At 70.0% G+C, this 57,671-nt stretch carries 45 protein-coding genes (1 of these 45 cut by a window edge); 28 read left to right on the top strand and 17 right to left on the bottom strand.

The genetic code is table 11. The features are described 5' to 3' along the window. Positions 1 to 605, bottom strand: partial view of a GPP34 family phosphoprotein gene (locus ACH4TV_RS28415; RefSeq protein WP_398402914.1) — the 5' portion only. 154 nt of this gene lie to the left of the window's left edge; 605 of the gene's 759 nt are visible here — the first part of the coding sequence; its start codon is at positions 603 to 605; the stop codon falls past the left edge of the window. A 221-nt stretch (positions 606 to 826) separates the two neighbouring features. On the opposite strand from ACH4TV_RS28415, the gene ACH4TV_RS28410 reads away from it, so the two are divergent. After that, positions 827 to 3,688 (top strand): D-alanyl-D-alanine carboxypeptidase, encoded by a 2,862-nt coding sequence (locus ACH4TV_RS28410; RefSeq protein ID WP_398402913.1) that lies wholly within the window; start codon positions 827 to 829, stop codon positions 3,686 to 3,688. A gap of 94 nt (positions 3,689 to 3,782) precedes the next feature. Here ACH4TV_RS28410 and ACH4TV_RS28405 read toward each other — a convergent pair whose 3' ends face one another. From ACH4TV_RS28405 to ACH4TV_RS28390, 4 genes are all read right to left on the bottom strand, one after another. After that, the gene (locus tag ACH4TV_RS28405) at positions 3,783 to 5,555 is read right to left on the bottom strand and encodes a hypothetical protein (protein ID WP_398402911.1); all 1,773 of its coding nucleotides are present in this window, start codon (positions 5,553 to 5,555) and stop codon (positions 3,783 to 3,785) included. Positions 5,556 to 5,850: 295 nt separating this feature from the next. Next, positions 5,851 to 6,750: a MerR family transcriptional regulator gene (locus ACH4TV_RS28400; RefSeq protein WP_398402910.1), complete on the bottom strand. Its 900-nt coding sequence runs from the start codon at positions 6,748 to 6,750 to the stop codon at positions 5,851 to 5,853. 139 nt (positions 6,751 to 6,889) lie between these two features. Then, a complete protein-coding gene (locus ACH4TV_RS28395) occupies positions 6,890 to 7,405 on the bottom strand; it encodes a glutathione peroxidase (protein WP_398402909.1) in 516 nt (171 codons plus the stop codon). A gap of 9 nt (positions 7,406 to 7,414) precedes the next feature. Then, entirely contained in the window at positions 7,415 to 8,413 is a 999-nt protein-coding gene (locus ACH4TV_RS28390; protein WP_398402908.1) for a DUF5937 family protein, read from the bottom strand. Positions 8,414 to 8,496: 83 nt separating this feature from the next. On the opposite strand from ACH4TV_RS28390, the gene ACH4TV_RS28385 reads away from it, so the two are divergent. The 3 genes from ACH4TV_RS28385 to ACH4TV_RS28375 all read left to right on the top strand — a co-directional run bounded on the left by ACH4TV_RS28385 (position 8,497) and on the right by ACH4TV_RS28375 (position 13,502). Further along, positions 8,497 to 9,720 (top strand): MFS transporter, encoded by a 1,224-nt coding sequence (locus ACH4TV_RS28385; protein WP_398402906.1) that lies wholly within the window; start codon positions 8,497 to 8,499, stop codon positions 9,718 to 9,720. Between the two features lie 255 nt (positions 9,721 to 9,975). After that, complete coding sequence (locus tag ACH4TV_RS28380) at positions 9,976 to 11,835, top strand: ABC transporter ATP-binding protein (protein WP_398403022.1); 1,860 nt, start codon at positions 9,976 to 9,978, stop codon at positions 11,833 to 11,835. A 173-nt stretch (positions 11,836 to 12,008) separates the two neighbouring features. Next, positions 12,009 to 13,502: a hypothetical protein gene (locus ACH4TV_RS28375; protein ID WP_398402904.1), complete on the top strand. Its 1,494-nt coding sequence runs from the start codon at positions 12,009 to 12,011 to the stop codon at positions 13,500 to 13,502. Between the two features lie 73 nt (positions 13,503 to 13,575). Here the strand turns inward: ACH4TV_RS28375 and ACH4TV_RS28370 are convergent, their stop codons facing one another. Then, the gene (locus tag ACH4TV_RS28370; protein WP_398402902.1) at positions 13,576 to 17,154 is read right to left on the bottom strand and encodes an FG-GAP-like repeat-containing protein; all 3,579 of its coding nucleotides are present in this window, start codon (positions 17,152 to 17,154) and stop codon (positions 13,576 to 13,578) included. 499 nt (positions 17,155 to 17,653) lie between these two features. Here ACH4TV_RS28370 and ACH4TV_RS28365 point away from each other — a divergent pair, with 499 nt between their 5' ends. Both ACH4TV_RS28365 and ACH4TV_RS28360 read left to right on the top strand, forming a co-directional pair. Then, complete coding sequence (locus tag ACH4TV_RS28365) at positions 17,654 to 25,846, top strand: ricin-type beta-trefoil lectin domain protein (RefSeq protein ID WP_398402900.1); 8,193 nt, start codon at positions 17,654 to 17,656, stop codon at positions 25,844 to 25,846. Between the two features lies 1 nt (position 25,847). Further along, positions 25,848 to 26,390, top strand: a complete 543-nt coding sequence (locus ACH4TV_RS28360) for an SUKH-4 family immunity protein (RefSeq protein WP_398403020.1) — start codon at positions 25,848 to 25,850, stop codon at positions 26,388 to 26,390. A gap of 114 nt (positions 26,391 to 26,504) precedes the next feature. Here the strand turns inward: ACH4TV_RS28360 and ACH4TV_RS28355 are convergent, their stop codons facing one another. Both ACH4TV_RS28355 and ACH4TV_RS28350 read right to left on the bottom strand, forming a co-directional pair. Further along, a complete protein-coding gene (locus ACH4TV_RS28355; protein WP_398402898.1) occupies positions 26,505 to 27,086 on the bottom strand; it encodes an HD family hydrolase in 582 nt (193 codons plus the stop codon). Between the two features lie 13 nt (positions 27,087 to 27,099). Continuing rightward, positions 27,100 to 28,194, bottom strand: a complete 1,095-nt coding sequence (locus ACH4TV_RS28350) for a helix-turn-helix domain-containing protein (RefSeq protein WP_398403018.1) — start codon at positions 28,192 to 28,194, stop codon at positions 27,100 to 27,102. Between the two features lie 217 nt (positions 28,195 to 28,411). Here ACH4TV_RS28350 and ACH4TV_RS28345 point away from each other — a divergent pair, with 217 nt between their 5' ends. From ACH4TV_RS28345 to ACH4TV_RS28330, 4 genes are all read left to right on the top strand, one after another. Then, entirely contained in the window at positions 28,412 to 28,825 is a 414-nt protein-coding gene (locus ACH4TV_RS28345) for an ATP-binding protein (protein WP_398402897.1), read from the top strand. Between the two features lie 162 nt (positions 28,826 to 28,987). After that, positions 28,988 to 29,215 carry a putative ATP-grasp-modified RiPP gene (gene tgmA / locus ACH4TV_RS28340; protein ID WP_398402895.1) on the top strand — a complete coding sequence of 76 codons (228 nt, stop codon included), beginning with the start codon at positions 28,988 to 28,990 and terminating at the stop codon, positions 29,213 to 29,215. After that, positions 29,212 to 30,189 (top strand): ATP-grasp ribosomal peptide maturase, encoded by a 978-nt coding sequence (gene tgmB, locus ACH4TV_RS28335; RefSeq protein ID WP_398402893.1) that lies wholly within the window; start codon positions 29,212 to 29,214, stop codon positions 30,187 to 30,189. The genes tgmA and tgmB overlap by 4 nt, the downstream gene beginning before the upstream one ends. Next, positions 30,186 to 31,292 (top strand): methyltransferase domain-containing protein, encoded by a 1,107-nt coding sequence (locus ACH4TV_RS28330; RefSeq protein WP_398402891.1) that lies wholly within the window; start codon positions 30,186 to 30,188, stop codon positions 31,290 to 31,292. Before tgmB ends, ACH4TV_RS28330 begins: the two co-directional genes overlap by 4 nt. A gap of 273 nt (positions 31,293 to 31,565) precedes the next feature. On the opposite strand, the gene ACH4TV_RS28325 is transcribed toward ACH4TV_RS28330, so the two are convergent. Next, on the bottom strand, positions 31,566 to 31,841 hold the full coding sequence (locus ACH4TV_RS28325; RefSeq protein ID WP_398402889.1) for a hypothetical protein: 276 nt from the start codon (positions 31,839 to 31,841) through the stop codon (positions 31,566 to 31,568). Positions 31,842 to 31,982: 141 nt separating this feature from the next. On the opposite strand from ACH4TV_RS28325, the gene ACH4TV_RS28320 reads away from it, so the two are divergent. Beyond that, the gene (locus ACH4TV_RS28320) at positions 31,983 to 32,186 is read left to right on the top strand and encodes a hypothetical protein (protein ID WP_398402887.1); all 204 of its coding nucleotides are present in this window, start codon (positions 31,983 to 31,985) and stop codon (positions 32,184 to 32,186) included. A 118-nt stretch (positions 32,187 to 32,304) separates the two neighbouring features. On the opposite strand, the gene ACH4TV_RS28315 is transcribed toward ACH4TV_RS28320, so the two are convergent. Beyond that, complete coding sequence (locus ACH4TV_RS28315) at positions 32,305 to 32,745, bottom strand: MarR family winged helix-turn-helix transcriptional regulator (protein ID WP_398402885.1); 441 nt, start codon at positions 32,743 to 32,745, stop codon at positions 32,305 to 32,307. 68 nt (positions 32,746 to 32,813) lie between these two features. On the opposite strand from ACH4TV_RS28315, the gene ACH4TV_RS28310 reads away from it, so the two are divergent. Together ACH4TV_RS28310 and ACH4TV_RS28305 are read left to right on the top strand one after the other, a co-directional pair. Then, positions 32,814 to 33,188 carry a cupin domain-containing protein gene (locus tag ACH4TV_RS28310; RefSeq protein ID WP_398402883.1) on the top strand — a complete coding sequence of 125 codons (375 nt, stop codon included), beginning with the start codon at positions 32,814 to 32,816 and terminating at the stop codon, positions 33,186 to 33,188. A gap of 101 nt (positions 33,189 to 33,289) precedes the next feature. Continuing rightward, positions 33,290 to 34,711 (top strand): ATP-binding protein, encoded by a 1,422-nt coding sequence (locus ACH4TV_RS28305; protein ID WP_398402881.1) that lies wholly within the window; start codon positions 33,290 to 33,292, stop codon positions 34,709 to 34,711. 17 nt (positions 34,712 to 34,728) lie between these two features. Here the strand turns inward: ACH4TV_RS28305 and ACH4TV_RS28300 are convergent, their stop codons facing one another. Then, positions 34,729 to 35,769: a saccharopine dehydrogenase NADP-binding domain-containing protein gene (locus tag ACH4TV_RS28300; RefSeq protein WP_398402879.1), complete on the bottom strand. Its 1,041-nt coding sequence runs from the start codon at positions 35,767 to 35,769 to the stop codon at positions 34,729 to 34,731. Between the two features lie 101 nt (positions 35,770 to 35,870). Between ACH4TV_RS28300 and ACH4TV_RS28295 the strand changes: the two genes are divergently transcribed. Both ACH4TV_RS28295 and ACH4TV_RS28290 read left to right on the top strand, forming a co-directional pair. Next, the gene (locus ACH4TV_RS28295) at positions 35,871 to 36,857 is read left to right on the top strand and encodes a helix-turn-helix domain-containing protein (RefSeq protein WP_398402878.1); all 987 of its coding nucleotides are present in this window, start codon (positions 35,871 to 35,873) and stop codon (positions 36,855 to 36,857) included. Between the two features lie 123 nt (positions 36,858 to 36,980). Next, positions 36,981 to 38,633, top strand: coding sequence for a cellulase family glycosylhydrolase (locus tag ACH4TV_RS28290; protein WP_398402876.1), 1,653 nt, complete (start codon positions 36,981 to 36,983; stop codon positions 38,631 to 38,633). A gap of 41 nt (positions 38,634 to 38,674) precedes the next feature. Here the strand turns inward: ACH4TV_RS28290 and ACH4TV_RS28285 are convergent, their stop codons facing one another. Continuing rightward, positions 38,675 to 41,521 (bottom strand): BTAD domain-containing putative transcriptional regulator, encoded by a 2,847-nt coding sequence (locus ACH4TV_RS28285; RefSeq protein WP_398402874.1) that lies wholly within the window; start codon positions 41,519 to 41,521, stop codon positions 38,675 to 38,677. 212 nt (positions 41,522 to 41,733) lie between these two features. Here ACH4TV_RS28285 and ACH4TV_RS28280 point away from each other — a divergent pair, with 212 nt between their 5' ends. The 5 genes from ACH4TV_RS28280 to ACH4TV_RS28260 all read left to right on the top strand — a co-directional run bounded on the left by ACH4TV_RS28280 (position 41,734) and on the right by ACH4TV_RS28260 (position 46,843). Then, positions 41,734 to 42,087 (top strand): hypothetical protein, encoded by a 354-nt coding sequence (locus ACH4TV_RS28280; protein WP_398402872.1) that lies wholly within the window; start codon positions 41,734 to 41,736, stop codon positions 42,085 to 42,087. Between the two features lie 252 nt (positions 42,088 to 42,339). Further along, positions 42,340 to 42,888, top strand: a complete 549-nt coding sequence (locus ACH4TV_RS28275; protein WP_398402870.1) for an ArsR family transcriptional regulator — start codon at positions 42,340 to 42,342, stop codon at positions 42,886 to 42,888. Then, on the top strand, positions 42,885 to 43,352 hold the full coding sequence (locus ACH4TV_RS28270) for a hypothetical protein (protein WP_398402869.1): 468 nt from the start codon (positions 42,885 to 42,887) through the stop codon (positions 43,350 to 43,352). Before ACH4TV_RS28275 ends, ACH4TV_RS28270 begins: the two co-directional genes overlap by 4 nt. 724 nt (positions 43,353 to 44,076) lie before the next feature. After that, positions 44,077 to 45,675 carry a TIGR03086 family metal-binding protein gene (locus ACH4TV_RS28265; RefSeq protein WP_398402867.1) on the top strand — a complete coding sequence of 533 codons (1,599 nt, stop codon included), beginning with the start codon at positions 44,077 to 44,079 and terminating at the stop codon, positions 45,673 to 45,675. A 289-nt stretch (positions 45,676 to 45,964) separates the two neighbouring features. Beyond that, a complete protein-coding gene (locus tag ACH4TV_RS28260; protein ID WP_398402865.1) occupies positions 45,965 to 46,843 on the top strand; it encodes a hypothetical protein in 879 nt (292 codons plus the stop codon). Here the strand turns inward: ACH4TV_RS28260 and ACH4TV_RS28255 are convergent. Next, positions 46,747 to 47,106, bottom strand: a complete 360-nt coding sequence (locus ACH4TV_RS28255; protein WP_398402863.1) for an HAD family hydrolase — start codon at positions 47,104 to 47,106, stop codon at positions 46,747 to 46,749. The genes ACH4TV_RS28260 and ACH4TV_RS28255 overlap by 97 nt on opposite strands. Positions 47,107 to 47,773: 667 nt before the next feature. Between ACH4TV_RS28255 and ACH4TV_RS28250 the strand changes: the two genes are divergently transcribed. After that, positions 47,774 to 49,801 (top strand): nitrate- and nitrite sensing domain-containing protein, encoded by a 2,028-nt coding sequence (locus tag ACH4TV_RS28250; protein WP_398402861.1) that lies wholly within the window; start codon positions 47,774 to 47,776, stop codon positions 49,799 to 49,801. After that, the gene (locus tag ACH4TV_RS28245; RefSeq protein WP_398402859.1) at positions 49,798 to 50,217 is read left to right on the top strand and encodes a roadblock/LC7 domain-containing protein; all 420 of its coding nucleotides are present in this window, start codon (positions 49,798 to 49,800) and stop codon (positions 50,215 to 50,217) included. Before ACH4TV_RS28250 ends, ACH4TV_RS28245 begins: the two co-directional genes overlap by 4 nt. On the opposite strand, the gene ACH4TV_RS28240 is transcribed toward ACH4TV_RS28245, so the two are convergent. Further along, positions 50,214 to 51,161: an endonuclease/exonuclease/phosphatase family protein gene (locus tag ACH4TV_RS28240; RefSeq protein ID WP_398402857.1), complete on the bottom strand. Its 948-nt coding sequence runs from the start codon at positions 51,159 to 51,161 to the stop codon at positions 50,214 to 50,216. The genes ACH4TV_RS28245 and ACH4TV_RS28240 overlap by 4 nt on opposite strands. A gap of 83 nt (positions 51,162 to 51,244) precedes the next feature. Here ACH4TV_RS28240 and ACH4TV_RS28235 point away from each other — a divergent pair, with 83 nt between their 5' ends. Continuing rightward, positions 51,245 to 52,168 carry a phosphorothioated DNA-binding restriction endonuclease gene (locus tag ACH4TV_RS28235; protein ID WP_398402855.1) on the top strand — a complete coding sequence of 308 codons (924 nt, stop codon included), beginning with the start codon at positions 51,245 to 51,247 and terminating at the stop codon, positions 52,166 to 52,168. Positions 52,169 to 52,312: 144 nt separating this feature from the next. Here the strand turns inward: ACH4TV_RS28235 and ACH4TV_RS28230 are convergent, their stop codons facing one another. Continuing rightward, positions 52,313 to 52,861, bottom strand: coding sequence for a flavoprotein (locus tag ACH4TV_RS28230; RefSeq protein WP_398402853.1), 549 nt, complete (start codon positions 52,859 to 52,861; stop codon positions 52,313 to 52,315). Positions 52,862 to 53,109: 248 nt separating this feature from the next. After that, positions 53,110 to 53,778, bottom strand: a complete 669-nt coding sequence (locus ACH4TV_RS28225; protein ID WP_398402849.1) for an HAD family hydrolase — start codon at positions 53,776 to 53,778, stop codon at positions 53,110 to 53,112. Between the two features lie 83 nt (positions 53,779 to 53,861). Between ACH4TV_RS28225 and ACH4TV_RS28220 the strand changes: the two genes are divergently transcribed. The 4 genes from ACH4TV_RS28220 to ACH4TV_RS28205 all read left to right on the top strand — a co-directional run bounded on the left by ACH4TV_RS28220 (position 53,862) and on the right by ACH4TV_RS28205 (position 56,621). Further along, the gene (locus ACH4TV_RS28220) at positions 53,862 to 55,061 is read left to right on the top strand and encodes a helix-turn-helix domain-containing protein (RefSeq protein ID WP_398402847.1); all 1,200 of its coding nucleotides are present in this window, start codon (positions 53,862 to 53,864) and stop codon (positions 55,059 to 55,061) included. Between the two features lie 230 nt (positions 55,062 to 55,291). Then, on the top strand, positions 55,292 to 55,753 hold the full coding sequence (locus tag ACH4TV_RS28215; RefSeq protein ID WP_398402845.1) for a hypothetical protein: 462 nt from the start codon (positions 55,292 to 55,294) through the stop codon (positions 55,751 to 55,753). After that, positions 55,750 to 56,220: a hypothetical protein gene (locus ACH4TV_RS28210; RefSeq protein WP_398402844.1), complete on the top strand. Its 471-nt coding sequence runs from the start codon at positions 55,750 to 55,752 to the stop codon at positions 56,218 to 56,220. The genes ACH4TV_RS28215 and ACH4TV_RS28210 overlap by 4 nt, the downstream gene beginning before the upstream one ends. Beyond that, entirely contained in the window at positions 56,217 to 56,621 is a 405-nt protein-coding gene (locus ACH4TV_RS28205) for a hypothetical protein (RefSeq protein ID WP_398402842.1), read from the top strand. The genes ACH4TV_RS28210 and ACH4TV_RS28205 overlap by 4 nt, the downstream gene beginning before the upstream one ends. Before the next feature lie 105 nt (positions 56,622 to 56,726). Here the strand turns inward: ACH4TV_RS28205 and ACH4TV_RS28200 are convergent, their stop codons facing one another. After that, positions 56,727 to 56,885 (bottom strand): helix-turn-helix transcriptional regulator, encoded by a 159-nt coding sequence (locus tag ACH4TV_RS28200; RefSeq protein WP_398403016.1) that lies wholly within the window; start codon positions 56,883 to 56,885, stop codon positions 56,727 to 56,729. Between the two features lie 131 nt (positions 56,886 to 57,016). Here ACH4TV_RS28200 and ACH4TV_RS28195 point away from each other — a divergent pair, with 131 nt between their 5' ends. Further along, positions 57,017 to 57,664 (top strand): class I SAM-dependent DNA methyltransferase, encoded by a 648-nt coding sequence (locus ACH4TV_RS28195; protein WP_398402840.1) that lies wholly within the window; start codon positions 57,017 to 57,019, stop codon positions 57,662 to 57,664. Positions 57,665 to 57,671: the final 7 nt, after the last annotated feature.

The following is a 57,671-nucleotide window of genomic DNA, read 5'->3' as shown; positions in this document are numbered from 1 at the left end:
TCCATGACGGCGTGAGCCACCAGACCGCCCATGGGGTCGTGCCGGATCAGGTCCCGCAGCCGGGAGCGGGACGAACGTCCCTCGTTACCCGGATACAGGTGCTTGCCGAGACCGACCGCATGGGCCAGCGCGGCGAGCGCCGCCGTCCGCGGGTCCGGCGGGACGCCGGTGCGGATGGCAGTGTCCAGCCGGGCCCTGATCTCCCGGCTGATCTCCGTGTCCGTCGCCTGATAGCGAGTCGTCGGAAGCACCCCGCACATCTGACCGGCCACGGCATGAACCATGCCGCACCTTTCCAGATGCGAAAGGTAGGTCTGGCGAAGTCCCAGTCGGGGCCCGCCAATCCAGTTCACTGCGCGTACGGGTGCTCCGCGTCGGCGGAGCAGTTCCAGCGCACAGTCCAGCGTTGGATCTCCAGTCGGCCGTGGTACGACCACGGCGATACGATCCCCGTCCGGGGCTATCCGTCCGGCCATCGCCAGCTCCACTAGCTGTGCTCCGGCCAGACCGAGGTCGAGCGACTGCGGCTGTGCGGTGGTACCCGTGGCCGGGTCCAACGCCAGCAGAAGAAGCTCTTCCGGAATTGATCTGCGGCTCCTGCCCATCCATGCCTCCCCGCGTGGATGAATGACAGGGTGACCCCTCTCACATTGGTCTGTCGAGAGGGCGTGACCGCTTCGTAGTGGAACCAGTAGGTATGTCGTTCTCGTCTACCGCAGGAGTGAAGGCTGCGCACAGGACACTGGTAGACGGTTCGGACAGTGTCGTTCGGGCGGCTTTTTGCACGGTTCACGGTTCGGTACGCGCACGGAACGCCGTGCGGCGCATGGAGGAGGCATCGGTGGCGGGCGAGTCCCCCGACAGGTCGAAGCAGCGCGAGTCGTCGGAAGAACCGACGTCGGGGAGCGCGGGTCCGGTTCCGGAGGCCAGGAGTGAATCCGGCTCCGGGGTACGTGACCCACGGCTCGCGGTGGCCCGGGAACGGGAGTCCACGGCTCGCGGTGGCGTGGACATGGCGACCCGGGTGTTCTCGCGCCCGGTGATTCCGGCGGAGGCGGATGCGGATCCCGCGGAAGCGGACGCCGACGGGAGTACGCCGGACACGGCCGCGGAGGCGGAGGCGCCGGCGGAGGGCGAGCCCCAGGGCGCCGCCGAGGCCGCCGACGGCACCGACGGATCGGGCAGCACCCGGTTGCGTGCGGCCGTCGCCGCGTGGGTCGCCGGCGGCGACGAGAACGAGGCTCAGTCCGAGGCCGAGGGTCGGGAAAAGGGCGAGGGGGAGTCCGAAGGCGTCGAGGGTGCCGCCGAGGAGGACGACTCCGACGCGGAACCGGACGCGGACACGGAACCGGACGCGGAAGCGCCGGCGGACGTCGACACCGAGGCGGATGCCTCAGGCGACGGCGACGAGCCGGAAGCTGAGCCGGAGGCCGAGGGTGCCCCTGAGGCCGACGCGGAGCCCACGGCGGGCGATCCTGGGCCCGGCGACCCCTCCGAGGCCGCTGACGAGGCCCCTGAGGCCTCCGGCGAGGCATCTGGCGGCTCCGAGGAGGACTCCTCCGAGTCGGAGAGCGCACAGAAGAGCGCCCCGGAGCCCGATACGGAGCCCGAGCCGGACGCGGAGGCCACGACCGACCCTGAGTCCGAAGCCGAAGCCGAAGCCGAAGCCGAAGCCGAAGCCGAAGCCGAAGCCGAAGCCGAAGCCGAAGCGGGCGCGGACATCGGCACCGAGTCCGGCACGGACACCGGCTCCGAGCGCGGCGCGGGCACCGGCTCCGAGTCCGGCGCGGATGCCGAGCGCGAGTCCGGCGCGGGCACCGGCTCCGAGTCCGGCGCGGATGCCGAGCGCGAGTCCGGCACGGGCACCGGCTCCGAGTCCGGCGCGGGCACCGGCTCCGAGTCCGGCGCGGGCTCCGAGTCAGGTGCGGGCGCCGGCTCCGGCACGGATGCCGAGCCTGAGTCCGGCACGGACACCGGCTCCGAGCGCGGCGCGGATGCCGAGCGCGAGTCCGGCACGGACACCGGCACCGAGTCCGGCACGGACACCGGCACCCCGGCTCCCGAGTCCTCCGTCGACAAACACCCCGTAGACCAGCCCACCACCACCTTCAAGGCCGTACGGCCGCCCGTCGCGCCCCAGGTCGATCAGCCGACGACGATGCTCAAGTTGGGCGATGTCGCGGCCAGAGCGGCCGAGAAGCCCAAGGACGACAAGGCTGACAAGGGCGAGTCGGCGAGTGAGTCCGTTGCCGAACGCACCAGCAAATTCGTGGCGCTGAGGCCGCTGGACGAACCGGCCACCCGTAAGCCGCTGCCGGCCGCCGAACCGCCCAGGGTGCCCGCCGCCGACGCCACCGCCGCGATCCCCCAGGTCGGGCCGGAGCGGACGACGCAGCAGCCCCTGCCGCCGTTGCCGCCGCTGGATCTGCTGGCCGAACTGACGAACACGCCGCCGCCCCGGGACACCGTGGTGCGGACGATCGCGCGGCGGGTCAAGATCTGGACGCCCCTGGTCGTGCTGTTGGCGATCGTGTTTGCGGTCGTACAGATGGTGCGTCCGCTGCCGACGCCCACGCTGACGCTCACCGCGCAGGACTCGTACACCTTCGAGGGCGCCAAGCTCTCCCTGCCCTGGCCGTCCGAGGGCCAGGGCTGGATGGATGTCGACGGCGTCGGCACGATGGGCAGCTTCGGCGACCAGAAGCCGATCGCCATCGGCTCCGTGGCCAAGACGATGACCGCGTACGTCGTCCTCAAGGGCCACGCCCTCAAGACGGGCGAGGACGGCCCCAGCATCACCGTCGACGCCACCGCGGAGAAGGAGGGCGGCTACAACCAGAGCGGCGAGTCCACCCTCAACACCGTCCAGGCCGGCGACAAGCTCACGCTCCAGCAGGCCATCTCGGCGATCATGATCCCGTCGGCGAACAACATCGCCCGGCTGCTGGCCCGCTGGGACGCGGGCTCGGAGGCGGCGTTCGTCGAGAAGATGAACGCCGCGGCCAAGGAACTCGGGATGACGAACACCACGTACACCGACCCCTCCGGGCTGAAGGAGACCACCGTCTCCACGGCCGAGGACCAGGTGAGGCTCGGCAACGCGGTCGTGAAGAACCCGGCTCTCGTGGCGATCACCAGCGCGGCCAGCTGGACGGACCCCTCCGGATACAACTGGTCCAACTACAACGAGCTGCCCTACAAAATGGGCGCTATCGGCATCAAGACCGGCTCCACCAGCGTGGCCGGCGGCAACCTTCTCTTCGCTGCCCGCAAGGAGGTCGGCGGCGAGACGGTCACCGTCGTCGGCGCGGTCCTCGGCCAGCACAAGCCGACCATCCTCAAGACGGCCAACGAGGTCAGCCAGACGGCCCTGACCGCCGCCGAGGACGCCCTGGTTCCGGCGAAGATCCTGAAGAAGGGCGATGTCGTCGGGTACGTCGACGACGGGCTCGGCGGGCGGACGCCGGTCGTGCTGTCCAAGGACGTCACGGCGGTCGGCTGGGCCGGTATGAAGGTCGAACTGTCCTTCGCCGCCGCCGCCGACCTGCCGCACACCGCGAAGACGGGCGCCGCGGTGGGCACCCTCACCGTGGGCGACGGCAGCGGTGGCGCGGTGGAGGTACCGGTACAGCTCCAGCAGGACCTGGTCGAACCCGACTTCACGGCGAAGCTGACCCGGATCGGCTGAGCACGGAGTACGGGAATCCTCGTACGGAACAGCGAAACGCCCGCCCCGGTCAACGCGACCGGGGCGGGCGTTCTTGTGCCTACTGGTCCTGTGCCTACTGGTCCTGGTCCTGGTTCTGGTTCTCTTCCTTCTCGCACTCCAGCGTCGTCTCCTGGGACGGGCCGCCGTAGGTGGAGCTGATGCGGACGTTGCCCGCCTGCTCGACGGTCAGCTTGGTGAACTCGCCGTCGTCCGTCAGGCAGCCGTTCTCCGCCCACAGCCAGGGCGAGTACGCGATCCGTACGGTGACCTCGCCGGCCTTCGGCATCCGGACGACGAGGTTGGCGCCGTCGGCGCTGACCACGGAGGCGGGCTTGTCGACCAGCGGGGTCGCGTTCTTGACCCGGTAGATCTTCCAGTTGGAGTCCTCCCAGACCGGCTGGAGATAGCTCGGCCCGCTGCTCACCAGGGCGTGCTCCAGCTTCGCCGGGCCGTCCGGTTCGCCGTTGACGAGGACGACGAAGCCCACCGCCCACTGGGAGAGCCACGCCTGGTAGGCCTTGGCGGAGAAGCCGCCCTCGGGTTCCTCGGTGCCGCCGTGGCCCTCGTAGAAGAGCCGGCCGCGCTCGACGTCGGCCTGCCGGTTCCAGCCGCGGGCCATGTTGATGTACGGGGCGAGGATGGCGGCCTCGCGGTGGTCGCGGGCCGGTACGACCTCTACGCGCGTCTGCTCGGCGCCCAGCCGCTTCAGCTCGTTGACGACGCCGTCCGTCTTGACGGCCCACTCGGGCACCCGGGTGTTGGTGACGATGTCGGCGATCGTCTTGCCGGACAGCCAGCTCACCGAGATGGCCATGGCGAGCCCGAGGGCCACCATGCGCCGCTTGGGAGTGAACCAGGGGAGCGGCAGCCGGGGAGCGGTGGCAGCGGCGGCGTCCCCGCCCTGCTCCCCGGCCTGTTCCCTGCCCGGCTTCTCGTCCGGTCGCTCGCCCCGCCGCCACTCGGCCCGGTACATCATGATCGCGAGCAGCGTCGCCGGGGCCGCCAGCTCCGAGAGGCGCTCGACGTTCGTACCGATCGGGGTCGGGATCAGGTAGCAGAGGACCACGCCGGCCGCGTACACCGCGGAGCCCAGACGCAGGGTGCGCCAGGCGCTCGGGGCCGTCAGGACGACGATCGCGCAGAGCACGACCGGCGGCCATATCCGGGCGAACGGCATGGGCTGCTCGCCCTCGAACGGGAACAGCAGCGTCGTGACGCCCACGACGGCCACCGGGGGCACCAGCAGGGCCGCCGCCCGGCCCCAGTCACGGGACAGGAAGTAGGCGGCGCCGACGACGAGGACGAACAGGCCGGCGACGGGGCTGCCGGTGGTGGCCAGCGTCGCGCAGACGGCGGCGGCGCCGAGGTGCCGGGCGCTGCGGCCGCTCACCACCGCGAGGACGGCCGCCATCGCGAAGGCGGTGCCCAGGACGAACGTCGAGCGCCCGGAGATCACCTGGCACCACAGCGAGAACCCGACCGCCATCGCCGGCCACAGCGGCTTGCGCACACCCGTGCGCGCGACGAGTTCGGCGCCCAGGACGGTGGCCGCGACCCCGGACAGCATCGTGGCCGCCACCACGCCGATGGCGGCCATCAGGTACGGGGACATCAGGCTGTAGTTGGCCGCGTGCAGTCCGCCGTACCAGAACAGGTTGTACGCCGAGTTCGGGTACATCTTCGCGAACTCGGCCCACGCCACCTGGGCGGCCAGGTCGCCGCCGCCGGTCGCGAACACCGCCCACCAGACGAAGTACAGCGGTACCGCGCCGGCGCCGACGACGAGTGCCACCCGGTGGCGCTCGTGCCACACCTCACGTGCCTGCGTGGGCTTGTCGGCGCGCATGGCAGATCTGCGTGGGGTCAGCTCGGCAAAGGCCACGACAACTTCCGTTTCCGTTCGGCTCGGGCGCGCGCGGACGACTGGCGGGTGTCCGTCCGGTGGAGGTCTTTCAGGGGTAGACGCTAATCGCACCCCGGCAGTTGGCTGACAGGGCCCCATGTGACCAGGTGGTGACCGGGGCATGACGGAAAAGAGCCCAATCAGCTTGAGGCGGTTCCCCGACGGGCGCGACCGGATTATTCCGGCCGCGCCCTTCAGGACACGTGCGTCAGCCCGAGTCGGCCCGCATGAGGATATTTCAGACGGTGATCGGGAACGCTATGTCGCACACCGGGTCCTGAGGCCCTGCCGTGTCCCAGTCCGCGAAGTACACCTCGCGGCACGGCCCCGCCGGCTCGATCCCCTGCCCGGCCAGCCATCGCTCCACCGCCTCGAACGCGGCGATGATCTGCGGATGGGCCACCTGCGCCTTGGTGATCCGGGTGTAGGCGAGCCGCCGGGCGGGCTCCACCCGTACCGCCGTCTCCCAGGGGCGCCCGTGTGCCTCGGCCCAGGCACGTGCGGCGGCCTCGTCGGCTATGGGAACGCACGACTCGGCCGGACCGTCGCTCTCCATCGACACCTCGGAGTGGTAGACGACGAAGGGCGCCGCCGTGACGCCCCCGCACTCCCGGGCGCCCGCCTCCAGCCGCCCCAGCGAGGCCCCGATCCACGCGGGCAACTCATCCACGAGAGTGTGCCGCGTCTCGGTCAGCACCACTCTCCCGGGTACGTCCACCGTCTCGACCACGAACTTTCCGTACATCTCGGAGCTCCTCCCCGACAGCTGTGCACGGAGGTACTCGGCGAGCGTGCGCCGGCCCGCGATCCGGGCCTCGACGTCCGCCCAGTAGGCGGCGAGCCGCTCGGCGGCGGCCGGTCCGTCCTGCTCCACCAGCTCCACGAGCTCGCCGATCAGGGCGAGCGGCATGTCGAGCTGCCGCAGCAGGGCCACCAGACGGGCGCGTTCGGTCTGCGCGGCGCGGTAGTAGCGGTATCCGCTCGCCTCGTCGACGTACGCCGGCGCGAGCAGTCCGAGCCGGTCGTACAGCCGCAGGGCCTTGGGCGAGAGCCGGGCCCGGGCGGCGAACGCGCCGATGGTGAGCAGATCCGCATCCCCGTGGCCGCCGTACGCGCCGTGCCCGCCGTTGCCGTTCACCCCGTCATCCTCCGTCACCGGGCACGGTCGGCCCGGTGACACAGGACGCTCACCCTTGCCCCAGGGGCAAGGTCAACCCACGGAAGTACGGGAACGACGGGAACGACGGGGATGACGGGGATGACGGGAATGAGGCGGGTCAGCCGATGGCCTTCTCGACCGCGTCCACCAGTTCCGCCGTCTCCGGCTCGGTCTGCGGGGAGAAGCGGGCGACGACCTGGCCGTCGCGGCCGACGAGGAACTTCTCGAAGTTCCAGCGGATGTCGCCGGTGTGGCCCTCGCCGTCGGCGAAGCCGACCAGGCGGTCGTACAGGGTGTGCCGGGCGTCCCCGTTGACCTCGACCTTCTCGGTCATCGGGAAGGTCACGCCGTACGTCGCCGAGCAGAACTCGGCGATCTCCTCGGAGGTGCCGGGCTCCTGGCCCATGAACTGGTTGCAGGGCACCCCGAGCACGGTGAAGCCCTTCTCGGCGTACCGCGCGTGGAGCTTCTCCAGCCCCGCGTACTGCGGGGTCAGCCCGCACTTGGAGGCGACGTTGACGATGAGGACGGCCTTGCCCGCGTACTGGGCGAGGTCCGCGGAACCCCCGGTGAGGGCACCGATCTCGACGGCGAGGGGCGAGTCGGAGGAAGGAGTGCTGGCATCTGTGGTCATAAGCGGATGCTAGCTCCGGTAGGTGTCGGGCCCGGCTCCCGCCCCCGAAGCCGTGACCAAGACCTCACCGGCCGCCGTACGCGAGTACAGCACCGACCGTCCCGCCCGCCGCCGCTCCACCAGCCCCGCGTCCAGCAGCACCCGCAGATGCCGCCCGACCGAGCCGAGGGCCTGCCCGGTCACCGCGGTCAGCTGCGTAGTACTACGGGGTGACCCGAGAAGTACGAGCACGGTGCTACGAGCGGGCCCGAGGAGTGCCCCGAGAGCGGCGGGCGGCGCCACACGGCCGCCGTGGTGCTCGGCCAGCACCCCCGCGCACGGGTAGACGACCGCGTACCGCTCCGGCTCCTCCCAGGCCACCCACCCCGCCTTCGGCGTCACGGGGACGAAGACCAGCTCGGCGCCGGAGATCTCGCGCGGCGGGTTCGCGTAGAGGTTGATCTGGAGCCGGCTGTCGCCGAGCCATCGGGTGCCCGGCCGCAGCGCGTCCAGTACGGCCGCCCAGCCGCCCTCACTGACCCGCGCGGTCCGCGCGACCACATCGGCCTCCAGCACCCGTCGGCGCCGGTCCCAGTACGGGCGTACGGCGTCCTCCCACACGTACTGGATCAGGTCGGCGGCGCGGTCGGGCAGGTCGTCCCGGTCGGCGAGGGCGGCGGGGAGCGGGCCGAGGGGAGGGTGGGCGAGGTGGGCGCGGGCCCGGTCGGGAGGGGTCGTACGGATGCGCGTGAGGCCCTCTTCGAACGTCTCGCGGTCCCGGGGTGTGGGCGTCAGGAAGTCGGCGGTCCAGTTCCGGCCGAGGCCGGTGCGGATCAGCAGGGCGGTCGTCGGGTCGTCGGCGAGACGGCGGCGGTACGCGGGCAGGTGGGCGGTCAGCCAGGCGCGCTCGCCGGGGTGCGAGGCCGTCCCGGCGTGCAGCAGGTGCAGGCTCGCGAAGGTCTCGGCGAGGGGCGAGATGACGAACCGGCTGCGGGCGAGGGTGTCGGCGTTCACCTGCCACCAGCCCATGCCCGTACCTCCGTGATCCCACCGGCGTTTCGCGTGTGCGCGAAACAATAACGGGGATCCGGCGCTGCTCTCAGACTCCGCACATGCGCAGTTACTCCGCCCTCTTCCGCACCCCTGAGTTCACCCCGCTCTTCCTCTCCACGGCGTTCAGATCGGCCGCCTCGACGACCGGCGGCCTGGCCCTCGCCACCCTCACCTACGACGCCACGGGCTCGCCGCTGCTCTCCGCCCTGAGCATGTTCGGCCCCCAACTGGCCCAGGTGGTGGGCGCGACGACCCTCCTCTCGGCCTCCGACCGGCTGCCCCCGCGCGCCACCCTGACGGGCATCGCACTGGCCTTCGCGCTCGGTACGGCGGCGATGGCGATCCCGGGACTGCCGATCGGCGCGGTCTTCGCCCTGCTGTTCGTCCTGGGGCTGATCGCGTCGCTGGGCGCGGGCGTCGGCTGGGGTCTGCTGAACGAGATCCTGGCCAAGGAGGGCTATCTGCTGGGGCGTTCGGTCTTCAACATGTCGAATGGGCTGATGCAGATCGCGGGTTTCGCAACGGGCGGGGTGCTCGTGGCGACCCTCTCCGCGCGCGCCACGCTTCTGACCGCCGCGGCCCTCTACCTCGCCGGCGCGCTGGTGACCCGCCTCGGCCTCACCAGCCGCCCGGCACGGGTCTCGGGCCGCCCGTCCATCGCCCAGACCTGGCGTACGAACGCCGAGTTGTGGTCGGCCCGCCCTCGCCGCCTCACCTATCTGGGCCTCTGGATCCCCAACGGCCTGGTCGTCGGCATCGAGTCCCTGTACGTGTCCTACGCCCCTGACTCCGCCGGCACCCTCTTCGCCTGCGCGGCCCTGGGCATGCTGATCGGGGACGTGACGGTCGGCCGCTTCGTGCCGCCCCGGCTGCGCCGCCGACTGGCGGTACCACTCCTGCTGTTGCTGGCGGCGCCGAACCTTCTCTTCGCCCTGCGTCCCGGGGTGTGGGCGGCGGCGCTTGCGGTCTGCGTGGCCTCGGTCGGCTACGGCGCGAGTCTGGTCCAGCAGGAACGCCTGATGTCCCTCACTCCGCCCGAACTCTCCGGCCACGCCCTGGGGTTGCACTCCGCCGGCATGCTCACGATGCAGGGAGTGAGCGCGGCCCTGGCGGGCACGATCGCCCAACTCACGTCCCCGGGGGCGGCGATGACGGTGATGGCGGCGGGGTCGGTGTGCGTGACGGTGGCGCTGGTGGGGGCGGGGCGCCGGGAGGGGCGCGGCCGGGGTGGAAGAGAGGGCGCGCTGTCGAACCCGGTGGAGCGGTCGCGCTCCGGCACGTGACCGCTGGCGGTCCCCGGACCGGGTGAGGCGTTCCGCGCGCGGGAAGAACTGGGCAGGACCTGCGCGGCTCGACCGGCTTGCCAAGGGGGACGCACTCGCATGACGACGCGTGACGAACGTACGGAGAAGTCGGAGAAGTCGGAGAAGTCGGAGAAGGGTGCCGAGGAGGAGACCGGTACCGGCACCGACGAACGCGCCGACGACGGTGTCTCCGAGTCCGAACGGCTGCTGTTCGGGGGGCCGTTGCGGTACGACATGGGGTGGAACCAGCATCAGGGATCGTTTCTTGAGCTGGGGCTGCGGACCATGGTCGCGCGGATGCCCCGGCTGATCGGCGCCACCATCCGGCTCGCCCACCGGGCCGACCCGCGCGCCCTGCGGCGGGTCGCCGTGGCCGAGTTGGGCGGGGGAGTGGCGCAGGCGGTCGGGCTGGTGGCCGTCAACCGGGTGCTCGGCCAGCTGCTGGGCGCCGGGGAGACCACCGACAAACTGCGGGACGCCGTACCGGCGTTGGTGGTCGTGGCGCTCGCCGCGCTCGTCGGCGCGCTGTTACGGTCCGTGTCCACCGCCGGTACCGGGCGGCTGGAGCCCAAGGTGTTCCGGGTGGCGACCGAGGAGTACCTGGAGCGGGTGGCGCGCGTCGAACTGGCCGCCGTGGAGGACGAGGAGTTCCACAAGCTCCTCGATTCCGCCCAGTGGGGAGCGGAGTCCGCCCGGCGCATGATCCGGTTCTGTACGTCGGTGATGACCGCGACGATCGCGCTGGCGGCTGCCGCCGGAGTGCTCACCGTGCTGCATCCCGCCCTCCTCCCCCTCCTCGCGCTGATGACGCTGCCCAGCGCCTGGAGCGCGCTCACCATCGCCCGCCGGCGGTACGTCTCCTTCCACACCTGGGTCCAACACGCCCGCGCAGGGCAGCTGTTGGGGCGGCTGCTCATCGACACGCAGGCCGCGCCCGAGGTGCGGGTGCACAACATCGGACCGTTCCTGCTGCGCCACTTCCGGACCATGGCCGAGACGGGGGAGAGGGAGCAGACCCGGCTCGCCTCGCTGGCCGCCCGTACCGGGCTGATCGCCTCCGGGTGGACGGGCATCGCGACCGCGGGCGCGTACGGCGTGCTCGGGCTGCTGCTGTGGACGGGGACCATGGATCTGGCCGTCGCCGGTACGGCGGTCATCGCCATCCGGACCGGATCCGCCAACCTGGAGGCACTGGTCGTACAGCTCAACTACCTGTACGAGGAAAGCCTGTTCGTGGCCGACCTGGAGCGGCTCTGCCAGGAGGCCGACCGGCGGCTGATCCCCGAGACGGGCGTCCAGCTGCCCGCCCACGTGGACGCCATCCGCTTCGAGAACGTCTCCTTCACCTACCCGGGCACGGACACCGAACCCGCCCTGGACGCGGTGAACGTCACCATCCCCACCGGCCGGATCGTCGCGCTGGTGGGCAACAACGGCAGCGGGAAGTCGACCCTCGCCAAGCTGTTGTGCGGGCTGTACGCGCCCGACACCGGCCGCATCCTCTGGGACGGGCTCGACTCCACGGAGCTCGACCGCACCGGCCTCTTCGACCGGGTCGCGGTCGTCGCCCAGGACTTCTACCGCTGGCCCTTCACCGCCAGGGTCAACATCGCCATCGGCCGGCCCGACGCCCCGCACGAGGACGAACACCTGCGCACCGCCGCCGAGTACGCGGGCGCCGACGAGACCATCGCCTCCCTGCCCCGGGGCTGGGACACCCTCCTCGCCCGCGGCTACAAGGGCGGTCACCAGATCTCCGGCGGCCAGTGGCAGCGCCTCGGCATCGCCAGGGCCCGGCACCGGGACGCGCGCATCCTGGTCGTCGACGAACCGACCAGCGCCCTGGACGCGGAGACCGAGCAGCGCGTCTTCGACCAGATCCGCCGCCTCGCCGCCGAGGGGCAGACGGTCATCCTGATCACCCACCGGCTGCACAGCGTCCGGCACGCGGACGAGATCTACGTCCTGGAGAAGGGCCGCGTCGCCGAACACGGCACGTTCGAGGCCCTGATGCGGGCCGACGGTGACGGGCCGGGACTGTTCCGGCGGATGTACCTGGTGCAGTCGGATCAGTACCGGCTGGACACACCATGACGCGGAAAGTGATCCACATCACCAGCGTGTGATGTGAAGAAAGTGAAGGAAGGGTGCCTCGGCGGGTGCGTGGTGCTGGCATGCTCATGCATGGCTACTGAGGGGTAACCAGTCGTGTTCATCCCCGTGCCCCGTCCCCCGTTCGATCTACTCGATCCCGAGGACCCCCACGCGTGCACAAGCTCACCAGACATGCCTTTCTGGCATCGGTCGCCGTCACGGCCCTGCTCACCACCGGCTGCTCCGGCTCCTCCCCGACAGCGGCGGACAGCGCGCCCGCGGCGACGGCCGAGACCCCCGCCGCCACCCCCACCCCCGATCAACTCGCCGTCGTACAAGCACCGTTGGGCGAGTCGGCACCCACGGCCGTCGCGACCCAGGAGGCGGCCCGGTCCGGCTCCGGGGCGCAGCAGTCGTCGCTCAAGGTCGCCTCGTACGACAGGAAGAGCGGCCGGGCGGTCATCGCCGCGAAGCCGGCCAAGGTGACCCCCGAGTCTCCTGCGTCTCCTGCGTCTCCTGCTTCCTCCTCCCCTTCCTCCCCGTCGCCCTCCGCGTCGGAGACGACCGCCGCCGCTCCCGTCGCCGTCGGTGACGTGATCGCCAGTGCCCCCGCACCCGGTGCCCCCGACGGTCTCCTGGCCGAGGTGACCGAGGTCGTCGGCGACGCCGCGAGCGGCGGTACGGAGGTCCTGACCAAGTCCGCCGAACTCAGCTCCGTACTCGGTGAGAGCAAGGCCGAGGGTGACGTTCCGGTGGACCCGGCCGCCATCGAGGTCGAGCCGCTCGTCGAGGGCGTGAAGGTCTCCTGGGCGAAGACCGGTGACCTCACCTTCGGCCCCGAGGGCGCCAAGCTCCCGCTGGGCAGCCTGCGCATCGACGTGGGCGCCGCCATCGCCACGGCCGAGGGCGCCCCCGTCTCGGCGGCGGCCTCGGTGCAGGGCTTCGTCCAGCTCGCGCCCGAGATCGCCTTCTCGTACGACGGTTCCGGCAGCGGCACGGGCTCCGCACCCGGCGGTGCGTTCCTCGGGCTGACCGGTGACTGGGCCTCGCAGTGGTCGCTGAAGGGCCGCGCGGCCGGCACGACCGACGGCAAGCCGATCCGCGTGCCGTTCGCGGAGCTGCACGCCGACCCCATCATCCAGGCGGGCCCGATCCCGATCGTCGTCAACCTCGACCTGGTCTGCTACTTCCAGGTCGACGCCGACGGCAAGGTGACCGTCGACGTCGAGCAGGACCTCAAGGGCGACTTCCGCGTCGGCGGCACCTTCTCCTGGAGCAAGGGCTGGACGCCGGTGAGCGAGTCCGCGATGACCGGCACACCGCTGGACGTCAACGTCACGGCGGCCGGCGACGTCAAGGCGTCCCTGGGCGCCGAGGCGTCGATCGGTCTGTACGGCACCGTCGGTGTCTCCGCCGACCTCGCCCCGTATCTCCGCGCGGAGGCGGACGCCTCGGCGGAGGGATCGAGCGACGGCACGGGGTCGGCGAGCGGCTCCTGGGCGCTGTACGGGGGCGTTGATCTCTCCGGCGCCCTCCAGATCCAGCTGACCATCTTCGGCACGCCGATTTTCCAGCACCGGATACCGCTGGGGGAGCTGCACCAGGAGTGGCCGTTGGCGAAGGGTGAGGCGACGGCTACGACGCCGACGGTGAAACCGGCTGCCTGACGTACGACGAGGGGCCCTTCCGTCCGGTACTCCAGCACCGGACGGAAGGGCCCCTCGGTCATGTGCCCTAGGGCTAGCCCACTCGCTGCACCGTCTCGTAGCCGCTGGACTTCAGCGTCTTCGGAGTGGCGTTCATGGTGGTGGCGGAGCCCGAGAACATGAGCAGGGCGCCGGTTGCCTTTTCGGTCGCCAGCAGGTCGGGGATGTCGTCGCCGGAGATGTCCGGACTGCCGTACACCAGCGGGTAGTCGGCCGGGAGCATCGTGCCGGAGGCGTAGGCGTCGTCGCCGTCCAGGCTGGCGGCGGACGTGCCCAGGCTGGTGAGGACCGTGCTCACGCCGTCGCTGCCGAGGATGCCCTTGCGCAGCTGGATGTTGCCTGCCGCGGTCCGGTACGTCAGGTCCATCGCCTTGTCACCGTTGTAGTCGCCGATGGCCACGAAGTCCCGGGTGTCCCAGGCGCTGGCGGTCATCTGGGTGGCGGTGGTGAAGGTGCCGCCGGTGTAGCCGGAGAGGACCCACAGTTCGGCGCCGTTGACCCCGCCCGCGATGAACAGCTCGGGCTGGCCGTCGCCTGTGAGGTCGCCCGCCGACTTGATCTCGGACCAGGTGGACGGAGCCGGGACGTTGGCCGGCAGCCGTACCTCGACACGATCGGCGACGTTGATGGCGCCGTACCCGTCGCCCGGGTAGATGAACAGCCGGTTGTCGGGGGTGCGGATCACCCAGTCGGTGACGCCGTCGCCGGGGGCGAAGTCGCCGTTGTGGGTGACCAGTGAGTACACGGGGGCGGTGCTGTCACCGTTCCAGATGTGCGGGGCGGTGGTGCTCTCGTGCAGCAGTGTCCCGTTGTTGTGCTGGCCCCAGGAGCTGGCGATCCAGTCGGCGTAGTGGTCGGTCGTGTTGATCCAGAGGTTTCCGGCGGCGGTGACGGCGCCGTAGTCGGCGGAGCCGTCGCCGTTGAGGTCGCCGGCGGCGTCGGCGGTCGGGCGCGGGGTGACGTAGAAGGTGTGCTTGTACGGGTTCGGCGAGATGTTGCCCGCCGAGTCGACGGCCTTGACGTACAGGGTGTTGGGGCCGGCCGACGGGGGCTGCATCCCGGTGTAGTCCTCCGTCGAGGAGATGACGGTGGTGCAGGTGGCCGAGCCCGTGCCCTGCTTGGTGCCCGCGCAGGCGTAGTGGTCGTAGGAGGTGTTGTTGATCGAGAAGACGAACTTCACGATGTCGGTGTCGGCGCCCTTGGTGAAGGTGAAGTTCCCGGCGGTGCCGAACTTGACCTTGGACCAGACCTCGCCGTTGCTGTCGTTGTCACTGTCGGCGGGGAACTCCGTCGAGGTGACCAGGGCGGGCGAGTCGGGCAGGTCGGTGTCGTAGGTGAAGCGGCACCAGTCCGTGCCACTGGTGGGCGCGTAGGGGCCGCTGACCTTCGGGTCCCAGGCACGTACCCGCCACTCGTAGGTCTTGCCGTGGGCCAGCGTGTACGTGGTGGACTGGTTCAGCTTGACCTCTGCGGTCTCACCGTCGTCGACGCCGGTGTCGTAGACACTGGTGTGGGTGCTGCTGCCCGCCAGCCCGATCTGGAACTCCATCCTGGAGAGGTCGCTGTCCAGGTCGGTGGCCTTGGCCTTGAGGGTCGGTGCGGTCTTGCCCACGTTGATGTACGGGGACGCACTGGTGTCGCAGGAGCCGGGGCTCATGGTGACCGACGACGGGGTGCCCGGCTTGCGGTTGTACTCGATGGACACCGTGGGCGAGCCCGCGCCCTCCGCCTTGAACTTCTTCCAGGAGTACGTGTCCGTCTCCAGGCTCGACGACGACGTGGTCGGCGCGGAGGAGGAGGTCGAGGCGACCAGCCCGATGTTGAAGGACATCCAGCCGTTGTCCGCGGCCTCCTGGGCCAGCGACGTCACCGTGAAGTTGACGTTCGTGTCCGGGCAGGAGCTGTTGGACTTCCAGCCGTAGGCGAAGGACTTGGACGTGATCTTCCGCTTCCAACTGGGCTGCTTGTTCCAGGTGGTGGCGCTGGAGAAGGGGTCGGTACGCCACACCTGCACCGTGCGCTTGCTGCACGACCAGGAGTGCGTCTCCAGGATCTTCAGCGTGGCCTTGGAGACGTCCGCGCCCTTGATGGACTTCTGGAGGATGAGCTTGAAGAACGAGCGGGAGGTGCCCCAGGTGTCCCGTTCGAAGCCGACGCGGGCTTCCTTGGTGTCCTGGTTGTAGTTGGCGCCGTCATAGAAGTTGGAGCCCGGGTACTTCTTGTAGACGCTGGTCCAGTGGGAGCGGGTGGCCGAGGTCGACGGGTCCAGGAACAGCGGGTAGACCGGCGCGTTGGCCCCGGTCCGGTCGAGGTAGTCGCTCGGCGGGTCGATCGTCAGGACGCGGCTGACCTGGTTCAGGGCGGCGCCTGCGGTGGCGGCGTGCGCGCCTTCCCCGGGACCGTTGACGGCGGGCAGCGCGAGGGTCTCGCTCGCGGCGGCGGCCGGGAGGGCGTAGGCGGCCGGGTCGATGTCGGAGCCGGTGAACGCGGCGTCGGCGTCGCCCGCGCTGTCCTCGGGATCCACTTCGACGGACTTGTCCACGTCCGAGGTCCAGCCCTCGACGTCCTCGGCGTCCTCGTTGCTGCCGGCGGCGGAGTCCGGGTCGGTGGCCGGGGCGTCCGTGTCGTGCGTGCCGGCCGAGTCCCACAGGAACGGAGTCGGCGATACGGAGATCTCGTTGCCGTCCTTGTCCCTGCCGCGCATGACGTCGGTGGACGGGTCGAGGGAGAAGCCGAGCGTGGGCGAGGTGAAGCGGTAGCGGGGCGGCTCCGCGGCCAGCGCGGCGGCGGCCTCCGGGGTGTGGATGACCAGGACGTGGGTGTACCCGGTGTCCCGTGCGGTGAGCATCAGGTCCACGTCCGGCAACACGCCTTCGTACAGCGCCCTGTTGTCCTCGACCACCGGCTCGGGAAGCGCGCCGGGCCACTCGACGTTGATCTCGTGGCCCTCCACACCCATCGTCAGGAGCGGGGTCCAGGAGTTGTCCGCGTCGTCGGCGGCCTGCACCGCGCCGGACGCCCCCTTGCCCGGGGTGCGATAGGCGGCCGTGCTGATCGCGGGGGTTCCGTGACCGACCGCTGACTTACCGGAGTAACTCGCGCCGTGTGCCTTCGACTTGCCTTCGGCCGGGCTGTGGTCCGCGTCACCCGCCGCGAATGTCACGGGATACGGACTGTTGACGGTGGACCAGCCGGCCTTTCCCTCCCGCAGCGAGGTGTCGACCGGAGCCCACTTCCCCTGGGCGTTCTTCGCCCGCACCGGCGCGACGGAGGCCGTGTAGGTGAAGGAACCGTTGGGATTGGCGAACGTCTGGGAGAACTCGTCGGTCAGCGCGGCCACTTCGACCTTCTTGCCGGTCTTGCGGGCCTTGCGCTGGGCCGCGTCCTCGGCGCCGGTCTCGCTCGTCGCCGGCTTGGCCTTCGCGCCCGCCCCGGGCGACGACTTGGCGGCCGGCCCGTCGTCGCCGAGAGCCAGGACGGTGGCACCGCCGGCCAGCAGCGCGAGGGCGATCGCGGCGGCTATGCCCCGTCGAACTCCCGGTCTGCCAGGGGGTGTTGGTTCACTGGTGGCCGCTTCGCCGGACGCGGCGGCAGCACTTTCGTGGTCGCTCAAGGAACCCTTCTCCAACAGGCTGGGCCGCAGCGGCGAGGCCGCTGTGGCATGGCTCTTCGGGTTGTCCTCGGGTCTGGCTTGAACGCACGACCCCCCGTTTTGGACGGTTGGAGTATGTGCAAGCCGACCCGACGAGATCAACACCCATGTGAAGGAGGGAAGTAGGAGGGGCGTAAGTGACTGAGGGGTATAGCGATTCTTTGCCATTCTTTGTCTGAATTTGGCGCGTGACATAGCTAACACAAACTTATCCAGCCTTGACGTGGATCTTCACGACGCGTCAATTTCATCCCGTCATTGATCACCATGAGCCATCGCTCCGAACGTTTCCGTTGACATTGGTCCGGACGTTAGCGACGGCTCGTGGCACGGGGTTACGGGGAAGGGTCGGTCGGCCATGCGTGGGGGACTGTCGTGGTGCGGCAAAGGTCGGCTGACGGAGAGATCGCCACGTGATCGGCTCTTCCGCCGAAGAGCGCGACTGGGAGTCGTCGCCGCGGTGTTCCTCGCCCTCAACGTCAGCTCGTTGCAGGGCGCTGTGGCGTTCGGGCCCGACAACGACGTCCGTACGGCGGTCGAGCTGGACGCGTTGCAGGAGACGGACGCCGTCCCTGTCGACGAGGCCGCGACCGACAAGCTGGAAGAGCTCGAGAAGCCGGCGCTGGAAGCCCTGAAGGAGTACCTCCCGGCAGCGGTGGAGGAGGTCCCGGCCGCCGTCGACGTGGCCGCGCCGGTCGCCGACGTCACCGCAGGCGGCGCCCCCAAGCAGGTCGCCGCCTCCACCGACGGCACTCTGACCGTCGGTGTCACCGCGCCCGAGGGTGCGACGCAGGCACAGGCCGACTCCCTGGAGGGCGCCTGGAACGTCACGGTCAAGCCCGAGACCGACGCGGTTGCCGCCGGTACGCAGGGCCTGATGCTCCAGGTCGACGCCCCCGACGCCGCCACCGGTGACGCGGTCGTCCAGATCGACGCGACCCGCTTCGCCGAGACGTACAGCGCACAGTGGCTGGACCGGCTGTCCTTCGCCCTGATGCCCGCCTGCTACGCCACGACGCCGGAGCTGGAGGAGTGCTCGACAGGCATCCCTGTCACGACCGAGGTCGAGCGCACCACCGACGAGGTGACCGTGTCGGTCGACGCCGGTGGCGACGACTCCGGCTCGGAGGCGGACCCCGGCGAGGACGGCGCGGCCGACGAGACCAACGACAGCACCGACACCACCGACGAGATCCAGGAGACCCTGCTCAACGTCACCGTCGACACCGCCGCCCTGGCATCGGTGTCCACGGCCACGTCCACCAGTGCCTCCACCGCCGCGAGCACCGACAAGGGCGCGGTCAGCTCGGCCGTGTGGCGCGGCGACACCCAGGCCGGTGTGCAGCAGGTGGCCGACTCCGCAGGCGGACTGCTGGTCGGCACCTCCTACGGCTCCGGCGCCGGCGGCGACTTCGCCGCGACTCCGCTGGCCTCGGGCGGCACCTGGTCGCAGGGCGGCTCGTCCGGCGCGTTCACCTACGCGTACACGATGGCGGGCCCGCAGGTCCCGGCCGGCCCGTCCCCGAACGTGACGCTGAGCTACAACTCGCAGTCCTCGGACGGCCGTACGTCGGCAACGAACAACCAGGTCTCGTGGATCGGCGAGGGCTGGGACTACAACCCGGGCGCGATCACCCGCACGTTCGTGGGCTGTGCGGCGGACACCTCGGGCGCGAACAACAAGGACCACTTCACGGGCGACCAGTGCTGGGGCTCCAGCAACGCGGTGCTGACGCTGAACGGCACCACCACCGAGCTGGTGTACGACGACACCAGCAAGAAGTGGAAGACCTCCCGCGGCGACAACACCCGCGTGGAACTGCTGACTTCGGCCGACTACAAGCGCATCACGGGCATCGACTCCTCGAACAACGGTGACAACAACGGGGAGTTCTGGCGGGTCACCACCAGCGACGGCACCACGTACTACTTCGGCCTCAACCGCCTGCCGGGCTGGACGTCCGGCAAGGAGGAGACCCACTCGGTCCTGAACGTGCCGGTGGCGGGCAACCACCCCGGCGACGCCGCGAAGGACATACCCGCCGACCCCTGCTACGCGACCAAGTTCGAGGACTCCTTCTGCGACCAGGGCTGGCGGTTCCAGCTCGACTACGTCGTCGACCTCAACGACAATGCGATGTCGCTGTGGTGGGAGAAGGAGGCCAACGCCTACGCCAAGAACAACAAGGAAGCCAAGGCGGTCGCCTACGACCGGGCCGGCTACCTGACCCGCATCGACTACGGCCAGCGCGCGAACACCCTCTACTCCGCCGAGCCGCTGGGCCGCATGAACTTCAAGGCCCAGGAACGCTGCTTCGTGAAGGACGGCGACTGGACGTGGGACTGCTCGAACACGAGTTTCGACTCCAAGCAGTCGTATCTGACCCGCCCCTGGTTCGACACCCCCGCCGACCTCGCCTGCAAGACGGGCTCGAAGTGCTCGACGTACGCCCCCACGTTCTGGTCGCGCAAGCGCCTGGCCACGGTCACGGCGTGCGCCCAGCGTGAGCAGGGCGTCAAGCTCACCGAGTACAACTCGGCCGACGACACGGGCGTCCGCAACGCCTGCGGCATCGACGACACGACGTACGGCACCACTGCCCTCTCGAAGGTGGACTCCTGGAGCCTGGCCCAGTCGTTCCCCTGGGGCCTGACCGGCGAATACACCGCACTCTGGCTGGAGTCCATCACCCGTACCGGTTACGCGGTGGACGGTTCGACCGAGCGCCTGAACCCGGTGATCTTCGGCCGCAACAAGCTGATGCTGCCCAACCGCGTCAAGCGGCCCTCGGGCGACACCGACCCCCTCTTCGACCGCCTGCGCATCCAGGACGTGGTCTCCGAGTACGGCGGGCGCACCCACGTCGAGTACTTGGCGCCGGACGGTGCCTGCGCCACCGGCGCGAACCTTCCCGAGCCGGACAAGAACGTACTGCGCTGCTATCCGGCGTACTGGCACGCGGACGGCGAGCTGACCGACAAGCGGATCTCCTGGTTCCACAAGTACGTGGTCGGCTCGATCACCGAGTACGCGCAGCTTCAGGACGCGACGGACATCACGACGTCGTACGAGTACGAGACGAACACGTCGGACAAAACGGTCGGCGCTCTGTGGGCCAAGAACCAGGCGGAGTTCTCCCGCCCGAAGACCCGCACGTGGGACGACTGGCGCGGCTACCCGACGATCACGACGATCTCCGGTGTCCCGGGGGCCCCCGACGGCAGCGTCGCCTCCAAGTCGGTCACCCGTTACTTCCGGGGCATGAGCGACGACGTCCTGGAGGACAGCACACCCAAGGACTCGAGCGACGACGTCAAGCGGTCGTTCAAGGCGCAGGACGTCACCGGCGCGAACATCGCGGACGACCGCAAGGCGTACGCGGGGATGGTCGCGGAGTCGCTGACGTATCCGGACTCGGGCGCGTCCACCACGGCCGACTGGCTGTCCCGTACGGTCAACTACCCTGACGCGCCGGTGCGGTTGGCCACCCGAAACCGCACCGACGGTCCTGACGTGGTCTCCGAGCGCGTCACTCTCGGCAGCGTCAAGACGGTCACCAAGTCCTCGGGCACCCGCCCTGGCGACTCGGCGACCCTGCGCACGGTACTGACGGAGACGGACTACGACGCGGACGGTCTGCCGACCGTGGTCCGGGAGTTCGGCGACACCGCCGCGGGGAAGACGAACGACGACTCGTGCACGCGCACTTCGTACGTGCACAACAACTCCGGTGGCACCGACAGCACTTACCTCGTCGGCCTGGTCAATCGGACGGTCACGACGACGGGGACGAGCACCTGCTCGACGAACCTGTCGGCGTCGACGGCCACGACGATGGTCACCGGCTCGCAGGTCTACTACGACGGCTCCACCGAACTGGGGGCCACGCCGACCAAGGGCCAGGTGACGCGTACCGAGGTGCCGACGGGCGCGGGTACGGGCTGGGAGTCCACCAACCCCGAGTCGCGGACGACGTACGACGAGTTCGGCCGGGTCACCAAGGTCATGGACCCGACCGGGCTGACGAACCTCACGACCTACACGCCGAGCCCCGGCCAGGTCTTCGAGATCAAGACGGTCCAGGGCTCCAAGCTCGACAGCAGTGGTGCGGAAACAGGCCTCATCACGATCACCAAGGTGGAGCCCGGCCGCGGCGCGACGCTGTCCTCGAAGGACGCCAACAACCGCACCACCTCGTACGCGTACGACCCGCTGGGCCGTACCACGGCCGCCTGGGGCCCGACTCAGCCGGCCACGGACGACCCCGACGCGCGCTACACGTACAACACGGTCGCCGACAAGCCGGTGTCCGTGGTCACGGAGGCGTTGCAGGACAACCCCAGCAGCGCGTCCGGCGACGCGACGTACACCACGTCCACCGCGATCTACGACGGCCTGGGCCGCGAACGGCAGACCCAGACCCCGGCGGTCGGCGGCGGCAAGCTGCTCACCGACACGTTCCACAACGCGGCCGGCCAGGTCGACTTCACCCGCAACGCCTACTACATGGCGGGCGACCCCGGCACCGACCTGATCGTCCCCGACTCCGAGTCGCTGGTCCCCAACGCGACCACCTACACGTACGACGGCCTGGGCCGCGTGCTCACCGTCACCCCCGTCCACCACTCGTTCCCGCAGACGGGCGAACCGGCTCCGGACGGCAACTCGACGGTGGCGACGACGGACCGCCGCACCCGCTACCAGTACGGCCTGGACTACACGATCGTCCGCCAGCCGAAGGGCACACCCGGCTCCCGGGTATGGACGGACGCGCTGGGCCGCACGGTCCAGCAGGACACGTACAGCGACACGGCGCTGACCGAGGCCGGGGCGATCTCCACGACGTACGAGTACGACGTGCGCGGCGACTTGTTCAGGTCCACCGACGAGGTGGGGCACACCCGCACCTGGACGTACGACGCCCTCGGTCGTGTCACCGACACGACTGACCCGGACACCGGCGCCACGCACACCGACTACGACGCGTACGGCCGGGTGGACACGGCGACCGATGCCCTCGGCGGGAAACTCACCTACAGCTACGAGCGCTTCCACCGCGTCTCGGAGATCAAGTCCACCCCGGCGGGCTCCAGTTCGGGCACGACAGTCCAGTCGTACGTCTACGACTCGGCGCCCGGCGGCAAGGGCCAGCTGGCCTCGGGGACCCGCTACAACGACGGCGGCAAGGCGTACAAGACGTCGATCGCCGGGTACACGGCGGACTACCAGCCCACGTCGATGACCCTGACGTTGCCGGACGGCACGACCTCGGGCACGACAGCGGACGGTTTCAAGACCAACTACACGTACGACTACACGTACAACGACGACGGCCAGCTGGAGAGGTACACCACCCCCGAGGTGGGCGGCCTCAGCGCCGAGTCCGTCATCACCCGCTACAACGAGGCAGGACTCCCGACCACGGTCTCCGGTCAGGACTGGTACGTCGCCGAGACGTCCTACTCGCCCTACGGTCAGGTGATGCGCTCCACGGTGGGCGAGGTCGGCCACCGGGTCTGGCAGGACAACTCCTTCGACGAGTCCACCGGCGAACTGCTCACCAGCAAGCTCGTCCGGGAGAACGTCGGTGACACGGGAGTCGTCCCCGACCACACGGTGAGCACGCGCGCCTATGCTTACGACCCTTCGGGCAACATTCTGTCGGTCGCGGACAAGCTCGGCTCGGGTACGACGGCCACCACCGACCGGCAGTGCTTCACGTACGACACGCTCGGTCAGCTGAGGACGGCATGGACGACGCCGAGCGGCGGAGCCTGCACGGCGACCGGTAAGACGACGGCCGAACCGGTGTACTCGGACGGCAAGGTCAACGTCTCGTCGAACTACGACGGTTACTGGCAGTCGTACGAGTACGACGTGCTGGGCAACCGGAAGTCGAAGGCGGTCCACAAGGCGGACCCGACGGTCACGTCCGGGGTGGTCGACACCAAGAACGACGTGGTCACCGACTACGCCTACGGCAAGAGCGACGACACAACGGTCAAGAACGACCAGCCGCACACCCTGAACTCGTACGACACCACGTACAAGACGGCGGCCGGGGCCGAGGTCAAGACCCGCTCCACGCAGACGTACGACGCGGCGGGCAACCTCACGAACCGCACCACCGGCGGTGACACGGAACAGGCTCTGACCTGGACGTGGGACGGCCAGGTCGAGTCGGTGACGGGCTTCGGCCCGGACGGTTCCGGGGCGTGGGTGGGTGCGTCCGACATGTGCCTGGACCTCGCGGGCGGCAACCCCGCGGCCGGCGGCATCATCCAGATCTACGTGTGCAACGCGTCCAAGGCACAGAACTTCCGCCTCAAGGCCATCGACGCCGACAACAACGGCACGGTCGAGGACAAGACCATCGGACAGTTCGTCGTCGCGGGCGCCTGTGCCCAGCCGACCAGTGCGGCGGCAGGCGCGGCGGTCCAGGTCCAGCCCTGCGACAAGACGGTCGCGACGCAGCGCTGGCAGGTCCTGGACACGGGCCTGCTCAAGCTCGTGGGCACCACCCTGTGTATGAACGCCCCGTCCACCGCGAACAGCACCGACTTGGTCCTGGCGACCTGCTCGGCGTCGGCGACGGGCCAGGTGTTCAAGCCGGCCTCGAAGACGACGTACGTGTACGACGCGATGGGCGACCGCGTACTGGAGCGTTCGACCTCCGGTGCAGTGCTGCACCTGCCGGACACGACCGTGTCCCTGACGGTCTCGGGCAAGGTCCGCTCGGCCGAGCGTTCCTACGGCCACGCGGGCGCCCCGACGGTGACGCGCTACCGCGAGGCGTCCTCGGCAACGGGTGTCAGCGAGCACCTGTTCGCCCAGGCGGTCGACCACAACGGCACCCCGCTGGCCGAGGTCCGGCTGGACGGCGGCCAGGCGGTCCGCATCACGAAGAAGGACCCCTGGGGCGAGGACCGCAAGGGGTACAACACGGCGCGCTCGCGCACGGCGTTCGCGACGGGCGACGACGACAAGGCAGCGGGCCTGGTGCATCTGGGCGCGCGGGAGTACGACCCGGCGACAGGCCGCTTCATCTCGGCGGACCCGGCCCTGGACCACAGCGACCCGCTCCAGGCGAACGGCTACTCCTACGCGAACAACAACCCGGTCACGCACTCCGACCCGTCCGGCCTGACGTCGTCGGCATCGAGCTTCGACGCGTCGATCGCGGCGCTGGAATCGCAGATCGCCGAGTACCAGCGCACCCTGTCGGTCTCGATCGGCGACGTGATCCTGTCGGTCGGCTGGGCGGTGTTCAAGGAGTTCATCGGCTGGAACGACGTGGTCGGCTGCTTCTCCCAGGGCGACCTGTGGGCGTGCGGCAGCCTGCTGATGGACGCGATTCCGTGGACGAGCGTCTTCTCCAAGGGCAAGAAGATGTGGAAGGCCTTCAACGCGACGCTGAGCGCGGTGAAGGCGTGGAAGGCGGCCAAGGCAGCCGCGGAGATCGGCCTCAAGGCGGCGAAGGCGGCCAAGGCCGCGCTGATCAAGGCGAAGAAGGCGGCGGAGGCTGCCGCGGCCGAGGCGAAACGGAAGGCGAGAGAGGCGGCCAAGGCCGCTGCCGAGGCCGCCAAGAAGAAGGCGCACACAGGGTCGAAGGGCGCGCGGGGCAATGCTCCGCAGGTCCAGGCTCGCAAGACCGCCCAGAACAAGGGTTCGTCCGGCGGGGGCCGGGCGGAGTCCAAGTCGGGAGGTTCCCGCGGGGGTTCGGGGCGCGATGACGCGGACTCGGGCGGTGGCGGGTCCGACGGCGGCTCGGACGGTGGAGGGTCCGCCGACAGTTGCACGACCAACAGCTTCACGCCCGGCACCCGGGTTCTGATGGCCGACGGCTCCACCAAGGAGATCAAGGACGTCAAGGTCGGCGAGCGAGTCATGGCCACCGACCCGGAAACGGGCGAGACCCGGGTGGAGACGGTCACCTCCGAGATCAAGGGCGAGGGCGTCAAGCACCTGGTCAAGGTGACCATCGACACCGACGGCACGAAGGGCTCGCAGACCGCCGACGTCACGGCGACCGACGGCCACCCCTTCTGGGTTCCGGAACTGGGCACCTGGATCAAGGCCACCGACCTCAAGGCCGGCGAGTGGCTCCAGACCGGTGCGGGCACCCTCGTCCAGGTCACCGCCGTCAAGCGCTGGACGGCGCCCGACGCCACGGTCCACAACCTCAGCGTCAGCAGCCTGCACACGTACTACGTACTGGCGGGCGCGGCACCCGTACTCGTCCACAACTGTGAGGTCGAGTACGGAAGCACCGACCTGAGCCAGGCGGTCATCCAGGAGCGCCTGAGGACGTCCAACACGGGCAACAACTTCGCCGCCGCACGGTACGTCGACTCGGACGGTGTGTCACGGATCGCGGTCGCGCACTCGTCACGGGGACGCGGCAACCACGCGGAACTGAAGCTGATGAGGGAGCACGGGGACTCGATCACCGAAATGTACTCGGAGTTCCAACCGTGCATCGGGACGAACCAGTGCCGCCGCAAGCTCGACGACGCGGGTATACCGACGTCGTATTCCTGGCCATGGACGACCTCGGCCGAAGGCAAGGCGGCGCAGGACGGCAGGAAGTCGGCCGTGAGCCAGTTGTTCCGCGACGCCAAGTCAGGAAACTGGGGGCTGCCGTTCCAATAGGCTGACCGGGACGGGACGGTCGGAACGGCCACGATCAGAACAAGGTGTTCATCGCATGGAGAACCATCAGTATTCGGCCTCGTATGTGGGACGAGTCCAGGACCGGGCGGCTCGTGAGTTCCTCACGGCCACCGGCCTGCCCGTGGCCTCCGTCCTCTTCACCGCGGACGAGGCCGACGGCCCGGACCTCGGCGGGGCGGTGGACCGTGAGGTCGTACGGATCGGGTACGACGTGGAGGGCGAAGGGTCCTACTACGTCGACGCTGAGACCGGTGCCGTCCTGTATGTGGAGGCGTACGCGTCCACCGAATTCCATGTGAGTGCTTCACCGCAGGGTTTCGCGGAATGCCTTGAGGTGTTCGAGAGGAAGACCTCTGAGACCGCTGCCGACGCGGATCCCGACGAACTGGAAGAGATCACGAATTCACTCCGCAGCGCCATCGAGGAAATCGACCCGTCCACCCTGCGCGAGGATCCGGGCTTCTGGCACTCGCTTCTCTTCGATGTGGCGAACGGCGACTACCGAGCGGACGAGGAGGAATGAAACCGGACGCCGACGGCACGCTACCCGCCGTCGGCGTCCGGCTGCTCCAACTGTCGTAGGAGCCGCTGACGTAGCTGCCGTTGTCGACAGGACCGACCCGGAAACGGACCGAAGTCAGCTCTGCTTCTCCCCGAGCGCCGCACGCAACCAGTCCAGCGACCCCGTCGCCAGCACCGCGTCGGCGAGTTCATTGGCCGACTTCGTGACGAGCCGGCCCCGGCTGTTGTCGATCCACCGCTGCGCGTTCTCGTACCCCTGGGCCTTGTACTCGACCCCCTGGATCATGCACTCCAGCTTGTCGGCGTCCCGGGCGCAGATCGCCTCCGGGGACTCCTTGGCCTCGTACTCCGCGACGATCTCCCGCACCGCCGAGGCCAACACCTCGGGCATGCCCGCGACTTGGTCGGCGGTGACCGCGCGCGGATCCGCGTCCGAGGCGTACTTCTTGCCGAGGTGGTTCACGTCGCCGGTGCGGGTCTCCTGGGAGTCGTGCCACACCGCGAGGTAGGCGGCACGGGCCGGGTCGGCGCCTTCGAGCTTCGCGATGATCGTCGCGAGCAGCGCGGTCCGCCAGGAGTGCTCGGCCACCGACTCGGGGTCGCGTACGCCGGCCATCCACCACCCGGTGCGCTTGGTCTGCTTCAGCGTGCCCGCTTCGTACAGGAACCGCGCCACCGCGGACAGGTCCTCAGCCACCGTCGGACTCCTCTCACGCCTCGGCGAGGCGGATTGCGTACCGGATGTTCTCCAGCTCCCGGCGCCCGCGCGCCGACAGCTCCCGGCTATCCAACATCACGGGAAGCTGGTCGCGCAGGGCGCGGCCAGCCGCACCGGATCGCAGCAGGTTGGGCCGGACCTGGAGCAGGGACCACACGGAGTGGATATTGAGGTCGACGTAACCATGATGCGGGGCGAGCCCTTGGGTGAGGTGGGTGAGTAGCTTGTCGCCCGGCCACGGTCCGGGAGCGCTGGCGGCGATGAAGTCGTCGCTCAGCTCCAGGTGTGCGGTCTCGCCGATCCAGTACGCCCAGTAGTTCAGGTTCGCGGCCTCGCCTGCGTCATCGTCGGTAAGGGCGGTGTCGATGAAGTGACTCATGCGGTCCCGGTCACCTCGTCTGGCCGAGACGGCTGCGACAGAGCGGGAGTTGAGCCATCGGGTGAGCCAGTCGCCGGGGCGTTCGGCGGCCTGCTGGTGGGCGAGCCACTCCGTCGTGTCGGGCTGCTCGTCGTACCCGGAGAGGTACAGCGCCTGGCGGCGGAGGAGGAACTGGTCCTCGCCACGGGCCTGTTCCGCGGTGCGCCGCATCTGTGTGAAGAAGCGCGTCCGTTCGGATGCCGACAGCTCCGGCCCGGCCGGCGCGGGGCCTCGGCGCCTGCGGGACGGGGCGGGCAGGTCACGGACGGGCTGGGGCGGTACGTGATTGAGGGGCCACGCGAGCACCTCTACGAGGTCGCGCTGCATCACCCAGGCTCCGAGTGGGCTGTCCCCGACTCGGGTGGCCTCTTCGTCAAGGGCGCTGGTGAGGAGAACGTCTGCTTCCAGGGCACGGTCGAGGGCTTCTAGAAGCGCGGGTGCTGTGCCCATCTGCAGCAAACGGTGACGGTGTACGAGCATCTGTCCGACCGGTACGGCGGTCAAGGGCCGCCGACCGGACTCCCACCCCGCGATCGTGTCAGCGGACACGCGCAGGTACTCGGCCGCTTCCTCCTGGGTGCGTCCCTGCTGCTCTCGTATGAGCCGGAAAACGTAGCCGGAAATGACGCCTGCTCGCGGGCGTCCGGGGGTTCCCTGACCACTGGTCAGGGTTCGTCGCGAGCTCGACCGCACGAACAGCCTCTTCCCGTTGGTCCGCAGCAAACCACTTGTACTCACGGTCACTTCAAGTAGTGATCACGGCTCTCTAACGTCGTATGCATCACTGAACGAGCCTAGTAGGGAGGCTGTCACCATGTACTCCGTTGCGGATGCTCCCGAGTCAACCTCCCTGGGCGGGACGCGAGCACCCCCGAGGAACGCGACGATGACCATGACGGCTGCAGCGGTAGGACCACAGCGTTACCAGCAGCGCTATCCGGCGAAGCTGGAAGCCGTCACTCGGGCGCGCCAGGACATAGCGCTGGTTCTGGAGACCTGGGGTCTTCCGCACCTGGTGTTCGCGGCTGCGCAGGTCGTCACGGAACTGGTCGCCAACGCGGTCGAGCACACCGACGCGGCCACGATCGGCGCCTCCATCACCCGCACTGGCGCCGAATCCGTGCGGATCGTAGTCACGGACACCTCCCATGTCAGACCCGCCCCGGGCGCGCCGTCCCCCGACGACGAGGACGGCCGCGGTCTCCTCCTCGTCGACGCACTCGCCGACAGCTGGGGAAGCGAGTTGGTCCATGGCGGGAAGCGTGTCTGGGCCGAGCTGCGCGCGGACGGCCGACGATGAGCCCGCAGTTCGTGGCAGGTCCGACTCTGGATCTGTGCGCCCGAATACGCGCCGCCGCTTGTCGGTAGCGGCACTTGAACCCCTGCTCTGTGCCGAGGCCGAGAGCCCCACGCAGGGCGGTGCACCACCCACAGTCCGCAGCATCAGAGACAGGAGACACACATGCCCATGGCAGCAGTCGTTCCGTTCGGCGCCCGCGCCGAACGCACCCCGTACACCGTGACCCTGGACGAGGGTTCGTTCACTTACGACCCGCAGCGTCAGGTCAACGTGATGAACGACGGCTCCGGCTCCCTGTGGAGCCGGTCCACCTCCCTCGCCGGGAGCTGCACGAACACGAACTGGGACAGCAAGAACGACGACACGTCCGACCCGTACGTGATGCGGTGACACCGCATCTGTCCGGCGGCCCGGTGCTGGTTGTCACCAAGGAACTGGACCCCGCCGCGGACCTGGTGGTCGATGAACTGACGATCCGCCACGTGCCGGTGATGCGATTCGACATGGGGAACTTTCCCTCGTCTGTCGCCCTGTCCGCCGAACACGCCGGGGCACCCTGGGCGGGGATCCTGGCCGACGATCACCGCTCCGTGCGGCTGGAGGAGGTGCGGGCCGTCTACTACAGGCGGCCCCGCCTTCCCGCCGTATCCGAGGAACTGCACGAGCCCCAACGCACATGGGCGAATGAACAAGCATTGGCCGGCCTGCTCGGCATGCTGTACGCACTGCCGGTTACCTGGGTCAACCGGCCGGACACGGACGGCATCGCCTCTCACAAGCCGGGACAGCTCCCAGTAGCGGCGGCGCACGGGCTCCGCACGCCTCGGTCGCTGATCACCACCGATCCCCAGGCGGCCCGGAGGTTCTGTCAGACAGTGGGCGGCCCGGTGATCTGCAAGCCGCTCATGGGCGGCCCGTTGAAGTACCCGGACGGCCGCCGCACCGGAGTGCCGACGACGTTGATCGACCCCAACACCATCGACGACTCCGTGACCGTGACCGCGCACCTCTTCCAGGAGCAGATCCCCAAGGCTCACGAGGTGCGGCTGACAGTCGTGGGCACGGACATGTTCGCGGCAGAGATCCACGCGGGCAGCGAGGCGGCCCGGGTGGACTGGCGCAGTGATTACGACGCCCTCGCCTACGACGTCTGCGAAGTGCCGGACGACGTACGGGTCGGTGTGCTGGGCTGGCTGGCGCACTTCCGGCTCAGCTTCGGTGCATTCGACTTCGCCGTGACGCAGTCCGGTGACTGGGTGATGTTCGAATGCAACCCGTCCGGCGAGTGGTCCTGGATCCAGAACAAGACCGGCCTGCCTATCGCCCCGCATATCGCTGACCTACTTGCCAAGGGACGACCATGACCATGACGACACATACGGAAGAGCGCGCTGAGGGACTGCGTACGGTGTTGGCCGACGCGCTGGAAGCCGACGGCCAACTGTCCGACCCCGCGTGGCGCAGGGCGTTCGAGACCGTCCCGCGCCATCCCTTCGTACCGGAGTTCTGGACCATCGCCGACGGTGCGCTGCGGCTCGTGTCGGCAGCTCATCCCGACTGGCTCGACCTCGTGTACGCGGATGACGCGTTGGCGACCCAGATGACCGACGGGGTGGCCACCTCGTCGTCCACGGCACCAGGCCTGATGCTCGCCATGCTCCAGGCGCTGGACGTGACCGACGGCAATCGGGTGCTTGAGGTGGCCACCGGGACCGGCTACAACGCGGCCCTTCTGTCGCAGCGGTTGGGCAGTGATCAGGTGGTCACGGTGGAGATCGACCCCGTGCTGGCACGGCTGGCGAAATCGCGGTTGCGGCACTGCGGATACTCGCCGCTGGTCGTCGCCGGGGACGGTCGCGACGGCTACCCGGACCGAGCACCGTACGACCGGCTGATTGCCACCTGCGGTTTCTCAACGATCCCGACGTCCTGGCTGGAGCAGGTAAAGTCCGGTGGGCTGATCGTGTGCCCGTTGGGCTGGGCCACCGTGAGCCTGGTCGTCGGCTACGACGGCCGTGCCGAGGGGCGGTTCCTGCCAGGAGGCTCGTACTTCATGGCTGTCCGTGATTTCGGCACCACCGGCACCCCGGCACACCCGGGCAGGCCGAGCACGACGAGCGGGCGGCTCACGGCCGTCGATCCGGCTGTCGTCGCCGAAGACGAGGCGTTCCGTTTCGTGCTCTCCCTGGCCGCACCGGACACGGCGTTCGCTTTCGAGCGAGGGGACGATGGCACGGTAACGGCCATGGAACTGTGGGCTGTTGACGGCGCATGGGCGCGGTCCGAGGGCGGGACCGTACGACAGGCCGGGCCGCGCCTGCTGTGGGACGCGGTAGAGACCGCGCACGCGCTGTATGTCGAGAACGGCCACCCGGGCCGTGAGCGCTTCGGCGTGACCGTGACCGCCAAGGGGCAACGCATCTGGCTGGACGCTCCCAGCCGCCCTGTGCCGCGCTCCCAGTCGTGATTCAGCCCGATCTCCGTACCCGTGACGGGCAGCCAGACCCGCTCGCCGCTCAGTACCGCATTTCCTAGGCGGAAATACGGTGGCTGCCAAGCCGCCGGGCACCGGCCCTGGAAGGGCCGCTGCGCGTGGCCGTGCCGGGCGGGGACGGCGATCGGTCGGATCGCCGTCCCGTACGACCGGTGCCTCAGCGTGTTCTTTATCTTCGAGACTGTCCTGTCGACGGCTGGGCGGCGTGCCATCTGATCCTGAGCACACGCGCTTCCTCGCGCCGCGCTACACGTGCCGGACGACCTGATAGATCGTCTGGGAGACGGGCGCCGGGTGCGGGGTCTTGTTCCAGCCGATCTCCTCGGCGCGCTTCTCGATTGCCTTGTGTGCGGCGTGAGCTGCGGCTTCGTCCTCGAAGAAGGCGACAGACAGTCCGTTGCCAGTGGCAGGATCGACAAGGTGATACGCGCCATGGACGCCGGGCACGGCGGCTGCAGCATCCAGCACCCAGTCCCGGTCGTCAGCCGGCATCGGTTCCCACACGGCCACCCTCGCGATCATCGCTGCCTCCGTCTCGCTGGTCCGAGCCTCCAGAATGAAGCAACCTTCGTGAGAACGCTCCATCGCTGTCACAGGACAGAGACGCGTGGAGTTCGGTGACGGTCTCGGTGTGTTTGACGGTTTTGCCGACGTCGTAGCGGGGTGCCCGGAACGGTTCAGTTCTTCGGAGACCGGGTCGGCCGGGTGCGCGATCCGCTGGGCAACCTGTACTGGATCCAGACCCGCATGGAGGAGCTGAGCCCGCAGGAGATGGAACGCCGCCTCGGTGACCCGGAGTTCACCAAAGCGATGGAGTACGTCCAAAGCGCCGACTTCTTCCCGGGCCGGGTTTCCGGCCCCGGCTGATCGGTGACCGGCGGAGCGGCACATCCCACGAGTGAGGAGAGGCTGTCCAGGATCGTTGTGCGACGAACGAGAGCCTGGGCACCCTGCGACCGACAGTCCAGGCCGGTGGCTTGTCGGCTCACCAGGCGGGGCGGATCGGCCCCGGTGGTGCGAGCCGGGTCAGGTCGGCGACCAGTTCACTGAAGCGTGCCTCGCCCAGCGCTTCTCGCCATGGTGTGACGGCAGCCCGGGCCGCCTGGTCGGCGGCGCGAGTGGCGGCCCAGCCGGCCTCGGTCAGCTCCAGGAGCCGGGCGCGGGCATCGTGGGGGTGTGGTTGCCGCTCCACGTACCCTTTGCGGACCAGCTCCTCGACCAGCTGGGCGGCGGCCTGCTTGGTAACCCCCAGGTGCTCGGCCAGCGCGGCCGTAGTGGCGCCGCCCCGGGAGATGCGGACGAAGGCGAAGCCGTGCGCAGGTCGCAGATCCTCGAATCCCTGCTCGGACACGCCGGCGTGGATCTCCTGCACCAACTGTCCGGAGAGTGCCAGCACCAGTGCGGAGAAGGCCAGAGCGTCATCCATGGCTTGACTATAACTCGGCAAGCTGCTTGTCTTTATAGACAAGCAGCTTGTCGATAAAGGGGGCTGGTATGCCTTTCATTCGCAGTGACGAGGCCGTCGGGCACGAGATCCACGGTGGCCGCTTCGTCTCCTACGTCCGTCCGGACACGGGCAGCCGGGACCTCGCCGCCTGGCGCGCCGAGGTCCCGGCCGGAATGGTGGGCCCGGCCCACACGATCAGTCACGAGGAAACGTTCTACGTCCTCTCCGGTCGCCTCCGGCTCACCATCGGCGGCGAGAGCGCCGAACTCGGCGTCGGTGACGCGGCGGTGGCTCCGGCAGGCTCCGAGCTGGCGGTCGCCAACACCACCGACCAACCCGCCCACATGTGGGTCACCACGAGTGTCGGGCTCAGCGCCAAGCTGGCCGGTGGCAGCATCATCACACCGCCATGGACTCGTTAGGGCCGCCTCGAACGGCGTAGGACAAGCCGAACACCCCCGGGGAGGATGGTATCGATGGCGATAGTATCGCTGTCGATACCATTTACTATGGGAGTCGCCTCATGCGCCGTTTCATCGGCCGGGACCGCGAGCTGACCGTGCTCCGCACCGCCTTCCAGGCCGTTCACGACGCCGCCGGGTCGGCGAAACCGGGTCAGTGCATCCTCATGCGGGGAAGGCGCCGGGTCGGCAAGTCCAGCCTCGTCGAGGAGTTCCTGCGGCGCACCGGGACGCCGTACCTCTTCTTCACCGCGGCGGGAGGCACGGCCGAGGACGAGCTGACGGAGTTCCTCGATGCCGCCGCCCGATCCACGCTCCCTGGCCGGGAACTGTTCGCGGAGGAGACCCCGGCACAGTGGAACGCGGCCTTCAGGCTGCTTGCCGAGGTCCTGCCCGACGACAGCCCGAGCGTGGTCGTCATCGATGAGGTCCCGTATCTCATGGACCGCATCGACGCCTTCGAGGGCATGCTCCAGCGGGCGTGGGACCGCCTGTTCGGCCGCAAGCCTGTCCTGCTCCTCCTGGTCGGATCCGACCTGTCGATGATGGAGGCGCTGAACAGCTACGACCGCCCCTTCCATCAGCGCGGGCGGGAGATGGTCGTAGGGCCGCTGAACCCGGCCGACATCGGCGAGATGCTCGACCTCGAACCTGCAGCCGCCTTCGATGCCACCCTGATCACGGGCGGCCTCCCGCTGATCTGCGCGGAGTGGCGGCCCGGAGCGGACCTCTGGGAGTTCCTCCGCGACTCGCTCGACAACCCGATCTCGGCGCTGCTGGTCTCCGCCGAGCGCTCACTGGCCGCGGAGTTTCCGCCACAGGCGACGAGTGGGGAAGTCCTACGGACGATCGGGACCGGCGAACGCACCTTCACCAACATCGCGCGCGCCGCCGGCGGTATCAGCCACACCACTCTCACCCGTGCCACGGACGTCCTGACCGAGAAGCGGGTCGTGGCAGCCGAACTGCCCCTCTCACTGCGGCCGTCGAAGGAACGCCGCTACCGAGTGGCCGACCCCTACCTGCGGTTCTGGCTCGCGTTCCTCGATCCGCACATGGCGGAGATCGAGCGGATGCGGGGAGACCTCACGCTGAGCCGGATCAAGGAGCAGTGGACGAGCTGGCGGGGCCGCGCGATCGAACCCGTGGTGCGCGATTCCCTCGCCCGCCTCCTCCCGGACGGGCCCCTGCCCGCGGCCCCGGCCATCGGCGGGTACTGGACCCGCAGCAACGACGTCGAGATCGACCTCGTGGGCGCCGACCGGCAGCCGGTCGCCAAGCAGTTGCTGTTCCTCGGCTCCGTCAAGTGGCTGGAGAACTCCGCGTTCGACAGTCACGACCTGGCCGCGCTGCAGAAGCACCGGGCGGCGATCACCGACGAACCGGTACCGCTCGTGGCGGTCTCCCGCAACGGGGTCAGCTGTTCCGGCCTTCAGGCGGCATACGGGCCGGAGGAACTGCTCGCCGCCTGGCGCCGACGCTGAGGCGCGTTCAGTGACGCCTACTCAAACAGTTCGAGCGCGATGTGCCCGGACAGCGCGCCAAGGAAGTCGGGCGCATCGAACATCGCCCCCGCGGAAGCGGCACCGGCCGCCCGCGTACGCCCCGTCAGCACCCGCCCCACCGCCTCCACCGCCAGCGGCGCACTCACCGCGTAGATGTCCCGCCCCCTCGCCACTGCCCGCCGTTCCTCCCCACCAGCCCGTACGACGACGTCGACGACGAACGTCTGTGCGGAGCGCCCGGCCTCGTCGACCGCGACCGGTGCCGGGGTGTCCGGCGCCGACAGTTGACCGGCGGCCTCGGCTGCCATGTAGGAGCGCACCTCGGGGATGGGCAGGTGGCTGGGGACGGTGACGACGTCGGCCATGGAGAAGTCGCCGATCACCTCGCGGGGCCCCATCGGGTCCGGGAAGGTCCACTTCAGGGTCGGCAGGGCGTCGTCGTGGTACTCCAGCCGGCCTCCGCTGTAGCGGACCCGGCGGCCGTTCCTGCGGCCCCGGGAGACCGCGCCCGCGGTACGCGTTCCGGCGGTGGGGTGCCAGCTGCTCAGCCCGTACGCGATGTGCGCCTCGTCCGCCGACGTCCAGTCGCCCATCGCCGCCGTGACCAGCAGGTCGCTGAGGCCGCCGAAGAAGGCCATCGCGGGGATCACGACGGTGTTCGCGGCGCGGACGCGGTCCGCGAAGTGCGTGAACGTGTCGAGGTTGGCCTCGATCTCGGCCGCCACGTCCACGTACGGGATCCCGGCGCGCAGTGCCGCCTCGATCACCGGCGCGGCGGTCGCGGCGAAGGGCCCCGCGCAGTTGATCACGGCCGCCGCTCCGGCCAGCGCCCGGTCCAGTGAGCCCGGGTCGTCGACCGAGGCCGGCCGGACGTCGAGCCCCGGGGGGTACGACGCGGCGAGCGCCCCCAACTGCTCCGGGTCCCGGCCGGAGAGGATCGGGACGTACCCCCGGTCCAGCAACTCCGCCACCACGAAGCGCCCGGTGTGCCCGTACGCGCCGAACACCGCCACCGTCTGCCCTGATACCGATCCCATGTCCATGTCTTCTCCCCGTCGCGTTTCCATGACCAACATCCTGACCGCGACGCCCGACCCGCACGAGTGTCCGGAACGACACACCCCGTACAGTTCCGGACATGAAAAAGGGCACCGGTACGGACACCAGAACCGTCGCGCTCGCCCTCACCGACGGCATGCTGCACTTCGAACTGGCCATCGCGCACGAGGTCTTCGGCTCCGATCTCTCCGGTCTCCCTGGCATGTCCGACCCCTGGTACGACCTCGCCCTCTGCGGCCCCGCCCCGATCCGCGCCGGAAGATTCCTGCTGGAGCCCGACGCCGGCCTCGACCGACTCCCGTATGCCGACACGGTGATCGTCCCCGGCTGGGCCGACATCGACCAGGAACCGCCCGCCGAACTGGTCGACGCGGTGCGCGCCGCCCACGAGGCGGGAGCGCGGGTCGCCTCCCTGTGCACCGGGGCGTTCGTCCTGGCCGCCGCCGGGCTGCTGGACGGGCGGCGCGCGACCACGCACTGGGCGCACACCGATGTCCTGGCCGCCCGCTTTCCCGAGGTCGAGGTCGATCCGGACGTCCTCTACGTCGACAACGGCAGCGTGCTCACCTCCGCCGGCAAGGCCGCCTCGATGGACCTGTGCCTGCACCTCGTACGCCTCGACCACGGCTCGGCGATCGCCAACACCGTCGCCCGCCGCCTCGTCGTACCCCCGCACCGGGCGGGCGGCCAGGCGCAGTTCGTCACCGCGCCGGTGCCCGACCGGGACGACCATCCGCTCGCCGAACTGTTCCCCTGGGCGATCGAACGCCTCGACCGCGCGCTGAGCGTCGAGGACCTGGCCCGGCGGGCGAACATGAGCTCACGCCACCTGGGTCGCCACTTCCGGACGGTCACCGGCACCACCCCGCTGCAGTGGCTGCTGACCCAGCGGATCCGGCGCGCGCAGGAGCTGCTGGAGGCCACCGGCGACAGCATCGACGCCATCGCGGAGGCCGTCGGCATGGGCACCGCCACGACCCTGCGCCGCCACTTCAACCGCACGATCGGCGTGCCCCCGGACGCCTATCGCCGTACGTTCCGCAGTACGCGTTCCGGTGTCGGCTGATGCGCGAAGTCTTGACGTGTTCCTGCCGTAGTGCGTTTATGGGAGCGCTCCCATGTCTCCGCTGATGCTGAAGTTTCCTGTCGCTCACTTTCTGGAGTCGCAGTGAGAACAACGAGAAGCACCATGCGAACGAACCCCGTAACCGTCCTGCTGACCGCACTGGCCACCCTCCTGGGCCTCCTGACCCTGGCCTCAGCCCCTGCCCAGGCGGACCCACAGGCGGACCCACCCTCTGCGTTAGCAACCGGCCTCCACATCTCCGACGGCCGCCTTCTCGAAGGCAACGGCAACGACTTCGTGATGCGTGGCGTCAACCACGCCCACACCTGGTACCCGAACCAGACCCGATCCCTCGCGGACATCAAGGCGTTGGGCGCCAACAGTGTCCGCGTGGTCCTCGCCGACGGGCACCGCTGGACCAAGAACAGCCCCGAGGACGTTGCCAACGTTGTCACCCAGTGCAAGGCGAACCGCCTGATCTGCGTACTGGAGGTGCACGACACCACCGGCTACGGCGAGGAGGCCGCCGCCGGGACGCTCGACCAGGCCGCCGACTACTGGATCAGCCTGAAAAGCGTGCTCGCCGGTCAAGAGGACTACGTGATCGTCAACATCGGCAACGAGCCCTGGGGCAACACCGATCCGGCCGGCTGGACGGCCCCCACCATCGCCGCCGTACAGAAGCTGCGGGCCGCGGGCTTCGAGCACACGCTCATGGTGGACGCGCCCAACTGGGGCCAGGACTGGCAGAACGTCATGCGCACCAACGCCCAGTCCGTGTACGACGCCGACACCACCGGCAACCTGATCTTCTCGATCCACATGTACAGCGTCTACGACACGGCAGCGGAGATCAACGACTACCTCAACGCCTTCGTCGCGGCCGAACTCCCCATCCTGATAGGTGAGTTCGGTGGCCCCGCCGACCAGTGGGGTGACCCCGACGAGGACACGATGATGGCCGCGGCCGAGCGACTCGACCTCGGCTACCTGGCCTGGTCCTGGAGCGGCAACACGGACCCGATCCTCGACCTGTCGATCGGCTTCGACCCGGCGCAGCTCAGCTCCTGGGGCCAGCGCATCTTCAACGGCGCCAACGGCATCGCCCAGACCTCCGAAGAGGCCACGATCTTCGGCGGCGGCACGGGCACCGACACCCAGGCCCCGACCACCCCCGGCGCCCCGGCCGCGTCCGGGACCACGGCCACCTCGACCACCCTGACCTGGAGCGCCGCGACGGACAACGTCGGCGTCACCGGCTACGACGTCGTCCGCGTGAGCGGCGGCACGGAGACGGCAGCCGCCGCCTCCACCACCAACTCGGTCACGGTGAGCGGCCTCACGGCGGCCACGGCGTACACCTTCGCCGTGTACGCCAAGGACGCGGCCGGCAACCGTTCGCCGCGCTCCGCCACGGTGAACGTCACCACGTCCCAGGGCGGCGGCACCCCCGGGGTCAGCTGCTCCGTCGCCTACCGGGTCGCCGGCGAGTGGCAGGGCGGTTTCCAGGGCGACATCACCCTCCGCAACACGGGCACTTCCGCCCTCACCAACTGGACCCTGGCGTTCACCTTCGCCAACGGCCAGACCATCAGCAACATGTGGGGCGGAACGCCCACCCAGAGCGGCGCCAACGTGAGCGTCGTCCCCGCCTCCTACACGGCCACGATCCCCGCCGCCGGCTCGGTCAGCGTCGGCTTCATCGGGGCGAAGGGCGCCACGAACACGGCCCCGACCGCATTCACCGTCAACGGGACGGCCTGCACGACCAGTTGATCCACCTGTTCAGTGCGCTCCGCGTTGAGTGCGCACCGCGTTCAGCGCGCCGCTTGTGCGGCGCGCTGAACGCGGGCCTCGTGCACGTCGATCACGGCCTGGAACTGCTCGCGTGCCTCGCGGACGCGGCCCGTCGCCAGGTACGTGCGGCCCAGACGGCTGCGGATGTCCATCTCCAGCCAGTCGTGGCCGGGGTGGGTGAGCGGGTTCAGCAACCGGTGCTGGACAAGGGCCTGATGGTGGAGCGCGACGGCCGTGCCCGGGTTTCCCTCGCCCAGCTCCGCCGTACCCAGCCGGGTCAGGCTGCGTACGCAGAGGAAGATGTCCCCGACCTGCTGCCCCAGGTCGATCGCCTGACGGAACCGGCTCTTGGCCTCGCCGTAGCGGCCGAGACGGAGGTGGGCGTCGGCGGCGCAGGTCAGGGCCCTGCCGCGCGTGCGCGGTCGGTCGGTTGTCTCCGCGTAGGTCTCGGCGAAGGCGAAGCAGGCCAGCGCCTCCTCGTTCCGTCCCTCGTACTGGTGGGCGAGGCCGAGGATGACGAGTGCCATCGAGGTGACCCAGTCGTTGCCCAGCCGCCGGGACAGGGTCACCGCTGCGGTGGCATGGGCGATCGCCCGGTCGACGTCGCCCGCGGTCAGGTCGAGAGAGCCCAGCCCGGCGAGAGCCCTGGCCTCCTCGAACGGGTCGGTGCGGCGGCGGCTGAGGTCCAGTGCCTCGGTGACAGAGGTGCGGGCCTGCTCGTACCGGCGTTGGTCCACGCAGGTGTAGCCCAGGCAGTTCCGCAGTGCGGCTGCCATCCGCCGGTCGGTGGCCTCGTCCACGTGCGCGAGTGCGAGCTCCAGGGCTGTTTGGGACTCGTGGTAGCGGCCCTGCCGTATGAAGTAGTCGCACAGCGCCTCGGCGATCCAACAGGCGTAGTCCGCTTCGCCGATGGCCACGGCGTGTCCGACGACGTCGGCGAGCTCTCCGCCGGCCGCGTCCAGCCAGGTCTCCGCGTCCTGCCAGTGCGGGAACGGTGCTTCAGTGGGCCGGGGACCGGTGGGGAAACCGGCGGGGGTCCAGTCGCTGGTCGTCCGCGCCGCGTCCAGATAGAGGCGGAGTGCGGCCGTGCGTGCGGCGGCGGCGTCGGCGGGTCTGGCTTCCGCCAGGCGCCGTGCGTGCACGCGAACCAGGTCGTGCAGTCGGTAGCGGCCCGGACGCGGCTGCTGCACCAGACTCGTGTCGACGAGGCTCTCCAGGATCTGCTCGGTGTCGTGCAACGGCCGGTCGAGCATGGTCGCCGCCGTCAGCACGTCGAACTCGACCGTCGGTGCCAGGCCCAGGGCGCGGAACCCGCGCCGCAGCTCGGGTGCGAGCTGGTCGTACGACAGCCGGAAGGCCGTCTCCACGCTGCGATCCCCGACGCTCAGTTCGCCGAGCCGGTGCTCGTCGCTCGCCATGCGGCCCACCAGGTACTCCACCGTCCAGGAGCGGCGGTTCTGCAGCCGGGACCCGGCGATGCGCAGGGCCAGCGGCAGCCCGTCGCACAGCCCGGCCAGCCGATGTGCCGCCTCCGGTTCCCGGCCGGCGCGCTCCTCGCCGATGATGTGCGTCAGCAGGGACACCGCGCCGCCGCTGGTCAGGGGCTCCAGGGTGACCCGCCGCTCGGCGTCCAGCCCGGCCAGCCGGCGCCGGCCGGCCACCAGCACCCGGCTTCCCGCTCCGGCGGGCAGCAGCGGCCGTATCTGGTCGGCGTCGAGGGCGTCGTCCAGGACGAGGAGGAGACGTAACGGGCTGGTGGTCGCGCGCCAGACGGCGGTGAGTTCCTCGAGGTCGCCGGGCAGCTCACCGCCCGCCGCGCCGAGCGACCGCAGCAGCCGTTGCAGCGCCTGCTCCGGCGACTGCCGCCGCCGGGTGCTGTGCGCGCGCAGATCCACGAACAGACAGCCGTCCGGATACCGGTCACTGAGCTCACGGGCAGCCCGTACGACGAGCGCGGTCTTGCCGACCCCGGCCGTACCGTCCACGGTCACGACCGACACGGCTCCGGCGGCAGAGGGCGCAACCAGCTGCGCCAACTCGGCCTCCCGCCCGACGAGTTGGCCCGCGTCTCCCGGCAGTTCGTTGACGGTACGGCGGGATGGGGGCCGAGGTCGGGGCCGGGGCTGCGGGGGAGGGGTGACGGCCCGGCCCAGGAGGCGTACGTCGTCCCGGTGCAGCACCGCCTCGTGCACGCGCCGGAGTTCGGTACCAGGACCGACCCCGAGCTCGTCACGCAGGAACCTGCGCGTGTCCTCGAAGACGGCCAGCGCCTCCGCCTGACGCCCGCCGCCGTACAGGGCCCGCACGCGCAACGCGGCGAGCGACTCGTCGTACGGACGGGATGAGGCCAGGACGGTGATCTCGTCCAGGGCATCGGTGAACCGGCCCAGCAGCACCAGGCATTCGAGCCGTTCGAGCCGGATGGTGCGCAGCCGCTCCGACAGGCGCTGGCGTTCGACCTCCGCGAAGGGCCCGGGCAGACCGGTCAGCGGCTCCCCGCGAAACAGGTCGAACGCCTTGGAAAAAAGCTCCAGCGCAGCGCCCGGATCACTGGCCGCCCGCGCCCGCTGAGCGCCGTCGGTCCACTCGGCCAGCTCCGCCACATCGAGGCGGACGCCGTCGGCGACGAAGCGGTACCCGCCCTGTCCGCTGTGGATCGGAACGGGGTGACCGAGTGCCTTCCGTAGGGCGTAGACGTAGCTGGGCAGCACGCTACGACCCGTTTTCGGCGGATTTTCTCCCCACACGGCGTCGAGCAACTGCTCCTGACTCACCAGAACGCCCGGACGCAGCACCAGTGCGGCCAGCACGGCCTGCCGTCGAACGGGCCCCAGCGCCAGGGGCGTACCGTCACGCCATGCCTGCACCGGCCCGAGCACCGCGAGCCGAAGTCGCCGAGATCCCGCGCCCACTCGAAGCCCCCGCTCCGCCGCGCATCATCGAAATTTCATCCGCATTGCAGCGCCTCTCGCGAAGGTTTGCAAGTGCCCACCGGGGAAGCGCCGGAGGGCGCGCTGTGCCGGGCGGCGGCCGTTGGCGGGGGGAACGGCCGCCGCCCCCTTGAGAGAGGAACGCGGACTTGGCAGTCGTCGACGGGGCTTTCGCGAGGTTGCTGAACCAGCGCCGGCTCTTCCTCAGTCCGGAGCGGCCCGCTGCCACGGACGCCGTGTACGTATGCGTGGACGACGGCTTCCCCGGCGGCGTTCCGATCGGGCACGTCACCTTGTCCGACACGGGAACCTGGTCCGCGTACGCCAGGGCCCGCCCGGGCCGCGTCTTCACCGAGGACCAGGTGTCCGCCGGCCTGCCGAACCTTGAGGACGCGGTACGGGCGGTCCTTGAACACGCCCGCTATGAGGACGTCATGGCCGAGCTCGAAGAGGAACCGGAGGCTTGGGCCGATCTGCGGTCTGGCGTGATCCTGCCGTCTTAGGGCATCTGAGCAGGTGCTTTTTCTGCTCCGGGCAGTCCCGTCCGGTCCCGTTCCCTGTAGGCCGCGAACCTTGGCTGCGTGCCTGGGTTGCAGAGGCGCGGCGCTTACGGACGGATGCGTCCTGAGGGGGCGCTCTCACGCGGGTGTCATTCCGGTGAGCACTCTGCTGCGGATTGTTACTTTCATTGGACGCTTGTTATCCTGCGCCCAATGAAAGTATCGCCGAGTCTGCTCCCCATCCTCCGATCCCGTATGCAAGGCGAACTCCTCGCGCTCGTGCTCCTGCACCCGGAGCGGGAGTACAGCATCACCGAGCTCGCCACTGACGTCGGAGTGACGCCCACAGCTGTCCTTCGCGAGGTTGACCGGTTGACCGGCGGTGGCATCCTGACTGATCGGCGAGTGGGCCGCAGTCGCCTCGTCAAGGCTCGTACGGATACCCCGCTGTACCGTCCGCTGAGCGATCTCATGGCCGTCTCCTTCGGCCCCATGCCCTTGCTCACCGACGCACTGGCGGGACTCGAAGGTGTGCAGCGTGCCTATGTCTATGGCTCCTGGGCCGCTCGGTACAACGGTGATCCTGGGCCGCCGCCCGCCGACGTGGATGTCCTCGTCGTGGGTGATCCCGACGCCGACGCGCTCTTCGACCTTGCCGAGGAGGTGTCCCGACGGCTGCGTCGTGAGGTCAACGTCCATCGGGTCTCCGTCGAGGCGTGGGAGGCCCGCACGGATGACCCGTTCCTCACCAGCGTTCGCGAACGTCCGCTGGTCCAGCTGAACCTTGAACTGGAGGCGCAATGACGCGCTGGAATCAAGGACGCTCGACGGTCGACGCGCTCATCGGCAGTGGCGGGCTCGAACGCGTACCCGCTTCCCAGCAGGCCGCCGAGGCGGAACTGGTCCGGGCGCGTACGCATGTCGGATCCGCGCGGCAGTTGGCGGCGACGGACCCGGAAGGCGCTTACACACTGGCCTACGACGCCGCGCGCAGAGCGTTGGCCGCCGTATTGCAGAACCAGGGGCTGCGCGCGACCAGCCGTGGTGGCCATACCGTCATCTACGAAGCCGTGCGAGCGCAGCTCGACCCGCCGCTCGGGTCCGTACTGCGCCCCTTCAACCGCATGCGAGCCCGGCGCAACGAAGTTGAGTACCGGTCGTCGGAGGCCCCCACGGTGACGCCGGAAGAAGTTGCGGCCGACTTGTCGAAGGTGGAGACGCTCATCGAGGTCGCGGAGAAGGCGATCCCGAACATGCCCCGCTACTGAGGCCACGGCGACTTCTGCCCCTTGGAACGTGGTCCGGCAGGGTCACCGGCCCGTCCGCATCATCGACTGGGACTTCGCCCGCCCGGCGCCACGTCGCACCGTTCCTGGAGACTGAGCGGGAGCGACGTACGACGCCCTCGCGCACCCGCTCCCGGCCGCCGAGCGGGTCCGCTGGATCCGGCGTTCCAGCGGCGGCTACCTCCCACAGCCGTACGAGCAACTCGCAGCGGCCTACCGGGAGTTCGGACACGAGGACGAGGCGCGTACGGTCCTCCTCGCCAGACAGCGCCACCGCCGCATCACCCTTCCCCGCCCACCCGCGCCTGGGGGCATGTCCAGGACGCGGCAGTCGGCTACGGCTGCCGGCCGCTCCGCGCAGGTCTCTGGCCGGCGGCACTGCTCGTCTGTGGCGCGCTGTTCTTCGCCCTGCATCCCCCGCCCTGCTCGAAGCGGGCAAGGCACCGCAGTTCAACGCCGTCTTCTCCGCACTCGATCTGCTGGTGCCGATCATCACGTTCGGTCAGGAAGGCGCCTTCGCGCCACGGGACACCGCGCAATGGCCCGCCTACGGACTGATCGCGGCCGGATGGATCCTGGCCACCACGGTCACCGCCGGAATATCCCGCACGATCAGCCACAATGACCCCGCCACCGCCCTGGGACGACCACCGCCGACGCGAGCGAGTCGTAGGCACAGGCTGGTTGGCTGGTTGACTCTCCCTCCGTGGGAGACCCGAGGGTGGAGCGCATGCACGTCGGTGACGACACGTTCTGGAGTATCGGGGAGGCCGCCCGGCGGACCGGGCTGACGGTGAAGGTGATCCGGCACTGGTCCGACATCGGCATCGCCCACCCGGCCCACCGCACTCCCAGCGGCTACCGGCTGTACGGGACCGAGGCGCTGGCCCGGCTGCAGTTGGCGCAGACCCTGCGGGGGCTGGGCCTGGGGCTGGCGACGATCCGGGACGTGCTGGAGCGCGAGGACACGCTGGCGGAGGTGGCCGCGACGCACATCGACGCGCTGGAGACGCAGATCCACACGCTGCGTACGCAGCAGGCCGTACTGCGCTCCGTAACCCGCCGCGACACCACTGCCGAGGGGCTCACCGTCATGACCGAGCTGGCGCGCATGTCCGCCGCCGAACGCCGCACCGTCATCCACGACTTCGTCACCGACACCCTGGGGAAGCTGGACGTCCCCACCTACCGGCGGGGCCTGCTGGCAGCCGCCCCGGATCTGCCCACCGACCCCACCGACGAACAGGTCGACGCCTGGCTCGAACTGGGCGAACTCGTCAGGAGTCCCGAACTGCGGGCCGGTGTGCGGCGGATGGCCCTGTACGCGGCCGAGCACCACCCGGGCGAACACGGGGAACGCGCGCTGCGGGACGCGGAGCGCGTCACGGACGCCTGGCTGCGGCGCGTGGAAACGGCCGTGCGGCAGGGGATCGCCCCGGACTCCCCGGCGGCAGACCCCGTCGTCGCCGCCGTCGTCGCGACGTGGATCCCCACCCAGCCCACTGCGGACGGCAAGCCCCTCGTCGACGACGCGCGGGGCAGGGCTCTGCTCCTTCAGCAGCTCGAAGTCGCCTCCGACACGCATATGGAGCGGTACTGGCAACTCCTGTGCGTCATCAACGGATGGCCCGTGCGGCCGAGCATGGCGGCGGCCGGCCAGTGGCTGACGACGGCGTTGCGGGCCAACTCCGCCCCCGGTGCACGAGCGGCACGGCTCGGCGAGGTCTACGACGCGGGGGAGGACGCCTGGGAACCGGCCGGGGTGCTCCACGCCTGCGACGAGGTCCTGGACGCGGTCGGCGTCCTCGTCGCCGCGGTGACCCCCGGCCAGTTCGACCGGCCGACGCCCTGCGCCGACTGGGACGTGCGCGCCCTGCTCGACCACCTGGTCTGGGAGAACCTGCTCTGGGCCGGCCTGGCCGACGGCGCCCCCCGCTCCGACTTCACCGGAGACCACCTCGGGGACGACCACATCGAGGCGTTCCGTACGGCGTCCCGGGCCGCGCGGTCTGCCTTCGCCCGGCCGGGCATGCTCACGCGGCGGTACGGGCCCGCTCCCGGGCGACGGCTCGTCGAGCAGCTGGTGATCGAGATGCTGGTCCACGGCTGGGACCTGGCCCGGGCTGTCGGGCACCCCTACGACGCCGTCCAGCACCTGGCCGAGAGGGCCCTGCCCGTCGTACGGGAGATCCACGGCGATGCGCCCCGCACCACCGCCGGCTCCTTCGCGCCGCCGCACCCGGTATCCGGGGACGTCGGCGCGCTCGACCGTCTGGCCGCTTACCTGGGCCGCACCGTCACCTGACGGAACAGCCGACCGGACACTCCGTGAGCGTGGCAAAGTCGCGAAAGTGTCCCAGGGCTGTAACAACGGGATCTGTGGTGACCGAATTTCCTCCGGATATTTCCTTTTCTTTGGGGTCGCGCGTGCCCGTTTCTCTCCCATTGGCCGTGTTTGATCTGGGCGTTTGACAGGAACGCACAGGAAATCGATATTGATTACCGGCGGTTACGCGGCGCCTTTCGGATTCTGCCGATTCAGCCGCTGATGCCGATCAAAAGCAGCCATGGCTGCGAAGAAAGGTGAACGACGAGTGACGCAGAACACATTGCGGTCGCGATTCAGCGTCCGCCGGGCGGCTGCCGCGGGCACGGCCCTGCTGAGCGCGGTCGCCGGCCTTGTCCTGGCGCAGCCCGCCCAGGCCGCCGGCCCCAACGGCGCCGTCAACATCCGGGGCCAGGAGTCCTGGAACACCGACGAAATGATGTCGCGGGTGTGCGGCATCGACGGTGACACCGGATACCAGGACTGGTACGTCAACGTCACGACGGGCGAACTCCGCGACCACTCGTCGTGGCGCAAGCAGCCCGTGTGGCACAAGGACGACGGCAAGTGGACCCTGCAGCCGGGGTGGGAGCGCTTCGAAGGGCACTGCGAATATCCGGTGGCCTCCAGCTGGACCTACCGGGACGCATGGCGGCCCATCAGCGAGACCCGCACCAACTGCACGGACAGCGGATACGGCCTGGAACTGACCCGCGAGTACTCGACCTCGAAGTCGTACTCGCACACCGTGGGTGGTTCCACCAGCGTCGAGGCCTCGATCAGCTCCTGGTTCGGCGTTTCGGCCGAGGCGTCCTACAGCTATTCGTGGGCCATCGAGAACTCGGTGGGAATCGCCAACAATGATGTGATCGATATCGGCCCCCAGAAGACCGCTTGGATCGAGGCCAGCCCCACCAAGCGGGTGGTGCGCGTGAACCCCGTATTCAAGGTCGAGTCCTATACGTGGAATACGACCGGTAAGCGCGAGGACGTCATGGACGTCACCACCTGGCGCGGCCGCGGATACGACCGTATTTACTCGTACGGAAACTACATCGACGGCGTCGCCGATGAACTCAAGAGCGACGGCTCGCCGAAGATGACGTTCCGGAAGAAGGACCGGCCCGCCGGGACCGAGTGCAACTGACAGTGAGCGTGTACGGCCACGGCCGCGGGGTGCCTACCGGTGCCCCGCGGCCGTCGGGCGTGCCCGCGTGCCCCACCGGGTGACCGCTCGCAGGCGGCGGCGCCGTCGCGGACCGGGTTGTCGCCGACCATGAGGGTGGCCCGGGGGCCGACGCCGAGGTCGGCGCAGGCCTTGAGGAACCGCTGCGGGTCGGGCTCCTCGCGGGCGGCGCTCTCGTCCACGTCGGTCACCGCGACCGGGCGCCGCAGGGCGTCGGCGAGCATCTGGCCCTACACCGCGCCATGCGCGGCGCCGCCGGTAGGCCGGGCCGCCCCGGTGATCGGCAGGTTCGAGCAGAGCGCGTCGCCGTGCCGGCCGCGCAGACCGAGAAACGTCCCGGCGCCGGCCTGCGGCTGCCGATGCGGGGGAGCCGTATACGAAGGGGTGGAACAACACCTCTGACGGACCGTCCGACTGCGCCTCGGCCTCCCGGCAGATCACCTCGTGGACGCCCTCCCGGTGCTCGGCCGGGGCGCCCGTGAGCCGCAGGAACCACTCCGGGTTCGCCATCGACCGCCGTTGAGGTGGACATGGTCATCCCCTGCCCCGGGCGGACGACGTGACGGACCTGCCGGCGCGGATCGACGACGGGGCGCTCGCGCGGTCACAGTCGCCCGGTCCGCGGTGTGAGGGCGGCGCAACTGAAGTACTCACGGGTCTAACAGCTCGGAAACCGGCGGCAGCCGCGTTCGGACTAGCGTCGTGAGCATGAGGGTGTGGACGCCATTTCGACCGCTGCTCGACAGGCTCGGCACAATCGGCAAGGGCCGTTCCGACAGGGGCAGTTCGGGCAGGGCCGGTTCCGGTAGGGGCGGTTCGGCGCGCCGCCGCAGGGACCGAACGACACCCCGCCGTCGGCCGATCCCTGGCTGGCGCAGCATCAGGGGCCGGGTGGCGGTGGTCATCACGGTCCCGATCTGCCTGCTGCTGACAGTGGCCGGCCTGGCCGTGTACGACCGCGCCGAGGCCCTCGGCGACGCCCGCACGACCCGTGCCGAAGTCGGCCTCAGCCTGCGGGTCCAGGCGCTGGTGCACCAGCTGCAGCGCGAACGCGGCCTGACGAACGGCCTGTTGGGCGGCGAGGACACCTTCCGCACGTCACTCACCGCCACCCGCAAGCGCGTTGACACGGCGCTGGACGCCATGCGCTCCGAATCCTCCGTAGAGGCCGTCGTCCAGCGGCACTTGGGCCGTCTCGCCGCCATCCGCGCCGCCGCCGACAGCGACACCGCCGCCGGACGGAAGCCCACCGCCAAGGACACCGCCGACCGGACCGCGACCCTCACCTTCTACACCACCGCCGTCAACGCGCTCAACGCCGTCGACCCGGTGGCGGAGACCGCGACAGGCGCCGACCGTCAACTGCGGGACGGGCTGGCGGCGTTGCGGGAACTGGCCGCGGCCAAGGAGTCCGTCGCTCTCGAACGAGGGCTCCTCAACGGTGTGTTCGCCGAGGGTGCCTTCCAGGGCCGCGAGTACCTCTCCTTCACCGAGGTGCGCGCCACCCGCGTCGCCGCCCTCACCCGCTTTCGCCAGGTCGCCACCGCATCCCAACGCACCGCTCTGGACAAGGCGTTCGGCACCGCCGACGCCGAGCGAGCCACCGCCTACGAGGACCGGGCGGAAGGCGCCGCCGACGGCTCCGCACTGCGCGCCGACGCCGGCACCTGGTGGGACGCGATGACCGTACTCGTCGACGATCTGTACGCCGTCCAGCAGTCGGTCGGCGACGGCGTACGGGACCGGTCCGATCAGCTCAGTGACGACGCCGAACTGGCCCTCGCCGCCTACCTCTTCGCGGGCATGCTCATGGCCGCCCTCGTCGCGGGCCTCGCCGCCTTCGCCTCCCGTTCCCTCACCCGCCCGCTCGCCGCCCTCGCCGAGGCCGCCCACGACGTGGCCCGGCACCGGCTGCCGGCGGCCGTCACCCGTATCCAGCAGTCCCCGTCCCAGTCCTCCCAGGATCAGGGCCAGGACCAGAACCAGGACCAGGCGGAGCCTTCCGAGGCACAGCTGCTGGGCGGCACGGCGGAGATCACGGAGGTCGCGGCGTCCCTGCGCCAGGTCGAGGAGACCGCCCTCCACCTGGCCGCCCAGCAGGCCGGCCTGCGCCGCAGCACCACCGAGTCGCTCGCCAACCTCGGCCGCCGCAACCAGAACCTCGTACGCCGGCAGCTCAGCCTCATCACCCGCCTGGAACGGCAGGAACTCGACCCGGACGCCCTCGCCGAGCTCTTCGAACTCGACCACCTCGCCACCCGTATGCGGCGCAACGCCGAAAGCCTGCTGGTCCTGACCGGGCAGAACCCGCCGCGCCCCACGGCAGCACCCGCCGACGGCCTGGAGGTCGTCCAGTCCGCCGTCGCCGAGGTGGAGCAGTACCGGAGGGTCCTGATCGCGGCCGTGGAGCCGGTGCGCGTACGCGGTCACGCCGTTGCCGATGTCGCCCACCTCCTCGCCGAACTCCTCGAGAACGGGCTGACGTTCTCGCCGCCGACCGAACCCGTCGAGGTGCACGGCTGGTACGACGCCGAGGACGGCACGTACAGCTTCGCCGTCGTCGACCACGGCATCGGCATGTCCGACGCCGACAAGGACCGCGCGAACGCCCGCTTCGCCGACTCCGGCGAGGAGGCCCTCCTCGCCGCGCCCACCCGGTTCCTCGGCCACCTCGTCGTCGGCCGGCTCACCCACCGTCTCGGGGACGGCGCACAGGTCCACCTCTTCGACACCACCGGCGGCGGCCTGTCCGCACTCCTGGTCCTTCCCGCCCGCCTGCTCGCCCCCGCCCAGAACCAGCAGCTCTCCGCCGCACCCCCGCCCCCCGCCAGGCCCCCAGCTGTCTCCTCCCTGCTCAACGGCTTCCGAGCAGGCGTCGCCCGTGCCGAGGCCAGAACCCCCCAAGGAGCGCCACAGTGACCACCGCCGTCCAGAGTTTCAGCTGGCTCATCTCGGAGTTCGTACGCACCGCGGACGGCGTCACCGACGCGGTCGCCGTCTCCTCCGACGGCCTGCTCATGGCCGCCTCGGACGGCCTCGGCCGGGACCGCGCCGACCACCTCGCCGCCGTCGTCTCCGGCATCACCAGCCTCGCCCAGAACGCGTCGACGACACACGGCTTCCGCGGCATGAAACTCGTCATGATCGAGATGTTCGGGGGCTTCCTCATGGTCGGCCGCATCCGCGACGGCAGCTGCCTGGGCGTCCTCGCCGCCGAGGGCTGCGACGTCGGCCTGGTCGGCTACGAGATGGCCGTACTCGCCGACCGCGCCGGCGAACTCCTCACCCCGCAGCTGGTACGCGAACTCCACTCCGGCCCTCTGGTCACGGGCTAGCCGCCACGCCGGCCCTGTACGAGCCGTACGCGGGCGACCACCGGCAAGTGATCGCTCCCGGTCGCGTCCAGGGCCGACACCTCCGTCACCACGACCCCCCTGCCGAGCACCTGGTCGATCCGCGCCACCGGCAGGGAGGCCGGCCAGCTGAACGCGAACCCCGAGTCGGGGGCGGCGAGTCGGGAGGTGAGCGGAGCCAACCCCCGGTCCTGGACAGTGCCGTTGAGGTCGCCCACGACCAGGAGCCGGTCCGCCGGGTCGTCCGCGACGACTGCCCCGAGCAGTGCCGCGCTCTCGTCCCGGGCCGCCGACGCGAAGCCGCTCGCGCCGAGACGGACCGACGGCAGATGGACCACGTACACCGCGACCGCCCCCTCGGGCGCGGCGACCGTGGCCCGCAGCCCGCGCTGCCAGCCGTCCGGGAATCCCGCGGGCCGGATGTCCACGGCCCGCACATCCGAGAGCGGGTACGACGACCAGAGGCCGACCGTGCCGTGAACCGCCCGGTGGGGACGGGTGGCGCCCAGGACGTCCTCGTACCCGGACCGCGCCGCGGGCGTCAGCTCCTGCACGGCCACGAGTTCGGCGCCGGTGGCGAGCAGCGCCCGTGCGGTGCCGGCGGGGTCGGGGTTGTCGTCGGCCACGTTGTGCTGGACGACGCTCAGGTCGTACGAGTCCGGCCCCGAGACGAACCACAACCCGCCGAACAGCCACACCCAGGCCAGCGCGGGCAGCAGACACGCGACCAGCCCTGGCACCGACCGCCTGAACAGAGCGAGCCCGCCGAGCAGCGGCACGGCAACACCCAGCCACGGCAGAAACGTCTCCAGCGCACTCCCGAGCCGCCCGACCCCGTTGGGCACGACAGAGTGCAGCACCAGCAGCCCGGCGACACCGACGGCACCCCCGACGATCCCGTACTCCCACCACGGCCTGCCTCGCACGATCACCTGGCCTCCTTGTCGCGACGGACGACGCACCTGCCTGCCGGACGGTTCCCCATGGCGTCGATGACAGAGTGGCGTACATGACACGCGACGAGCTGCTTGCCGCACTGTCCGGGCTGCGGCGGGCCCAGATGGGCAGCCGTCGTGCGCCGCACAAGCCGCTGCTGGTGCTCTGGTTGCTGGGGAGGTACGCCGGCGCGGGCAGCACCGTGGTCACGTACGAGGAAGCGGAAGAGCCCGTCAGCCGTCTGATCAACGACTTCGGTCCGGCGGTGACCAGCAGAGCGCGGGCCCGGGAACGAGCCGCGATGCCGTTCGTACACCTGGAGCGGAACCTGTGGGACCTCCGGGACCGGGACGGTGCCTCCATAGGTCCGGATGCCCCGGAGCGGGGCAACTGGCTGCGGGGACGCGGCACTCACGGGCGGCTGCACCCCGAGATCGAGCGCCTCCTCGCAGACCCGCCCACGTTCGCGGCATGCGTCCGGCTGCTCCTCGAACAGCACTTCACCCCGGCGCTGGAAGCACCGATCTGCGACGCCGTCGGCCTCGACCCGGCCGGACTGGACGACACGACCTCCACCCCGACGGAGAACAAGCGCCGCAAGCGGCGAGCCGGCTTCGCCGAGGAGGTGCTGCACGCCTATGCGTACGCCTGTGCCTTCTGCGGCTTCGACGGGGCGCTCGGCCGGAATCCCGTGGGCCTTGAGGCCGCGCATGTCCGCTGGCACAGCCAGGACGGCCCGGACGAGGTCCACAACGGCCTCGCACTGTGCGCCCTGCACCACACTCTCTTCGACCTCGGGGTACTGGGCCTCCTGCCCGACCTGCGCATCCAGGTGTCCCAGCTGTACGTGGCACGCAGCCCGGCAGGGCAGGCCATAGACGCCCTCCACGGGCTCCCGGTCGCGATTCCCCGCCCGGGACGACCCCGTATAGACGGGAAGTTCGTCCTCTGGCACGGGCGGCAGGTCTTCAAACACCCTGGGACGCAGGCGGCGTAGGCGATGCCATGCTCGAACGAGTCCGGCGCGCACACTGACTGACGGATCGTCAATAGCGCGTCATCAATGCCGTGCCGACAAGCGGTCGGCGGACGCCCAGGGCCTCACGAACTGGGCACGGACGCGGCTGACCACGAAAGCTGCCTACGGGACCGGGCGGACAATCCGCTCTGCCGCATCAAGGGCCAGGCCCCAGGGGAATTCCTTCGGCTCTCCCCGCCCCGGCTGGTTCGGAGCGAACCCGCCCTCCCCGTACAGCACTTCAACGCCCATGTCCCGCAGCTCGCCGACACTCCGCTCGAACTGGCGATGCTGGACGTAGGCCGCGTTCACGCAGGGCATCGTCACCGTCGGGATGCCCTTGCCGATGCCCTCGGCGACGACCCCGACCACGAAGTCCCGGGTCAGACCGAGCGCCCACGCGTTCACCGTGTTGAAGGTGGCCGGCGCGAACACGATGCCGTCGGCCTTCGGCCACACGTCGGGCTCGCCGGGGAGCTTGTACTCCGAGCGCACGGGGTGCCCGGTCAGTTCCGCCAGCCGGCCAAGTCGGTCCCCGAGCCAGCGGGCTGCTGTCGGCGTCAACCCGAGGCACACATCGAAGCCCCGCTCCTGCGCGTCTGCGATCACCTCCGCCACGTCGAAGACGGGAGGCGCCGCCGAGCCGAACAGATACAGAGTCCGTGAGGTCATGCCCGCCATCCCACCCCGACGCGTGGATCGCAGGCAACCGCCCCCGGACCAGGCTGATTCGAGGACGGACGCCGGACCCGCGCGTTGCTGCGCCGGCCACGGCGCGGCTCGCGTGGACCGGGGCGAACGGCGGACTCAACGACAGCCACATCGCGCGCGACGCCCAGTTCGTCGCCCGCGGCGGCATCCTGCTCTGAACCTGGCCGGCACGCGGCCCCCTCTCCGTCTGGAGGGCGGGGCCGCTTTCGTCATACTCCGATCGCAGCGAGCGTCCGGTCCGTGTCCGACAGCTCATCCAGCACCACATGGGCGCCAGCGGCGCGCAGGTCGCTCGCCGAGGTGCGGCCCGTAGCCACTGCTACCACCCGGACTCCGGCCTCTCGTCCTCCGGCGACGTCGGCTGGAGTGTCTCCGAGGAATGCCGCTCCCGACGGGGCCACGGCGGCCCGCTCAAGAGCGGCGCGCAGCAGCTCGGGTCGCCCCTCGCCGTCCTCGGCGTACGCGCCCTGGTCCAGCCGCACGTAGCTGTCCAGACCGAACACCGCGAGCTTCACTTCGGCGGCCTGCCTGACGTTGCCGGTTACCACCGACTGCCGCACGCTCCGCTCGGCGAGAGCCGCGAGCACCGCCGCAGCGCCGGGCAACGCGTGTCCCCGCTCGCGCAGTTCGGCCGCGCGGCGGACATGCAGGGTTCCGAGCGCGTCAGCAAACCGTACGAACAGGCCGTCGTCATAAGGGATGTTGTGGAGGCGCAGGGTCTCCCGCAGGATCACACGCTCCGTCGACCCGGTCACCGCCGCCTGCTCCCGCAAGGGCACGCCAGTCACCTGCTGGAACGCCTCGCGCCACAGCTCTCGTCCGAGACCCCGCGTCGCCATCAGCGTATGGTCTATGTCCCACAGCACCAGCTCCGGCACCAGTGGCTCCATTCTCTGTCCGAACCGGACCTCCCCAGGTAGCGCGCACCCTACGCTCATACATAGGAGCAAGGAGTAAGCGCATGGTTGCAGCGGACCTCCCCATCGGGGACAGGATCAGGCACTACCGCGGCGGCCGCCGACAGGATGCGGTCGCTGGCCTGGTCGGTATCTCACCCGACTACCTGTCTCAGATCGAACGCGGCCTCAAGGTGCCGTCTCTCCCCATCCTGTACGCGCTCGCCCAGGAATTGGGTGTTCCTGCTGCCGCGCTGCTGTCTGAACGACGGCCGGTCGAAGAGGCAGCCGGTGACACCGCCGAGACCGTGGTGGGACGCGCACTGCTCGGCTACTGCCCGGCGCGCACCACACCCGTGCCGGCGAGTGCGTTGAGGGACCGGGTGGAGGCGGCGTGGCAGAGCTGGCAGACCAGTCCCGACCGGTTCACCAGGGCAGCCGAGACCATGCCCGACCTCGTCGCCGACATCGAGCACGCCCTGCGCGCTGCGCGAGCGGGGACCGACGCGGTGGAACGACGCGCTGTCCTGCGAGCCGCCGCCGATCTGTACTGCCTGCTCCGTTCCTACCTTCGGCGCACCGGACGCGTCGACCTCGCCATCCTCGCCGCCGACCGGGCGATGCGTGCCGCAGAGGACGCCGACGACCCTCTTCGCATCGCCGCCGCTCAGTGGAACCTCGGCCACGTACTCCTCGCCGCCAACCAGGCCGTCGAGGCCGAGGAGTTGGCCCTACGCGCGGCCGAGCAGGTGGCTGTGGCCCAGAAGTCTGAGACCGACCGAGCTGCCATGGGCGGTGCTCTTCAGCTTGTGGCGGTCGTGGCTGCCGCCCGCCGGCGCAGGTGGTGGGAGGCCAGGGAGCGGCTGACGAAGTACGCGGCGCCAGCGGCCCGCGCCGTGTCCGACTCCAGCAACGTCGGATGGACAGTCTTCGGGCCGACGAACATCGCGCTGCACGCTGTCTCCATCGAGATGGAGGCGGGGGAGACCGGCGAGGCCCTGCACACTGCGGACGCCATCGACACGAGCGGTCTCCCCAGCCTGGAGCGGGAGTTCACCTTCGGCCTGGAGGTGGCGGCCTGCCACAGTCAACGGCGGGACGACGCCGCCGTGTTGCTTGCCCTCCTTCGCCTGGAGGCGATTGCCCCCGAGGACCTGGCGCGAACACCGCTCGCACGGCAGATGGTGCTGACCGTGATCCGCCGGGCTCGGACGATGCACGCCCGGCAGGCCGAGCAGCTCGCAGTGCGGATCGGTCTGGTCTAGGTCAACGAGCCTGTAGGTCGCCCGAACTGTCAGCTCGGGCGACCTCGATAGCTCCTCCATACGGTCTTCGTGTGAGACAGATCACCGGGACTGCGGAGGCGTGAGCGATGACGCACGAAACGACCAGGCATCCAGCCTCGTCCGGGGGTGTCTTACACGCCAGAGCAGAGGTGGACGAGGCGGTCCGCGACTGGCTCCTGGGGGCGACTGAGTCCCGCGACCGGTCCCGTATGGAGTGGCAGGAGCTCGGTGTCACGATGCTCCAGACCGGTCGCATCTTCTCCGCGATCCGCATGTCCGCACGCCTCGTCCACGCAGCGGCCGGCACCAGCGACATCGACGCCGTGGACAGCTACCTGGTCCGGGGCCTCGTCGGAGGCCCCGCCATCCACGACCCTGACCGCTGCCGCTACTACGCCCTGGTGTCCGCCGACCTTGGACGGCCGTGGGAAGTAACCCGCGATCTCGAGCCCCTCGGGCTCGGCTCCTACGTCGGTGTTCCCCGCCCCGGGCTGGCCGCGGCGGAGGCCGGCCCGGGCACTCCGTACTGGGCGGTGCCGATGGAGTCCGCGGGGACGCTGTGCGTGCCCGCCGCCGTCGCGGCGCTGGTCGAAATCGCCCGCTACGAGCTGGCCACCGCCCCCGCTACAGATGCCCTGGTCTCGCCGCTCCCGAGGGGGCGTCGACGATGAGCCGCACTGAGGGCCGGCCTCGCCCCGTCGGCAGCGCGGGCCAGGACTGGCTACTCGCCTGTAACCCGGACCCTGCCGTCGTGCAGCGCGCGTGGATTTCCCTGGAACTCGCCGAGTTCCCGACCGGCCCGCCGCACTGGCGTGTTGCCGAGGCGCCGCTCCTGCCCTCGGTGGAAGCCATCGCGAGGATGGGCGGGGACCGGATCGGTCCCTTGCTCGCTGACATACACCGCAGTGTCGCGTGGTGGCTCCTCCCGCCCGACCTCACCGGCGAACTGGACGGCATACGTCAGCTCACCGTCCGCCCGGCCGGCTGGGTCCTCAGGTGCCCGCCCGTCCTGCACTCGGTCGACGGCCGGTGGTGGCTGGAGCGGCCTGACGGGTCCGGCGTGCTCACTGCTCCTGCCGTACTCGCCGCCTTGCTCAGCCCCGGCAGTGCCCGACTCTCCACGGAGGCATCCAGATGACCGCGACAACACCGTTCCTCGGTCAGGAGGACGTCGGCGCCCCGTCGTTTGTGGAGCACCTGCTGAAGGCCGCGGTCACATCCCGCGAGCAGGCCGCCGTCCAGGCCCTGGTGGAGGAGGAGCGGATCCTCACCAACGACGCCGTCCGCAGGAATCTGGTCCGCCAGACCGACGACGGGGGCATCCAGTTCTGCTGGCAGTTCCTCGCCTACAACCTGCACAGCGTCGGACTGGACGAATCGGGGCGCGCGTTCGTCAACTTCATCCTGTCCATGGCCTGGTGCGGCCAGACCAGTCTCGTGCACGTGAGGGAACTCGACGAGCGACGCCTCGCGATCCTCCTGCGCGCCATGATCCAGCTGTCCGGCAACGACAACCTCGCGATCACCGTGCACTGCTGAGACCCGCAGCTTCCCGTTACTGGCCCGCGCCGATCGAGCCGGTAACGGGATGAGCCCCGCCGCCCGTGCTCGGACCCTGCACCGGCGGCAGGAGGGCGACCGCCCCTACGCCCCCGTTGGGGGCGGTCGCCCGTCAGCCGCCAGCTCGGCGAGCGGGACCTCGAGCGCGCGGGCGATCAGCAGTAGATCCGCGTAGCGGGGGTCGGTGACGGCGTTCTCGTAGCACTGGATGGTCCGTCGCTCGACGCCTATGCGGTCGGCCAGTGCCGTGACCGGGCAGGTCGACCGTGTGGTGATCCCCCTGACATGGAACCGGAACAGACTTGCCTGACCGCGATGCGCGTCGCGTCGCTCCGGGCGCTGCCCGTGTCAGTGGCACCCACTACATTCCCGGAATGGTCGAACTGGACTCCCTCCCCGCCACCCGCGACGCCTACGACGCCGTCGCAACGCGCTACGCACAGAGCTTCGCCGACACTCTGCGCGACCGGCCGCTGGAGCGTGCGCTGCTTGCCGCATTCGCCGAGTCGGTGCGCGCTGGTGGTGACGGCGAGGTCGCGGATCTGGGCTGCGGACCCGGGCACATCACCGCTCATCTACGGCGGTTGGGACTGCGTGCCTTCGGTGTTGACGCGTCGCCCGCGATGATCGGGCTGGCCCAGGAGGCCAACCCCCAGTTGCGGTTCGAGGTGGGCTCGATGGCGGCGCTCGACATCGCGGACGGCGCGTTGGGCGGGGTGCTTTCGCGATCCTCGATCATCCATATCCCACCGCAGGACGTCCCGACCGTGGTCGCGGAGTTCGCCCGGGTCCTGGCCCCTGGCGGTCACCTGCTGATCAGCTGCTTCGCCACCGACGACTTCGCGATCCCCACGCAGTCCTTCGACCACTCGGTGACGACGGCCTATCGCTGGTCGCCCGACCGCCTGGCGGGCCTGCTGCGTGATGTCGGCGTGAGCGAGACCGCCCGCGTGCTGTGCGAGCCGAAGCCCACCGACAAGCGGCAATTCCAGGAGTTGCAATTGCTGGCGGCCAAGAACTAGTTGTCCG

Source organism: Streptomyces sp. NPDC020898, assembly GCF_044333925.1.
Taxonomy (GTDB): domain Bacteria; phylum Actinomycetota; class Actinomycetes; order Streptomycetales; family Streptomycetaceae; genus Streptomyces.
Note: the sequence above shows the minus strand (reverse complement) of the source record. Positions and strands in the feature narration are given on the sequence as shown.

Coding starts and splice junctions, on each gene's coding strand:
- ACH4TV_RS28405 (WP_398402911.1), bottom strand. CDS start 5,555: ATGCGCGCCGACAAGCCCACGCAGGCACGTGAGGTGTGGCACGAGCGC.
- ACH4TV_RS28310 (WP_398402883.1), top strand. CDS start 32,814: ATGCCTTTCATTCGCAGTGACGAGGCCGTCGGGCACGAGATCCACGGT.
- ACH4TV_RS28380 (WP_398403022.1), top strand. CDS start 9,976: ATGGGGTGGAACCAGCATCAGGGATCGTTTCTTGAGCTGGGGCTGCGG.
- ACH4TV_RS28325 (WP_398402889.1), bottom strand. CDS start 31,841: ATGATCGCGAGGGTGGCCGTGTGGGAACCGATGCCGGCTGACGACCGG.
- ACH4TV_RS28215 (WP_398402845.1), top strand. CDS start 55,292: ATGGAGTGGCAGGAGCTCGGTGTCACGATGCTCCAGACCGGTCGCATC.
- ACH4TV_RS28305 (WP_398402881.1), top strand. CDS start 33,290: ATGCGCCGTTTCATCGGCCGGGACCGCGAGCTGACCGTGCTCCGCACC.
- ACH4TV_RS28195 (WP_398402840.1), top strand. CDS start 57,017: ATGGTCGAACTGGACTCCCTCCCCGCCACCCGCGACGCCTACGACGCC.
- ACH4TV_RS28345 (WP_398402897.1), top strand. CDS start 28,412: ATGACCATGACGGCTGCAGCGGTAGGACCACAGCGTTACCAGCAGCGC.
- ACH4TV_RS28315 (WP_398402885.1), bottom strand. CDS start 32,745: ATGGATGACGCTCTGGCCTTCTCCGCACTGGTGCTGGCACTCTCCGGA.
- ACH4TV_RS28290 (WP_398402876.1), top strand. CDS start 36,981: ATGCGAACGAACCCCGTAACCGTCCTGCTGACCGCACTGGCCACCCTC.
- ACH4TV_RS28390 (WP_398402908.1), bottom strand. CDS start 8,413: ATGGGCTGGTGGCAGGTGAACGCCGACACCCTCGCCCGCAGCCGGTTC.
- ACH4TV_RS28300 (WP_398402879.1), bottom strand. CDS start 35,769: ATGGGATCGGTATCAGGGCAGACGGTGGCGGTGTTCGGCGCGTACGGG.
- ACH4TV_RS28205 (WP_398402842.1), top strand. CDS start 56,217: ATGACCGCGACAACACCGTTCCTCGGTCAGGAGGACGTCGGCGCCCCG.
- ACH4TV_RS28210 (WP_398402844.1), top strand. CDS start 55,750: ATGAGCCGCACTGAGGGCCGGCCTCGCCCCGTCGGCAGCGCGGGCCAG.
- ACH4TV_RS28275 (WP_398402870.1), top strand. CDS start 42,340: ATGCAAGGCGAACTCCTCGCGCTCGTGCTCCTGCACCCGGAGCGGGAG.
- ACH4TV_RS28255 (WP_398402863.1), bottom strand. CDS start 47,106: ATGCTCGCCGACGCCCTGCGGCGCCCGGTCGCGGTGACCGACGTGGAC.
- ACH4TV_RS28235 (WP_398402855.1), top strand. CDS start 51,245: ATGACACGCGACGAGCTGCTTGCCGCACTGTCCGGGCTGCGGCGGGCC.
- ACH4TV_RS28410 (WP_398402913.1), top strand. CDS start 827: ATGGAGGAGGCATCGGTGGCGGGCGAGTCCCCCGACAGGTCGAAGCAG.
- ACH4TV_RS28270 (WP_398402869.1), top strand. CDS start 42,885: ATGACGCGCTGGAATCAAGGACGCTCGACGGTCGACGCGCTCATCGGC.
- ACH4TV_RS28395 (WP_398402909.1), bottom strand. CDS start 7,405: ATGACCACAGATGCCAGCACTCCTTCCTCCGACTCGCCCCTCGCCGTC.
- ACH4TV_RS28230 (WP_398402853.1), bottom strand. CDS start 52,861: ATGACCTCACGGACTCTGTATCTGTTCGGCTCGGCGGCGCCTCCCGTC.
- ACH4TV_RS28220 (WP_398402847.1), top strand. CDS start 53,862: ATGGTTGCAGCGGACCTCCCCATCGGGGACAGGATCAGGCACTACCGC.
- tgmA (WP_398402895.1), top strand. CDS start 28,988: ATGCCCATGGCAGCAGTCGTTCCGTTCGGCGCCCGCGCCGAACGCACC.
- ACH4TV_RS28330 (WP_398402891.1), top strand. CDS start 30,186: ATGACCATGACGACACATACGGAAGAGCGCGCTGAGGGACTGCGTACG.
- ACH4TV_RS28295 (WP_398402878.1), top strand. CDS start 35,871: ATGAAAAAGGGCACCGGTACGGACACCAGAACCGTCGCGCTCGCCCTC.
- ACH4TV_RS28385 (WP_398402906.1), top strand. CDS start 8,497: ATGCGCAGTTACTCCGCCCTCTTCCGCACCCCTGAGTTCACCCCGCTC.